This is a genomic window from Candidatus Zixiibacteriota bacterium (assembly GCA_021159005.1).
In the GTDB taxonomy this organism is placed as follows: Bacteria; Zixibacteria; MSB-5A5; order UBA10806; family 4484-95; genus JAGGSN01.
The window spans coordinates 1-49,424 of record JAGGSN010000216.1 but is presented as its reverse complement, the minus strand read 5'-3'; the positions used below and the strand labels follow the sequence as shown (position 1 = coordinate 49,424).

At 38.7% G+C, this 49,424-nt stretch carries 43 protein-coding genes; 3 read left to right on the top strand and 40 right to left on the bottom strand.

The genetic code is table 11. The annotated features are described in order from the left end of the window. Nucleotides 1-633: 633 nt before the first annotated feature. The 3 genes from J7K40_14555 to J7K40_14545 all read left to right on the top strand — a co-directional run bounded on the left by J7K40_14555 (nucleotide 634) and on the right by J7K40_14545 (nucleotide 3,988). Complete coding sequence (locus J7K40_14555) at nucleotides 634-1,230, top strand: TlpA family protein disulfide reductase (protein MCD6163619.1); 597 nt, start codon at nucleotides 634-636, stop codon at nucleotides 1,228-1,230. Nucleotides 1,231-1,247: 17 nt separating this feature from the next. Next, nucleotides 1,248-2,762, top strand: a complete 1,515-nt coding sequence (locus J7K40_14550) for a hypothetical protein (GenBank protein ID MCD6163618.1) — start codon at nucleotides 1,248-1,250, stop codon at nucleotides 2,760-2,762. Nucleotides 2,763-3,220: 458 nt separating this feature from the next. After that, nucleotides 3,221-3,988: a response regulator gene (locus J7K40_14545; GenBank protein MCD6163617.1), complete on the top strand. Its 768-nt coding sequence runs from the start codon at nucleotides 3,221-3,223 to the stop codon at nucleotides 3,986-3,988. A 45-nt stretch (nucleotides 3,989-4,033) separates the two neighbouring features. Here J7K40_14545 and J7K40_14540 read toward each other — a convergent pair whose 3' ends face one another. The 40 genes from J7K40_14540 to J7K40_14345 form a co-directional block, all read right to left on the bottom strand. Then, the gene (locus J7K40_14540; GenBank protein ID MCD6163616.1) at nucleotides 4,034-4,480 is read right to left on the bottom strand and encodes a DUF3795 domain-containing protein; all 447 of its coding nucleotides are present in this window, start codon (nucleotides 4,478-4,480) and stop codon (nucleotides 4,034-4,036) included. A gap of 136 nt (nucleotides 4,481-4,616) precedes the next feature. After that, the gene (locus tag J7K40_14535) at nucleotides 4,617-5,069 is read right to left on the bottom strand and encodes a hypothetical protein (GenBank protein ID MCD6163615.1); all 453 of its coding nucleotides are present in this window, start codon (nucleotides 5,067-5,069) and stop codon (nucleotides 4,617-4,619) included. Continuing rightward, the gene (locus J7K40_14530; GenBank protein MCD6163614.1) at nucleotides 5,066-5,650 is read right to left on the bottom strand and encodes a hypothetical protein; all 585 of its coding nucleotides are present in this window, start codon (nucleotides 5,648-5,650) and stop codon (nucleotides 5,066-5,068) included. Before J7K40_14530 ends, J7K40_14535 begins: the two co-directional genes overlap by 4 nt. Further along, the gene (locus J7K40_14525; protein ID MCD6163613.1) at nucleotides 5,647-6,378 is read right to left on the bottom strand and encodes a TIGR04255 family protein; all 732 of its coding nucleotides are present in this window, start codon (nucleotides 6,376-6,378) and stop codon (nucleotides 5,647-5,649) included. The genes J7K40_14530 and J7K40_14525 overlap by 4 nt, the downstream gene beginning before the upstream one ends. 62 nt (nucleotides 6,379-6,440) lie before the next feature. Continuing rightward, complete coding sequence (locus J7K40_14520; GenBank protein ID MCD6163612.1) at nucleotides 6,441-7,439, bottom strand: MoxR family ATPase; 999 nt, start codon at nucleotides 7,437-7,439, stop codon at nucleotides 6,441-6,443. Nucleotides 7,440-7,952: 513 nt separating this feature from the next. After that, nucleotides 7,953-9,089, bottom strand: coding sequence for a hypothetical protein (locus tag J7K40_14515; protein MCD6163611.1), 1,137 nt, complete (start codon nucleotides 9,087-9,089; stop codon nucleotides 7,953-7,955). 73 nt (nucleotides 9,090-9,162) lie between these two features. Next, nucleotides 9,163-10,374 carry an oligosaccharide flippase family protein gene (locus tag J7K40_14510; protein MCD6163610.1) on the bottom strand — a complete coding sequence of 404 codons (1,212 nt, stop codon included), beginning with the start codon at nucleotides 10,372-10,374 and terminating at the stop codon, nucleotides 9,163-9,165. 62 nt (nucleotides 10,375-10,436) lie between these two features. Beyond that, the gene (locus J7K40_14505; GenBank protein MCD6163609.1) at nucleotides 10,437-12,041 is read right to left on the bottom strand and encodes a hypothetical protein; all 1,605 of its coding nucleotides are present in this window, start codon (nucleotides 12,039-12,041) and stop codon (nucleotides 10,437-10,439) included. Nucleotides 12,042-12,140: 99 nt separating this feature from the next. Beyond that, on the bottom strand, nucleotides 12,141-12,962 hold the full coding sequence (locus tag J7K40_14500; protein ID MCD6163608.1) for a class I SAM-dependent methyltransferase: 822 nt from the start codon (nucleotides 12,960-12,962) through the stop codon (nucleotides 12,141-12,143). Beyond that, complete coding sequence (locus tag J7K40_14495; GenBank protein ID MCD6163607.1) at nucleotides 12,959-14,161, bottom strand: glycosyltransferase; 1,203 nt, start codon at nucleotides 14,159-14,161, stop codon at nucleotides 12,959-12,961. The genes J7K40_14500 and J7K40_14495 overlap by 4 nt, the downstream gene beginning before the upstream one ends. Beyond that, entirely contained in the window at nucleotides 14,158-15,222 is a 1,065-nt protein-coding gene (locus J7K40_14490) for a glycosyltransferase family 4 protein (GenBank protein ID MCD6163606.1), read from the bottom strand. Before J7K40_14490 ends, J7K40_14495 begins: the two co-directional genes overlap by 4 nt. 20 nt (nucleotides 15,223-15,242) lie before the next feature. Continuing rightward, nucleotides 15,243-16,247, bottom strand: a complete 1,005-nt coding sequence (locus J7K40_14485; GenBank protein ID MCD6163605.1) for a hypothetical protein — start codon at nucleotides 16,245-16,247, stop codon at nucleotides 15,243-15,245. Between the two features lie 10 nt (nucleotides 16,248-16,257). After that, a complete protein-coding gene (locus J7K40_14480) occupies nucleotides 16,258-17,694 on the bottom strand; it encodes an MBOAT family protein (protein ID MCD6163604.1) in 1,437 nt (478 codons plus the stop codon). Between the two features lie 96 nt (nucleotides 17,695-17,790). Then, the gene (locus tag J7K40_14475; GenBank protein MCD6163603.1) at nucleotides 17,791-18,498 is read right to left on the bottom strand and encodes a pseudaminic acid biosynthesis-associated methylase; all 708 of its coding nucleotides are present in this window, start codon (nucleotides 18,496-18,498) and stop codon (nucleotides 17,791-17,793) included. Nucleotides 18,499-18,603: 105 nt separating this feature from the next. Then, the gene (locus J7K40_14470; protein ID MCD6163602.1) at nucleotides 18,604-19,896 is read right to left on the bottom strand and encodes a hypothetical protein; all 1,293 of its coding nucleotides are present in this window, start codon (nucleotides 19,894-19,896) and stop codon (nucleotides 18,604-18,606) included. Beyond that, on the bottom strand, nucleotides 19,890-21,398 hold the full coding sequence (locus J7K40_14465; protein MCD6163601.1) for a hypothetical protein: 1,509 nt from the start codon (nucleotides 21,396-21,398) through the stop codon (nucleotides 19,890-19,892). Before J7K40_14465 ends, J7K40_14470 begins: the two co-directional genes overlap by 7 nt. A gap of 78 nt (nucleotides 21,399-21,476) precedes the next feature. Next, entirely contained in the window at nucleotides 21,477-22,082 is a 606-nt protein-coding gene (locus tag J7K40_14460; GenBank protein MCD6163600.1) for a GNAT family N-acetyltransferase, read from the bottom strand. Between the two features lie 27 nt (nucleotides 22,083-22,109). After that, the gene (locus tag J7K40_14455) at nucleotides 22,110-23,462 is read right to left on the bottom strand and encodes a DegT/DnrJ/EryC1/StrS family aminotransferase (protein ID MCD6163599.1); all 1,353 of its coding nucleotides are present in this window, start codon (nucleotides 23,460-23,462) and stop codon (nucleotides 22,110-22,112) included. Then, entirely contained in the window at nucleotides 23,401-24,477 is a 1,077-nt protein-coding gene (locus J7K40_14450; protein ID MCD6163598.1) for a Gfo/Idh/MocA family oxidoreductase, read from the bottom strand. Before J7K40_14450 ends, J7K40_14455 begins: the two co-directional genes overlap by 62 nt. Next, nucleotides 24,477-25,220 (bottom strand): glycosyltransferase family protein, encoded by a 744-nt coding sequence (locus tag J7K40_14445; GenBank protein MCD6163597.1) that lies wholly within the window; start codon nucleotides 25,218-25,220, stop codon nucleotides 24,477-24,479. Before J7K40_14445 ends, J7K40_14450 begins: the two co-directional genes overlap by 1 nt. After that, on the bottom strand, nucleotides 25,198-26,265 hold the full coding sequence (locus J7K40_14440) for a hypothetical protein (protein ID MCD6163596.1): 1,068 nt from the start codon (nucleotides 26,263-26,265) through the stop codon (nucleotides 25,198-25,200). Before J7K40_14440 ends, J7K40_14445 begins: the two co-directional genes overlap by 23 nt. Nucleotides 26,266-26,342: 77 nt before the next feature. Next, complete coding sequence (pseI, locus tag J7K40_14435) at nucleotides 26,343-27,395, bottom strand: pseudaminic acid synthase (protein MCD6163595.1); 1,053 nt, start codon at nucleotides 27,393-27,395, stop codon at nucleotides 26,343-26,345. Nucleotides 27,396-27,411: 16 nt separating this feature from the next. Next, entirely contained in the window at nucleotides 27,412-28,107 is a 696-nt protein-coding gene (locus J7K40_14430; GenBank protein ID MCD6163594.1) for a PIG-L family deacetylase, read from the bottom strand. Further along, complete coding sequence (locus tag J7K40_14425; GenBank protein MCD6163593.1) at nucleotides 28,100-28,780, bottom strand: methionyl-tRNA formyltransferase; 681 nt, start codon at nucleotides 28,778-28,780, stop codon at nucleotides 28,100-28,102. The genes J7K40_14430 and J7K40_14425 overlap by 8 nt, the downstream gene beginning before the upstream one ends. 3 nt (nucleotides 28,781-28,783) lie before the next feature. Beyond that, complete coding sequence (gene pseH / locus J7K40_14420; GenBank protein MCD6163592.1) at nucleotides 28,784-29,347, bottom strand: UDP-4-amino-4,6-dideoxy-N-acetyl-beta-L-altrosamine N-acetyltransferase; 564 nt, start codon at nucleotides 29,345-29,347, stop codon at nucleotides 28,784-28,786. Continuing rightward, on the bottom strand, nucleotides 29,334-30,446 hold the full coding sequence (pseG, locus tag J7K40_14415) for a UDP-2,4-diacetamido-2,4,6-trideoxy-beta-L-altropyranose hydrolase (GenBank protein MCD6163591.1): 1,113 nt from the start codon (nucleotides 30,444-30,446) through the stop codon (nucleotides 29,334-29,336). Before pseG ends, pseH begins: the two co-directional genes overlap by 14 nt. Beyond that, complete coding sequence (locus tag J7K40_14410; protein MCD6163590.1) at nucleotides 30,443-31,180, bottom strand: glycosyltransferase family protein; 738 nt, start codon at nucleotides 31,178-31,180, stop codon at nucleotides 30,443-30,445. The genes pseG and J7K40_14410 overlap by 4 nt, the downstream gene beginning before the upstream one ends. Continuing rightward, entirely contained in the window at nucleotides 31,177-32,412 is a 1,236-nt protein-coding gene (pseC, locus tag J7K40_14405; GenBank protein ID MCD6163589.1) for a UDP-4-amino-4,6-dideoxy-N-acetyl-beta-L-altrosamine transaminase, read from the bottom strand. The genes J7K40_14410 and pseC overlap by 4 nt, the downstream gene beginning before the upstream one ends. A gap of 62 nt (nucleotides 32,413-32,474) precedes the next feature. After that, nucleotides 32,475-33,572 (bottom strand): UDP-N-acetylglucosamine 4,6-dehydratase (inverting), encoded by a 1,098-nt coding sequence (gene pseB / locus J7K40_14400; GenBank protein MCD6163588.1) that lies wholly within the window; start codon nucleotides 33,570-33,572, stop codon nucleotides 32,475-32,477. A gap of 1,060 nt (nucleotides 33,573-34,632) precedes the next feature. Further along, the gene (locus J7K40_14395; protein MCD6163587.1) at nucleotides 34,633-35,526 is read right to left on the bottom strand and encodes a sugar transferase; all 894 of its coding nucleotides are present in this window, start codon (nucleotides 35,524-35,526) and stop codon (nucleotides 34,633-34,635) included. A gap of 275 nt (nucleotides 35,527-35,801) precedes the next feature. Further along, nucleotides 35,802-36,509 (bottom strand): CpsD/CapB family tyrosine-protein kinase, encoded by a 708-nt coding sequence (locus tag J7K40_14390; protein ID MCD6163586.1) that lies wholly within the window; start codon nucleotides 36,507-36,509, stop codon nucleotides 35,802-35,804. Next, a complete protein-coding gene (locus J7K40_14385) occupies nucleotides 36,506-37,606 on the bottom strand; it encodes a tetratricopeptide repeat protein (protein MCD6163585.1) in 1,101 nt (366 codons plus the stop codon). The genes J7K40_14390 and J7K40_14385 overlap by 4 nt, the downstream gene beginning before the upstream one ends. 18 nt (nucleotides 37,607-37,624) lie before the next feature. Next, entirely contained in the window at nucleotides 37,625-39,208 is a 1,584-nt protein-coding gene (locus tag J7K40_14380; GenBank protein MCD6163584.1) for a hypothetical protein, read from the bottom strand. Between the two features lie 5 nt (nucleotides 39,209-39,213). After that, nucleotides 39,214-40,203: a polysaccharide biosynthesis/export family protein gene (locus tag J7K40_14375; GenBank protein MCD6163583.1), complete on the bottom strand. Its 990-nt coding sequence runs from the start codon at nucleotides 40,201-40,203 to the stop codon at nucleotides 39,214-39,216. Then, on the bottom strand, nucleotides 40,190-42,007 hold the full coding sequence (locus J7K40_14370) for a GGDEF domain-containing protein (protein MCD6163582.1): 1,818 nt from the start codon (nucleotides 42,005-42,007) through the stop codon (nucleotides 40,190-40,192). The genes J7K40_14375 and J7K40_14370 overlap by 14 nt, the downstream gene beginning before the upstream one ends. Nucleotides 42,008-42,036: 29 nt before the next feature. After that, a complete protein-coding gene (locus J7K40_14365) occupies nucleotides 42,037-42,858 on the bottom strand; it encodes an STAS domain-containing protein (GenBank protein ID MCD6163581.1) in 822 nt (273 codons plus the stop codon). Next, on the bottom strand, nucleotides 42,851-43,609 hold the full coding sequence (locus tag J7K40_14360) for a ParA family protein (protein MCD6163580.1): 759 nt from the start codon (nucleotides 43,607-43,609) through the stop codon (nucleotides 42,851-42,853). The genes J7K40_14365 and J7K40_14360 overlap by 8 nt, the downstream gene beginning before the upstream one ends. Continuing rightward, complete coding sequence (locus J7K40_14355; GenBank protein MCD6163579.1) at nucleotides 43,609-46,587, bottom strand: SpoIIE family protein phosphatase; 2,979 nt, start codon at nucleotides 46,585-46,587, stop codon at nucleotides 43,609-43,611. The genes J7K40_14360 and J7K40_14355 overlap by 1 nt, the downstream gene beginning before the upstream one ends. A 128-nt stretch (nucleotides 46,588-46,715) precedes the next feature. Continuing rightward, nucleotides 46,716-48,383, bottom strand: a complete 1,668-nt coding sequence (locus J7K40_14350) for an AarF/ABC1/UbiB kinase family protein (protein MCD6163578.1) — start codon at nucleotides 48,381-48,383, stop codon at nucleotides 46,716-46,718. A 74-nt stretch (nucleotides 48,384-48,457) separates the two neighbouring features. Next, on the bottom strand, nucleotides 48,458-49,018 hold the full coding sequence (locus J7K40_14345) for a hypothetical protein (GenBank protein ID MCD6163577.1): 561 nt from the start codon (nucleotides 49,016-49,018) through the stop codon (nucleotides 48,458-48,460). Nucleotides 49,019-49,424: the final 406 nt, after the last annotated feature.

Sequence of the window (49,424 nt, the reverse complement as noted above, 5' to 3'; positions counted from 1 at the left end):
TTCCCAATCAAGTTGGGAATGACGCGGACGGTGTTGGGAATGACGCGGGCAGTGCTGGGAACGAAGCGGGCAGTGTTGGGAACGAAGCGGGCAGTGTGGGAATGACGCGGGCAGTGTGGGAATGACATGACATCATTATAGCATCCGCATAAGGCGGACAAAAGACCGGACAGTAGTGATAATATTTATACGTATAGTGAAATCGATTCATAGTAATTTAGGGTGGTTGGCGTACGTCCCCGTGCACCAACATTTCAATTCTGTTATTGGCGTACGTCCCCCTTGCGCACCAACATTTTATTATTCCTCTCTTGAGAGGGGCCAGGGGTGTGTTCTTAACGCTATCGGGTTCCGACTCACCGAAGAACCCGACCTGCGATAAACTTCCGGGAACTTACCGGCAAATCTGCCAGTTAAATCTTATAATCTATATGTCTACCTATAAATAGGTTGACAATTCGCCTTAATTTTATACATTGGATTAAGGATGGAACAGGAGAATAATTATGAAGGGTATTTCAATTTATACCTGATATAATATTAACTTAACGAAGTAATTGGCATTTATTTGTACAGATTAACCATTAACAATACTTTCACAGGTAAAATGACTACCTAAAACAGGAGTAGTAAGTGAGAATAAAAACATTAGCAATCATTGCAATCATTCTGTCATTAACAACATTAGCATTCGGTCAAACAAAGAAAGGTCAGAAGGCTCCTGATTTTACTCTTACCGATATGGATGGAAATAATATCACTTTGTCGGATGTGGTTGGTAATGGGCCGGTTTATATAAATTTCTGGGCGACCTGGTGCGCTCCATGCAAGAAAGAAATACCGGAACTTATCAAGCTTTATGATGAATACAAAGACCGCGGATTCAAGATTTTAGGCATTACCGTTGATAATGCCCGTACTCTTGGCAAGGTTAAATCATTTGTTGAAAGCCATAACATGGATTTTACAATTCTATTAGACAGCGATAGCGAGGTTTTCAGAAGGAAATTTAAAGGCAGAGGCATCCCCTTCGGCTTCCTGCTTGATAACGAGGGGAGAATTATTCATATAGTCAGAGGATACATTCCCAGCCTGGTCAGTACATTGACAGCTAAAATGAAGCCGTTTTTATTATCAGATGATGAGAATCCGCCGGAGGATGATTCGATAGAAGATAATTCGCCAAAGGAAGAGCCTGCCCCTGAATCAACAACACCCTCTGAAGAATAATCCGGGAAACGCTGAGGATGAATAGATATTGGGTATTCTTTTTAGCGTCAGTCATATTAGCATTAGCATATGTTCCCGAGCTTTTAGCTCAGGGTGATGACTGGTATGTTTCCGCCTCGAATTATGGCCGTTATTATTATTATGAAGACACAAAATCGGATTCAGCCGCGGATAGATTTCAATTTGATATTTACATGGGGCAATTCTATGCCGGCGGCTGGTATGAAATGAAGCATGTATTTGTCAGGGATACTTTATCTTCACTTAAAGTAACATCAAACAAACTGACCCGCCGTTATTTTGGATGGGAAGATGATGGTTTAAATATCCAAGTTGGTAATTTCTATCAGGTTTTTGATAGAGGCTTAATTTTAAATACATATCGCGAGGATGAAACAAGCACGGATTTGGTTCTTGACGGCATTAAAATAAACTGGCGGAAAAAATATTTCGATTTGGATGTTATTTCAACTATACAAGGAATTGGCGACTCAGTATTCTATATGCTTGGCGATCCGGTAGCAGGGAATATTTTACGCGGCGCGCGGGTTAAGTTTAAGCCATTGAATCAATTTCATATAGGCGGGGCATATTTAAGCTACATTGAAAATATGCCAAACAGGATTTCTTTTATTCCTAAACAGATGCGATCCAATTTAGACCAAATAAATGCCCGGGTAAACCTGGATTACATGGACGCTTATGTAGAATATGCCAGAAGAAAAAGCAACTTGGACGACCCTACTCGAATATTAAGCAAAGGCGGCGATGGAACTTATGTTAATATCACTGCTTTCTATTCATATTTTACCGGTATGTTCGAATATAAGAATTATAAGAATCTAACATGTCCTATTCTAACGACAGCAAGCGATAATATTATATTGAATATGCCTCCGGCAGTTAACCGACAAGATAGGCTAATCCAATCAGAGGGATTACATCAACTGCCATTGAACTATATCACTGGCGAACGGGGGTATCGCGGTAATTTATCTATATCCTGGTCTGATTATTGGGGCTTCGAATTCGACTATGCAAAATCATACAGCCGTGATTCTATCAGTTATTATATTTATGAGTATTATGCCGGAGTTAGAGGAAATTATTTTGAAGACAATACATTTTCGGCAAGCCTTGATTTTTTTGAATTTACTAAAAAAGATGAGACCAAATCCGAATTTGAAATAAATTACTTTTTTAGCGATATCCATTTAATAGAACTGCATACGCACATGATAGATTACGAACCGATTGATTCATCATCGTATAGCGAGAAATTCATTGATATTACATATTCAAAGGCGCAGGATTTTCATCTTACCATTGGGGGAAGTTTATCGGATAACGAGAATTCTGATGATTCCAAAAGACTGACATATATGGAATTCACCTATACATTTGGCAATGGCAATCACGATCTGGTTCTTTTCAGGGGTGGTCAGCGCGGCGGACTGGTTTGCGCAGGCGGGGCTTGCAAGGTTGTACCGTCGTTTGAGGGTTTTCGGGTTTCTTTGCTTAGTAGATTTTAGAGCAAGGACTATTCGCAAGCTAGCTATCGGGGTTGTTTATTCATGCCCCGCTGATTATGGAATTTCTTAACCGTGTAATACGGTGATAAATATTCTCGATACATCATTTGCTTTAATTTCGATTCCCACTCTAACCAGTAAGCTTTTACTTTCCCCGAAAGTAGTGAAGGCTGCCAGAGATTACTTCAAAAAAATGAAATTGTAAACTTTACTAAATATTATTGATATACAATTCTTTATGGCAGGATTTATTTGATTTTGTAAATCAGGCCTTGATTTATTTATATAACTATAAGTTATACAGTTGATTATGCGGATTTTATAGGGTTAAGCCTGTTGCAATTTGTATAAATTATAATAAATGCAGAGATTCTATGTGTTGTCTTCTTTATTGTTAGGAAAATTTGCCGATTAATATTTTATGAGGGATATTATTACTCCTAAAAAGGATAGAAAAATTGCTCAATATATTAGTTGTTCAAAGCGATTCAGTGATTTCATCTGAAATAACCGCTTTCCTAAATAGAAATAAATTTAACTGCCAAAGCATAATATCAGTTAACAAAGCTATCATGCTGTTAAAAGACGATTCATCATTTGATCTTATTATTGTTGACGTTAATTTACCAAATATTCCCGGAACCGAACTTATAAAATATGTGAAACAAAAGAAGAATCTTAGCACAATTCCGATTATTGCAACATCCCCCTCAGGCAAAAGCGATAATGTTGTCAACTATATGAAATTGGGTGCCTGTGAAACGATCAGTATGCCATATGATGAAAAAACATTTATAGCGAAGATTGATAAAGCGCTTAAATCAGGCAGAAAATCAATCCTTATAGTTGATGATGATCAGGATATTTTAGATATACTGAAATACACCTTAGAACTGGAAGGATATAAAATCTATACAGCTGTCACCGCCGAAGACGCAATGCACTTAATTAGCGAAAATAACATTCGTGCTGTCGTATCGGATATTTTACTGCCGGGAATGTCCGGCTTTGATTTCATGGTTTTTATTAAAAAAGAATATGTGCATGTTCCGGTGATACTTATTACGGGGCATAGCGGCAAAATTACGCCTGAAAAGATACTTTCTCATGGAGCGGATGGTTATTTTCAAAAGCCCTTTAAAAATACTGAACTTCTCAGAAACTTAGAACGAGTTTTAATTCGCTATAATCACATAACAGAAGAAACTCCGCAAGCAGAAAACTAAAATATATTATATACTGACGTTTATTTTAGCTGATAATATAACTTGTTACCAGTGTTTCTTCCCTGCGAGGAACTCATTAACACCTTTTCTTTTGATTTTTCGCAGGTTTTTAATGTGGCCATCCTTATGAGCCGGCTTTAGAAAATCAAGTTTTTCACATGTCTCGAATTCATCGCATTCCCAGCAGCCATCGATGCCTTTTTTCTGACAGCATTTTCTTATCTTACAGAACGGCGGACCGCCGCCGCCTTTGCAGGCTTTCTTGCAGCGCATTTTCACCATCGCCCCCAAAACATCATAGCATTGCGGATAGTTTTCATACACCTTAAAGAAAGAAATCGAGGAAAGGAATTCGGCGGTTCTATCAAATTTCGATTGCCGCAGTTCTTTTCTAAGGTCTCTGGCTAAATCGGCCATCATGCCTTTATAGGCAAAGCAATCGCCGCAATACAGTCCGCAGTAGGCGATTAATTGTTTGTCGTCTTTGGGCATTGGATTGACTCCATTTTTTTTGAGCTGTTAATTATGATATTAGCTATTGGTATGATATCTGATTTTTATTGGTATTGCAAGCAAGGATTTGGGGAATGTATTATCTTTGCCTGCGGTCGAAACATGATTTATAATCTTATTTTAGCAATGAATTCAAATTTACTGATGCTTTGCCACTTTTAAATAGTTCTAAACTTGAGATTATTTTTTCTGAATTTTCTATTGTATCTCTTAGTTTACTTTCTATATTTTCAATTTCTTTGCTTTTGTAATCTGCGTCTACTCTTTTTGATAGTAAATTACTTAATTTCGTACCACTGGTCATAATATCTTTTACATTTGTAGTTTTCATTAAAATTGGAATAATCCCATGGTCTTGCTTCTTATATTTCTTTTTTATGGAGTATAATTTTTTTGATCCAAAATCAATAGCGCAATGTTTTTCTAGACAAAGTCTTGTAATATTATAGGTTGCATAATAAGCACGACTTATTGCTGATCTATATTTTGCAAATGTTAGATCTTTATTTATTTCTTCACCGGCTATTTCTTTTGCGTATAATAAATAATCATACCAATTAAAAGTCATCTATAACCCACTTCAAATATCAAACCTGATATCTCCGGATCTAAAAAATCAACATTTTCATAAAACCATTCTGTTTCAAATTTTTCAATCCTATCGAATGCGTCTGTTACTGAAGATTTTGTAATCACCTTGATTTGGATATACTCTGAGTCAGTTTCCTCTGGATCGTTGAAAGTTTCTAGAACCAAATCATCATCATAAAAAAAATATTTTAATAAATTTATAGGTATTTTTTCCAGCGTATCAATAAGCATAGACTTGTTTTGTAAAAACCTGACAATAGAATCACTATCAGCAAATTGATATAATGTTTTTAAATTATCTACGCGTCTATCTTGTTCATATATATATGAACAACTTGGTAGTTTTTGAGAATTTTTTTTAAGTGCATTTATTAAAGACGGGACTTCTTTATCGTATTGTTGCGCTCTAATAGTTCTTAATTTATAATTGAAAATACTTGGAGTAAGTTCAATCCAAAAATGGGCAGATGGCAACCCCTCTTCTGGAGTTATTATTGGCAAACCTTTATCTTCCCATTCATAGCTGTCTCCCCATATATTTGAAGTAATAGTACTCATTTTTTCAGTTTACCTATTAAATTATCTGTTAAACAATTGAAAAAAGCTGTTTCAATTTCAGTATGAGCATTTTTAACCCATTTAAGTGTGTTACTAATATTTATATTATCTAATTTAATTGTACTGTATTCTAAGTCAAGGAGAAATGCAACCTTAAATCCTTTGAAAGGACTAGTATTAGCTAAAGTAATTCTAAGTAGATCATTATCTTTGTTTCTCCTAAATTCCGAACCAAGAATAAATCGTCCATCAATTGTCCCTAATTTTTCATTAAATTCAGGTTTGAAAAGAAAATAATCATCAAAATCGATTTGCTCTTTTTTGAAGTTAATTTTATTAATATATTTAAGACTAATCGTTTTAATATCTTTCAATTTGGCTATTTTTATATAACTACTATATGCTTTTTTTATTACAGGTAAAAATTCTTCCCAAGTTTGATATGGCTTAAGTCTATTAATGGCCAAAATATTCGATCCAATTTGTATTAGTGTTTTTTCATCATCGCTGAAAAATTGCTGTAATCTATATTCTTTAATATTATGTTCAATTCCACTTTCTGACTTATTAATTATTACTTCTTGATATGATCTTGGCTTTTTTTTAATATACTCTTTCCCAATTTCATTATGAAAATCGCCATAGATAGTCAAATCCTCAGAAGAATCTTTAAATTTAAACTCACAAATAACTTCAACTATTGGTGAGTTCTTTAGCTTTACTCCCATAATTCGACTCCTTTTATTAAACACAATTTATATAATTTGATTCGGAAAATAAAGCTAAATCTTTACTCCCCCACATCTGCCAGCAATTTATCCACAATATCCAGCGCCGTTATGCCCTCTGCCTCGGCGGCAAATGACGCAACTATCCGGTGACGCAATACCGGCTTGGCTACTGCCTTCACATCATCAATAGAGGGTGTGGTGCGGCCATGCAAAATAGAGCGTGTCTTGGCGCCCAAAATCAGATACTGCGAGGCTCGCGGACCGGCTCCCCAGCTAACCCAGTTCTTTATATAATCAGGCGCGCCGGTATCATCGCCGGTGCGAGTGGCGCGGGCAAGCCTGACAGCATACGCGATAACATGGTCGCTGGCCGGCACCCGACGGACTAAATCCTGAAGCTGAATAATCTCATCCTTTTTCATGACAACATCAACATCCGAAATATAAGCTGAGGTTGTAGTTCGAACTATCTCGTTTTCCTCCTCCTCGTTGGGATAATCTACGAAGATATTAAACATAAAACGGTCAAGCTGCGCCTCCGGCAAGGGATATGTGCCCTCAAGCTCGATAGGATTCTGGGTTGCCAGCACAAAGAACGGCTGTTCAAGAGTAAATGTCTGACCGCCGGTAGTAACCTCGTTTTCCTGCATCGCCTGAAGGAGCGCGGCTTGAGTTTTCGGCGGGGTGCGGTTTATCTCATCAGCCAACACAATATTAGCAAATACCGGACCTTTGACAAATCGGAACTCGCGCGCGCCGGTTGTCTTGTTCTCCTCGATAATCTCGGTGCCGGTTATATCTGATGGCATCAAATCGGGAGTGAATTGAACACGTGAAAATTTCAAGTCGAGCGTTTTCGACAGCGAGGATATCATCAGTGTTTTCGCCAATCCCGGAACGCCAATTAACAAGCAATGCCCGCGAGCTAAAATTGCGATAAGAAGTTCTTCGATTACTCTATCCTGGCCAATAATAACTTTGCCAAGTTCTTTTTTAATTCGGTTAAAGCCTTCCTGTAATCTCTCAACAGCGGCAAGATCGCCTTTATCGGATACCATTCTTCCTCCAGTTATCTATCTAATCAAATTCATAACAATTACCTTATGCAAACTCTCTAATCCGGCAGAATTAAAACCGGATTTTCATCAAGTTGCGCATTCTAAATATCACTATTCTTATTATACGCAATTATAGCCGATGCAGGTAGTATTTTTATATTTTCTTCAATATTAAACCAGATTTTGCAGCCGTGTCTGCCGACAGGCAGGTTGAAATTTATTATAGCAGTAACCATTATGCAAGATATTGCGATAAATCGACTTAATGATATCGATAAATCAAAGACAATTTCACAGAAAAGTGAATAAGGGGACGTATCCGTCTGAGGAGAACGCCCCTGCACATCAGATTGTCGACAAAGTAATAACGTCATTCTTGTTGCCAAGCACGGATGTATCACTACAACAATACACCTCGTCTGAGGCTGTCTGGCTTATGATGCTGCTTGGAAAGAAGAGGGCGTATGCCAAACTCCCCTACGCGCTAATGGGCGATAATATAGCGGTTATTGATTATACGGGATTATCGATCTTTGTTTTTTCTTTTCCGATGTTTCTATCTAAAACTCGGTTAAACAGAGGAATTGTCTTTAATTCTTCACGGAAGCTTTCATAGGATTCCTTTTCAATTCCGGAGGTTCTCTTTTTAATATATTCGATAAGTATAATTGCCAGCAGTACACCCATAAGCGATACTACCAATGCCAGCGTTGTTATCAATCGCCGCTTTGGTCCTGATTTTATAAGCGGCAGAGAAGGAGAGTCGAGGATGCGCACAATAGGAATATTTTTTTGAACATCTAAGTTCGCAATCTGATACTCCTGCGAAAGGTAAATATACTTTTGTGTTTTTATCTCGATATCACGCTTCAAACGAGAAATCATCATGTCAACTTCAGGATGAGCGCTTTTATACCAATCGCGGTTTGCTTTCTGAAATTCTTCTAGTTTCGTTTCGGCTAAGGCAAGTTCATTTTTACTTTCGTCAAGCTGACTGCTTAAATATTCTGCATTTTCTTTTGCTTTTAATTTGTTGCGGTGCAGATTAAAATAGTTAAGTTCGCTTAAGTATTCACTAACGATAGCTTGCGATAATCCCGGATATTTCGTCTCAACCGAAACATAAATAATACCGGTTTTTTTATCTGTGCTTATGCATGTAATATTTGCCAGAGCCTGTTTTAACAACTCTGGGTTTGTGATGCTAAAATAGTCCGCCAAACTTATGTTCATCTTTTTAGAACCGTCATTAAATTCAAATTGCTTTTGGGAAACCTTGCCGAGAATTAATTGAGATCTCAGGATATCCGGGAACAATTCGGATGAGTTTTCATCTTTGCCGGAAATACTGCCGAATCCGGCGATGTCTTTTAGCATAGACATTTTATCTTGCGGGCCGGATGGCATAATCGAGGCTGTTGATATGTATTTGCTCGGCAATTGGAAAACTATTACAACAGTAAAAACCATTATGAGCCCGACAACTGAAGCTATCCACTTTTTCCTATTCAAAAAGAGGCTGGCAAGATCGAATATATTTATCTCCATCTCGCTAATATTGCTGTCTTCAATCGAGCGACTATCATAATAGCCTGCTTCGCTATTATACTTATTCTTATAAATAAGTTTCCCTTTACTCTTTTTCTCCATAATATTTTTCTAATTCAACTCCAATCATATCTTTAATCGGCAGCTTAGGGAGTATTGTAAAGTAAATACTTGCCTAATTAGTATGATGCACCTGCAATGATTTTTCTGATTTTGATTGCTGAGATATCTTTAACTCTGACTGCTGAGATTTTTCTAATTTAAAAACTGCGGTAATGACCAGTATTAACCCTATCGTGAAAGATATTATAAGAGAATATCCTATTCCCATAAGTCCGAACCTGGGAACTAATATCTGATTTATAAATATATAGAATATAAGAACACTTACCCATATCATACCGATAATCTTTGTGCGATTATACACTGCAAAAACCATCGCAAAAATTGCCGTTAGGCTGATTAGTATGTTAACGATTACCAGCAGCAGCATCAATTCATAAGAAGCGATATATTTCTCGGTGCTGACAAAAGCGATAAAGTATTTTCCAAACAAACAGAGAATAATAAAAATCGGAACAGCCATAGCCAAATAGATAGAAATAAACATCCATAATGTTTTCTTTACGCCGGCAAACTGCGCCTTTAGTTTGCTGCGCTTAATATACTGCCCGTATATATTTTCCAAAATTACAATGGGGATAGTAGAGACTATCGCGATTTTTTGAGCAACGCTGTAGTAGGCAACCGCCTCAAAACCATTATACAGTTTAATCATAAACGGAACAAGCGACCTTACTATCATATCAGAAAAGGCAAAAGGTATTAGAGGTAGTCCAATTAGTAAATATTTTTTCACTATTTTAAAATTGTACTTCGATAGCTTTATATAATCTCTCATTAAAAAAATGCCGAACGACGCCGCCAGGCTTTCCGCTATTAAAAAAGCATACATTACGCTGTAAATATTGCCCGACAACACATAACAGCTAATAGATATGGAAGCTATAATTAATATGCTCTCAACAAGTAAAAACAAAACCTGCTTTTTTAAAAACAACAATGCCTTGGAAAATCCGAAAACCATATTATTTAGTGTTTGAAATAATAAAACGGCGCCTAATAGACCTATAACCGGCAAGCTGAATATTTGCTTTAGATACATATATACGGCAAATCCTGTATACACTGTTATAGTGAACGCAATTTTAGTAATTCCAACTGAGAATATGTCTTTCTTCTGTTCGCCAGGTTCTTTACCGGTAAGGACAACCAAAGATGCATACATTAGATTAAATGATGAAAACATCAAAATTAACACCGACATGCTTAAAAATAATGACCAGACGCCGTAGGTTTCTACAGGCAGGTATTTTGATAATATCATAACCTGTGTAAAGCTTAGCACAAACCTAATTGCCGGAATCAAGGCTGATAATGATAAATGGCTTATAAGAGTTTTGCTGAAATTTTGTCCCATTGCTTGTATATTTTTTTTGTTAATGATTCAAATTCAAATTCGGTATTCGAATTGACTTTTTGTTTGCTTAATTTTGTAATAATGGCAGCATCAAATTTAAAACGTTCCCTTAATAGCTCTTCTAATACATATCTAGGTTGGAATAGATTTTTTAATTCTTTCTGGTATCTCATCTTCAAGTATACAATTCTGGCATCCACAAAAGGATGAACCGGATTATGGCTGTATGCCCGGCACGATTCTACAAAGGAGATATTATCAGGTCCTTGAAGATATGTCATTAATTTAAAGTACATTCGCGCCGTTTCAGATTCACGATTAAGGCAATTTAAAGTATCTTCAGCGATTTGGGAAAGATAGTTTTGGTATTCCAAATATCTCTTATCGGTATGAATAAACGGCAGATAGCCTTGAGGGTCAAGCATACCCACCCAGTAATCTGAATTCGTTGTCGGAATCTTGAAGCCAATGTTTGTATTCCATTTAATGTGATAAAGCTGTTTTGCCGCCGCAGACATTAATGACTTAATAACCATCGAGCGTTTGAAGTATATTTCTGAGGTGAAAATTCTCTGAATAAAATTACCGACAGTTTTACTTGAGGGACCCCAGCAATAAATATTATCCGATGATTGTCCATTGATAATATTGCATGAGCCATATTTTTCATATAATTTACTAACGGCATATTCTATATTTATGGAGAAAGCTCTGTCGAAAGGATGCCGTCTTACCGGTTTATCTAAAAGGTTCAGATTGTCGGTTAGAGGCGTTTCTATTATTTCAAGCTTCATGTTAAGTATTTTCGCAATCGCCGCAGCTTTTAATTTATCGATGATATTACTCTTAGTGCAGGGAATATATTTGATAAATACCGGAGTAAACAGGATGTTCTTATTTTGCATAGAGACAGCTAAGTAAGTGGAATCAATTCCTCCTGAAAAGAATAGGATATTTTTGTATTCAGCCTGAATAGTTCTACGAATGTTTTCAGATATTAACTCGAAATTTTTATCTCTATAATAGCTGTCATTATAAGATTTTGTAATGCCTTTCTTAAAGTATATTTCTTTGTTTAATCCCTTAGCGCTTATTGTATAGATTGAAGCAGGCGGCATTTTATCAACATGCTTTATAAAAGTGCGGCCTCCGGTTGTATAATGATGCCTTGAAAAGTAGTACTTTTCATTTTTATCAATAACCAGCTTGCCATGCTCATCTTTGACTTTATTAACGATCATCTGCCAGTTATCAGAAATAAATAAGCTGGTTTTGTTCTCATAATAGTATATTCTGAAATTGCCAAAAATATCATTGGCAAGATACTTAATACCGGCAGCTTTATCTTCGACAACAGCTATGAAAAAGCCGCTAATGTTGTTTAGAAGCTCAATGAATTTCTGCTTATCAAATCGCGAAAATTCAAACGCCTTTACAGTATCAAGATTATAGATATTGCCGTAGAATTGAACATCGCAAGCATCATCAGAATAACCGAATATCGGCATCTGCGATAGGTGAATTTCAAGCGCAATTTTCAAATCTATACTTTTTACTTCTGTTATAATCGGCATTTTATTTTGCTCACTACTTTCGCCAACAATATCACGAACTCAGATTTCATTTTAAACCTTTCTTTGACTCATCAAAAGCAATTAAATTGGCTAAACTATTTATTCCTGAACAGCTTCTTGCTTTGTATTGATACTATCGAGATTGACAGGATCAGATACATGACTATTTTTAAACACTATTATCTGCTGATTTTTCCATGACGGTACAAACGCTGTTGCAGCTGAAAATAGTTTTTGCGTTAACTTCGTATAAAAATCTGATGGGTCATGAGTAAAGAAATTTTCATACCGGTGAAAGATACAATTCAAGCCGCATTTATTGCCCATCTCGTAAAGCTCTTGGCGCGTATATTCTCTGAAATGCCCGGGGTTATTATTAAAGAACCTTATTTTTTCGTAGGGATTAAATCCCAAACCCATTTTTAGTCTCTTGTGGATGGCGGCTGCATTTGGCGTTGAACAGATTAATATGCCATCCGGCTTAAGCAGGTACTTTAAAAATAATAATGAGTACTCAGGCGCTTCATTCAAATGTTCGATTACCTCGGAATAGATAATAATATCATAATTTTTGCCGTTCGGCCAGAGGGTTGTATCGCTGGCTTTTTTAAGGTCAAACACAATATGTTCAAGATTGCATTCGTCAAGCTCCCGGTGTCCGCCGTCATCCGCCAAGTCGAAACCAAGTGTGGTTGTATTATTATAATATTCCGCCAGCATTTGCGAGAAATGACTTCTTCCCACATCAAGCACATCAATGGATTTGTCGGGTTTAAGGAAAGTGCAAAGGTCATATAAGTACTGCCAGCGCTTCATCATTACTTTTTTATACCGCTTAGACATCTCGTCGCCGCAAGTAATAATTTTTTCACTGTCAACCCATTCGTTAATTAACTTTTTGTATATTTTTATTTTATTCATAAAGCAGATATATCCTTCAACTTTTCAGATGCTGTTTCAGTGTTATTCATTCTTTTTAAGGCAAGACTCCGAATTTCGGGTTTCGTTTGTTTATAAAAGTGCGATTCGATTTTCTCATCAACAAATTGTTTAAAATTAGTTCGAAATTTATCAACCGAAAATTGCTGAGCGTTAAGTGAACAGTTGTGTGGATCGATTGAATGTTCCATCTTCTCAAATTCTTTAACGGCTTTGATTATGCAATTAGGGTTATTCTCATCAAAGAATAAGCCGGTTTTGCCCTTTTTAACAATTTCTAATGAGCCGCCTTTGCCATAAGCTATAACCGGCGTACCGCAAGCCTGAGCCTCAACTGTCGATATGCCGAACGGCTCGATTGAAGCGGTAATTAATGCTTTGGCTTTAGCCATATATTCAGCAACAACCCGGCTATTCTGATTGCCTAAAAGCTCAATATTTTTCCCGGCAAACACCTTCAACTTAGCCATTTCCGACCCTTCACCTAAGATAATAAGCCTTCTTTTCGGCATCATTGTGAAAGCGCGAACGATTAAGTCCATATTTTTTATAGGAACAAGGCGGCCTACTGCAAGGTAGTAATCATCCTTTACAGTTTCAAGCTTGAATTCATTAGTAGCAACCGGCGGATAAATAACGGTCGATTCACGGCCATAAATTTTCTTTATTGATTTAGCCATATATTCCGAATTGGCGATATAATAATCAACCCGATTGGTAGTTGAAATATCCCATTGCCGGATATAATGAAGAATAATTTTTGCCAACCATCCTTTAGTTCCCTTATCCAGTTTTGCATCCTTTAAATAGTAGTGATACAAATCCCAGGCGTAATTCATTAATCCGTTAAAATAGCTTATATGAAGTTGATTAGTTCCGGTCAGTACGCCTTTAGCCACTGCATGCGATGATGAAATAACAACATCGTATTCGGATAGGTCAAATTTTTCGATAGCCATAGGGAAAAACAGCAGGTAGTTCGGATATTTCTTTTCGATAAATGGAAATCGCTGAAGAAATGATGTAGTTATATCGATGTATTCAAATACCGAACCCCGCAAGTTTTGCCTGTTTACCGCAAGAGAATGAATCGGCGACGGAAACAGCTTATAGATTTCGGCAAACACTTTCTCCGCTCCGCCAAGAGTCATCATCCAATCATGCACAAGCGCTGTTTTCATACGTTTGCTGCCTCATCTATCATATCGGCAAATATACTGGCTGTTTTCTGCCAACCGAATTTTTTAATATGTTCAAGACCGGAACTGACCAGCCGGTTTCTCAAGATATCATCATTTAACAATCTATTAATATTATCGGCAATATCCTCAATCTTATAAGGGTCGCAAAACAAAGCTGCATCACCACAAATCTCAGGCAGGGAACTAGTATTCGAAACAAGACAGGGACACCCGCAAGCCATCGCCTCAAGGGGAGGTATGCCGAAACCCTCATACAAGGAGGGAAATACGAACAAACAGGCGTTTTTATATAAACCGATTAATTCATCATCCGACACATTACCAGCAAATATTATCTGATTGTTCGATTGAATCATGGTTTTTAATTTGGGATTATTAACATGTTTGCTTTCGCAGCCGACCATTACCAGCTTAGTATTCATTAAATTCAACTTATTAAATGCGGATACAATTCCTTCAAAATTTTTACGCGGACTAAATGAAGATATAGCCAGAATATACTTGCCGTATTTATTTGGAATAGAGTTATTGATTGATTTTAAGAATTTATCGGAAACGGCGCATTTAATCACTTCAATTTTGACGCCAGGCACATTCAGACGCTTAATAATATCATTTTTTGAATATTCACTGACGGTTATTACTTTCACTGAATTTTTCGCGATTCTCGGAATAAGAAATTTGTAGAAATAATAAAACCTCTTTGAATACCACTGCGGGTGCTTTAGAAAAGCCACATCATGAATAGTAACAATTTTATTTTTATAGAATAAAGGGGCGGTATTCGCTAAGTTTAAAAGCAGACAGTTATTTTTACTTTTTAAATATCTTGGCAGTTCAAACTGTTCCCATAGGTGTCCGGAAAACATCCCGTACTTTTCAGCATCAAGTTTATCAGCAATTTCTTTATGGATTACATTTCCGGGAGTAACGAATTTAATATCTTCATACATCTTTTTCAGATATAAAGAAATCTCTATGGCGGCTCTTTGCACTCCAGTTATATTATTTGTTAAGAAACGGGCATTAACAACCAGCACAGTACAATTACCTCATTAGTTTATTTTAATTGAGGGTCGTTTAACACAATAGGATAATCAAAAACATTCGCTTTTAGATATTTCATGTAATCGTCAAGGTTCTCTTTAGTAACCCGATAACGTTTTCTGAGTTTTGGCGATTGGAGAATATTAATCTCTATTTCAGCGGCTTTATTAATATGATGTGTCGGGTTGCGAAAGTTATTCAGGTTTTCGGAAACACCCTCAACATACATCAGACAATACACCTCATCAATTATATTTAACACGCTCGACAATTGCGACCTTACTGATTCATAATCTACGTTTTGTAAAAAATATCTGCTAAAAATAGATTTGAAATATATGATTTCAACATTTTGCTCTTTACAGAAGCTATCGATTTTTGCTAAAAATTCAAAAGCCTTATCCGATACGGTAAACCTTATTTTTTCATCATATACAATATTATTATAAGCTACCGGCCTTACATAAACAAATTCTCCATTGTCGGTAATCTCAGTAGTATTATTGCCGAGAATGTTTTTCAGTATGTTATCAACAGACCTTAGTAATTTTTTCTTATTCAAATTGTTTGCGGTCTGATAGATAAAATCAATTTTAGAGTTAAAATTAATATCCGCATAATCGCTTATTTTATCTTCAAATATATGGTAGTCTATCAGGTAATAAATTTTATCGATATTCAATATTTGCCGTTTATCGAGATTAGCTAAAAAATAATATACATCCGCAGGGTTGCCATAAACCGAGGTTGACATATTCAAAGTCGGATGATTTAGAATCTCGCTTGAGATTGTAGATGAGTGCGATGTGCCAAACACCAAAATGTAGTTTTCATGGCTAAGTTTCTGATACATCTTAAAAGGAACCGTATAATAGGATTGAAAATATATTTTCGTGTTTGTTAGTCCATACTCGCGATACGGATCGACTGCTATATTCACTATTATGAATATAAAAACGTACATTACAATCGATACTATCGGGATTAATATAAGGAAACGTTTATATGTTTTAAGCAATTGCTTACTCCTAAAAATTAAAGTATAGAAATTCCGATATATTGCTGTTTAAAAAAATGAATCCGCTGACGATGAGAAAAGCCACACACATCAGATAGCGGAAATTCAAGTTTAACCTTAGTTCATTGCTGTTTTTGAAGCGGATTGAAACAATAAGCGCAATGATCAAAACAGTAATACTGAATACTGTTTCTATTGTCTTTTCAAAATTCAGCGCTTTCAACTCATAAAGAATAGAGGCAGAATTTATTGTGTTGAATGCAAACATACCCTTAAAAACTTTGACGGCATCCTTAAAAGAAGTTGCTCGGAAAAATACCCAGGCAAAGTGAACAAACATAAATGTTATGAACCACGCCACAGATTTAGGCAGGCGTATTCCATAGCTTTGCCAGAACTTGTGAATAGTGGTTCCGAAACCGTGCATAGCACCCCAGACTACAAAAGTCCAGCCGGCTCCATGCCATAGCCCGCCAAGCAGGAAAGTTGTGAATAGATTTATATACGTTCTTATATTGCCTTTTCTATTGCCGCCAAGGGAGATATACAAATAATCGCGCAGCCATCGGCTTAAGGTCATATGCCATCTACGCCAAAAATCCTGGATGTTTAAAGCCTTGTATGGCGAGTTGAAATTTAAAGGCAGGACTATGTTAAACATAAAAGCTGTGCCAATAGCCATATCGGTATAGCCGGAAAAGTCGAAATACAGCTGGCAGGTATAGCTCAATGATGATACCCAGGCTTGGGCAAATGTTAGTACGGCAGCATTGTCAAAACCATTTGAAGCCGCAACAGCTAAGGTATCAGCTATTACAACTTTTTTAAACAGGCCTAAAAAGAATATAAATATTCCTGTTGACATGTTTTTATAGTTAATGGATTTATTCTCTGTCGTCCCAAACTGGGGCATCATTTCCTTATGATGAACAATTGGGCCTGAAATTAATTGAGGGAAAAACGATACGAATAATGCAAAATTAATGAAATCATACTTACTGGATCTATCCTTATAGTTATCAACCAAATATGCGATTTGCTGAAAGGTAAAGAAGCTGATTGCCAGCGGCAGCACTAGTCTTAACAGATGTATATCGGCGCCGAAAATAAAATTGGCGTTTGTTATAAAAAAGTCGGCATACTTGTAGTAGCCCAGCAAACTTAGATTAAATACTATTCCGCTAACTAAAATACTCTTCCTTGATACCAGCCAATGACGAGCCTGATAATCATCTTTTGACAGCGCCCCGCCTATGAAATAATTTACAAGCATCGAGGCGAGTATAAGCGGCAGATATATGGGATTCCAATAGGAATAAAAAAACAGGGAGGCAAGAACAAGCCAAACTTTTCCGGTAAAGATTAGATTCCTATTGTTTAAAAGGAAATATACTGCCAGAACAACCGGTAAAAACAAAAATATGTAAACGTACGAATTAAAAAGCATCCACACTCCATAAATACTAATTATATCTTTTTATGAATCGACAACTCGATTATATTTCTTTATAGCTATCAAATATAATTCGGTTAATGTTTCTTTTTATTTGAAACACTTACAAAACACTGTTTTAATGCTGTCTTTACCGCTCCCTGAATTTATTTTTTTTTGCTGTTTTTCTAATAGAAACCAGTTCTCATCCCCGCAGCTAAAGTTGTTGTCGCGGCGGTAGTTAAATCCGTAATCTATCAACCTGAGATCGCCATATTTATCCATCATCTCGCCGGCAAAATCGCGTTTGAACAGTCTATCGGGATGACCGCAATAATTGATTTCAACAGGAGTGGGGTTATAGTATTCAACCATACAGATGCAGCGGCTTGACGTTCTGTACATTAAATCATAAACTACCGGAAGCATCCTTGGATTTATATGAATTAACACTCCTTTTGTAAAAACAAAACTACGCTGAAAATCAACATCGTATTCCAGTATGGATTGGGCATAAGTTTTTACGCCCTCAATTATTTTAAGCTGGTCAACCGCTTTTGGATTTATCTCGATTGCGGAAAGGTCCATATTCGGGAAAAGTCTTTTAATAGCGATAAGATTTAATCCGATATTAGCGCCAAATTCAATAATCGATTTTACAGAATTAGTGCTGGATAGTATTCTGGAAAATGTAGCAGTATTGGCTGCAATGATTGATTCATCGCAGTTTCGGTCAATATAATTATTGCCAAATTCTCCCGACCAGAAATTTTCCTGTTCAGTTTTAAATTCAGTAGCCGCCTGTTTCCTCCCTGAAATATTTTTAATGATCTATTGAGTGTTAATATTAAAAAACCGATTTTTTATCCTCCTAAGAAATTATTTTTATCTTATCCCGGTTAGGAATAAATTTTCAGGTTTAAATTACGCCCATTGCATTTGCTTGCACGTACCGATTTGCGCATGGCTTCGCTCTTTAAGAAACTCATACCATGTCAAAGCCGCTAAAAACCAGATATGAAAACAATAAAATTCCGTTACACTGATATAGGTCATCATCATTAATACAATATTTGAAACCAACAGACCTTTTTTATAATCAGAATCGTATTTCAATTTGGTCAACGGATATGTAAAAAAGGCGGTATATGCCAAAAACCCAACCAAGCCTATATTTACCAGCAAAGTACTGAAACCATCTACTGATCTAATATATCCAAATCCATAGCCAAATAGAAAATGGGATACATCAGAATTAAAAAAGAAAGCTAGCGAATTGTATAGGTTTTCAAATCTATTAATACCCGACACATGCTGTAAACTCAGCTTGAGATAAGTGAACCTGTAAAAATCATATATTATCGAAATGTCAACTATTGATATAAAAGCGATGACCGCCGTCAGAATAATGCCAAGTTTAATAATTTTTCTGAATAGTACAGCTTCAATTATCGCAAATATTAGAATTCCGATTACAACCCCTGTGGATGTCGAAAGAAGCGCCGCAATTAATAGAAGGATATATATCTTATCTTTCATATAGTAAAACAATATTGCAAAAGGCAGAACCGAAAAGCCAAATACCGATGGTTCACTCGTTAGTGATTTTATTCTCGGAATAATAATTCCGCCAAGCGTTATTAGCTGAGTTTTACTGTATTCATAATCAACGCCGGTAATCCGATTTGAAATGACATCGATACTGTGTCCGGTTATAAAATACCCGATGTATTCAACAAATCCATAAATGACGAATATAATTATACCCAGCCTGGCGATTTTTATTATCATTTCAGCGCTGTTGGCGGTCTGCATATGCTTCAATAGATAAAGGAAAAATATTACGCATGTTAATAAATACATGCTTTGAGTGAGCATGCTGTTTCGGAAAATACTTACCGATGGATTTTCAGGAGATAGCAATATTGCAGTTGGGAATTTGTAAAAGACCGGCTGGTAAATGGCGTTGAAAAGCTGTGCCAGCAGCTGCCATAAAATAAAACTGAACAAAAACACGATTATATATGAAAATATATTTAGAGTTTTTCTATTAAGCATTTTTCTTACCAAGTCTAATGAGAATTGCGCAAGAATAAATACATACGGCAGAAGCAGACCTTTGATTGCAGTTGATATCACAAATGACTGAATCAGCATAGTAATAATCGCCACGTAAAGAAAGAAATATCTTCGATAGTTAAATATATGCTTCAACATTTAGAGACCGCCGCGCTGTGATATTTGCTGTTATCTAATTGTATATCTACCTTAGCAGTACTGCGCACCTTAAGGCGTTGCATATCAGTTGACTGCTTTTCCAATACAACATTCATAGCTTGCGCCACACGTTTGATATTTTCAGGATATATGCATTCCGGATTGCTTATAGAATCGCTGACTATTCCCTCAAATGACTGGGCAATAAGCCAGGCTAAAAATTTTATATTATTCTGCCGCCTGCTTTCGGCATCGCATTTTCTTTTATCGCTAAGACAATTAAATATATCGCCGAATGATTCCCGATACGGATTTATGCCATTGACTGTCAGTATCGGTCCGAAATACATATTGGCAACAGACATTGCCGGTCTGCCAAAAAGAGCGGCTTCATAAGCAATGGTACCCGAAACTGAAATCACTAAGTCGGCATGCTTGATAAGTCGATGGCTGTCGACAAAGGGATCAATCAATCGAACGCCGGGAATACTTTTGATTGTCTTATAGAACCGGAGCGGTCGTTCTCCTATACAACTGCGATGATCCTTAACATAGAAATCATGCGTAGATGGAACCGAACGCGCTATGGACTTGATTAATTCAACCTGATTGGAAAAGAAAGCGCCCTGAACATCAATCGATGATTCCGGCTGCTGATGAAGCGCATATAATACATACGGCCGAGCAGGGGGAAGCGATATATCCTCGAAAGGTTTTGTATACTTAAACCATCGATATTTAATCACATTCGATAAACGGATTACTGCGAGAGGAAAAGATGGTATTCGCATCTGTTCATATTTATCTTCATTGTTCCGTTGAAGGTTTTTAAAATATTTTTTAAGCCAGTTTAAATAAGGTCGGGGCGGCTTGTTTCCTTTATACCAGTAGTAAGGTTTGACATTATTATTCAAGTAATAATCTAAGAACTCTTCAGCTTTTTTCATATCTTTTTCATCCGATTTGCGAATAAATGCTACCGAAGACTGCCTGTAGCTCTCAAAGAAACAAAATCGATTGCTGGGAATCCTGGTCGTTGAGGGACAATAACATTTACCCCCGATGCTCCTACAGATTAAAATTGCTAATAGTTCCAAAGCCCAGGTTGCCTCTGAAAATAAAGTCTTGATTTTATTCTCTATCATAAAGCGCCGAAATTCTCGCGCGGCAACATACAAGCAGACGCGCATTTGGGGATACAGTTTGGATATTGAATAACGGTCCATTAATAGCAAGTTGTTTATAGTTTCCTCGCTTTGCATTTCCAGCCTATTCAATTCGAGCTCTTCTTCGGGACTCAGTGATTTTTTACCTGTCCACTCAGGGCCATATTCCGACAGGTTAAGAATTTTTGATTTTGAAACTCCATGTTTTCTAAGCCACTTTGACCAGGTGTTGCTGCTAGAAATCCAGAATATATCATGACCCATTTTATTCAGCTGTATAGATGCCGCATGAAAAAACTCAGTCTTAAGATCATTTATGAAAAAAGCAGCATTCACCTGTTGTTCCCCTTTGATTGTTGGTATAATTGATTTGATACTATGCAAGCATTCAATCTACCAACATCTATATAAACATCAATCATTCCCATATCGCTTAAGAGCGTTTATAAAATCCTTTTTAAGCAAGCCGATACGATAACAATCAATGTATTTGCCATTCTTATAAACATGCTCAATCCATCTGCCCTCATCGACAAAGCCAAATATCTCTATCAACATATTCACCCACGACCTAAGCATTTCCAGCGAGCCGCCGTAAATTTTATGAAGATTCAGCGCAAAAAATCCATGTTCAAAAAGCAGTTTTAGCGCTTCGGTTGAATATTTCCGGCGCCGATAGTTGCTATCGCCGATTACAATCGAAAACTCCGCATTGCGATTTATAACATTTATGCTGCTCAAACTTACTACGCCAATTAGCTTATTCTCATCCTTATCCACAATACCAAGCTGAAGTTTATTTGTATCGGAAATCATCTGCTTGTAAAATGCCATCTGCTGCTGACGGGTGTTAGGGAAATAGTGTTTCTGAAGAGTCTGGCAGGTAAGCTCATCATTAAACCAATCATACCAGCTTGAGTCTAAAACATCATCCTCTGTAAGCGAGCGAAGGTTGACATGTTTGCCTGATAAGAATACATCTGATTTTCTGTTGTTATAATATTTCATGTCAAGCGACATTTAATCATCCTTTTTAAATTCGGACTGTTAATTCAAAACCAGCTTTTGATAATTCTTTTTACCTAATACCGGTTCTGATGCCAGTTTTTTACGATTCTCCCATACTTTCATAAATGCCGCTATTACATCATCAAGGTCAGCCCGTGAAAATGAGGCATGCATAAGATCATGATAAAACAATTCCTTTTCGTGCATTCTTTCAGCTGTCGGACATATCCCTTTGGAATAATCTATTTTTCCTTTGTAATGCGGCCCTTTAAATGGAAAACCGCTGCTGCCATAAGCAATCTTATTCTGAAAAATTGGCTGTAGATACAAAGGCTTAACATAACCACAGGAAATCAAAACGCCTTCTTTTTCTCTGAGTTCGCTTGTCGGCAGTTCAGCTTTTACGGCATCGATAAATACATTTCGAGAAACGCCAGCGGTTTCCTCTTTGAACTTCAGGGGCTGAACATAATAGGCATGCTCGCAATGCTCTCTAATCCGAGTGTGTTCTATAGCTTCTATCTCAGCGAATCTTTCATTCAAATAGCGGCAATTATCCTGTCGTCTTTTCATTAAGCTATTCAATTTTTTCAACTGACAGCGAGCAACCGCGGCTTCCATTTCGGTCATCCTGTAATTAAAGCCGACCATGTTTGTCAAATCGGCAGTTCCTTTGGCTTCAACCACTGCTTCGGCATGATTGCGAATCAAGCGCACTTTATCAGCTAAGTCGTCATTATCAGTAACTATCATACCGCCTTCACCGCAATGAATATGTTTATGATAATTCAGCGAATGGACTCCTATGTCCCCCAGCGTTCCGGCAAATTTATTGTTATATCGCGCATTAGGCGCCTGCGCACAATCCTCAATCACAATAAGACCATGCTTTTCAGCTATCGAATTAATTCTACCGGCATCGTATGGCTGACCAAAAATATCTACAACTAAGATTGCCTTTGTTCGCTCGGTGATTTTAGACTCAACCGAATCAGGATCGAGACAATAATAATCTTCCTCTATATCGGCAAACACCGGTACAGCGCCATAGATAAGCGGAGCTGTTGCCGAACAGCTCATCGAGTAAGGCGATACGATTATTTCATCGCCCGGCGCAACTCCGGCGGCGCCAACTGCGCAATAAAGCCCGGAGGTGCAGGAATTAACAGCTATGGCATGCTTAACACTGAAATGTTGTGCCCATTCTTTCTCAAGGCTCTGAACTTGCGGCCCTCCATAGAAATCGGCATGCCAACAACCGAGGTAGCGGGATAAAATTCCCGAATTTAAAACCTCCATCACCGCCTGTTTTTCTTCCTCGCCTATTACTTTATAAGCTGGAAATGGTTTCTTGCGGACTTTCTGTCCGCCATGAATCGCCAACATACTCATTATCCTTAGCCTTTCCAATTTGCTCAAATGATGTTGTAACCGCACCTGACATTAAATTGTTTTTCAAAATTAATAGTTTCTCGCTTAATGCCAGATGGCTTTCAAATATTTCATTATTTTTCAGATGTTTATCTTCAAGCAGTTGCCTGCCTATTTCGATTGTATGCAGCATGCTTGTATTCAGGCTGTCTTCAATTTTAAAAGCCGGATAAAGAAAACTATAGCCTTTATAAAACGCCGCTTCTTTTGGCTTATGTATTTCAAGCCGATGGCCTGAGTTGCCAATTCTTATTCGTCCATTCTCAAAGAGAATATCCATCTCAAACAAACTATATCCGTATGTAACCAAATTGGTAATATGTCCGACGCATTGTTGTGTCTCAATAAAATAGCAGCCGTATAGGTCATCATCGATTACAGCACTATCATTTGCGGTTACTTTTTTTATACTGCCAAACAGTCTTTCAATCAATTCCAGCATATGACATCCATTATGGTAAAGCCCTTTGGTGAATGCCGCATTGAAAGCTATCGTCTTGCCCAATTCATTTCCGATTATCATATCAGCCAATTTCTGAAATCCCGGATCGTATCTTCTTGAATAATTTATTAACAATATTTTCTCCGGATGCATTTTGATGATATTTTTTATTGTATCTAATTCATCCAGTGTCGATACGAATGGTTTTTCACAGATTACCAAACGAACCGATTCTTTCGTTAAAACCTTGTACAGTATTTCGGCATGCGTTTCCGTTGAGGATGCTATAGAGACCACATCAATATTCTCGTTTCTTAAAAGCTCTTCAACATCAGAATATGCTCTAATATGCTTGCCCCATTTCATTTTGAAATTAACGATAGATTGACTGTTTATATCGCAGCAGCAGGAAATATCAAAATGTTTATGGGCATGATATGCATGGGCATGACTGATAATGTTTTCGTCCTCGGGGGAATCACACATGCTGCCAATCATGCCGCAGCCGATTATTGCCGCTTTATAATGCGTCATTATCCTTCCTCTGCCGTTTTTTGTCTTACATGCCGGTTTATAGTCATTAATTCGGGGTTATCCTTTATGAATTTAACAATATCCTTTGCATAAAATATCGAACTTTCATTATAAAGAAATGTATATATCTTTTGAATAAGTTTATAATCCTCTTTAGTATCAAGCGTAATTCGGATATCCGGTCCGAAAACTTCAGGGTTTGCAGTGATGCCGTTAAGCCTGAACAACTTTGGATTGCAGTAAATAAAATAGGATACATGCACATGATCGATAGGGTCATCGGTTAGCCTCGAAACCTCTTCTAACACTTTAGTTGGAAATACCTGCACATCCAGACCTACAGGAAATGTTCGCTGATTTAGAAAATTGGATGTGTGATCATAGCTCCCCGAACAATGAGCTGTGACTACCTGGTCTATAATCAGCGGGTCTATTAAAGGACAATCGCCGGTGAGTTCGCATATCAAGTCCGCTTTTGCATTCCGGGCGGTATTAAGCACACGATTTAAAACATCCTCCTCGCTGCCGCGGTAATAACCAACACCAAGCCGGCCGCATAGCTCGACTATTGGATCGTCAGTTTTATTCACTGTAGTCGCAACAACGATTTCATCAATATAACGCGCATACTTTACTCGCTCGATCATGCGTTCCAAAGCCGGTTTCTTCAGCAAAGGCATCAATACTTTGCCTGGCAGCCTCGAGGAAGTCATTCTGGCTTCAATTGTGGCTACAACTCTCATTGTTTATCTCCTTTAAACCGTTAAGCATCTTTGATAAATTATATTCCTCATAGAAAGACAGCCTGCTGTGATGATTCCAGCATGGTATGGATTTAATTCCTTTCATATCTTTTAAGCTATGCACACAGCATTCTGGCGGAAGAGGCAATACGCATTTCTGGTCTGCGGGTATATATGAGACTACGCGTTTCCCCAGTAAATGCGCTATCATTAATGCCATACTGTTTATACCGATAACACAGCGCGCGTTTCTGATGCTTTCATTTAGTGGCCGTTTTTTCGGATGTTCAACAACGCTGATTATTTCAGGATATCGTTGCTGCAGATAATCGTATTTCCCTAATGCCTCAGCCGGGTGAAGCCTTATTACAACCCGCTCAACATCAAGCTTGCCTGATATGAGTTTGAAATTGTTCAACACATCCTCAATCACATCAGTTTGAGTATACCCAAGCTGTAGGGGGTCATCTTGTTTCAGGTCGGCTCTGTGTTCTTCAATTGCTTCGGAAATAAACAATAGAATTTTACTGTCGGTTGACACTGCAGTAATGTCATCATGTTGGGTCAGTATTTTTTCTATGTAATAGTTTTTTATTTTCAGAAGATTAAATACTTTCAAGCTGTCAGCTATTTGGAAAGCATAACTGTCGGAGACCGCTGTAAAATCCGGCAAATATTCCTTCCAGCCGGTATTAGGAAAATCAAACCGTTCCTGATAATTAACCCAGTGATCGAGAAACGAAATCGAGCATACATCCCGCTTTTTAGCTTCTTTGATATATGGAAGTTCATATTTATTCAAACTCGTGCCGCAAAATAGAATATCCGGTTCAAACGATTCAAATGCGGAAGCTGCGCTCTTTTCGGGTTGAGCAATCAAGCGCAACATACCCTTTTTAATAAATATGGAATTAGCAGGGGAATCATCACGGGCGACCACCTGCCATTTATAGTTGCCTAACTCGGCTGCTGTCATTGATGACAACAATTCCGCTCCGCCTGCATCATGAGCGGCAATTAATATTTTTACATTCTTTTGCTTCATTCGCTTTCTTTTAGTTAACAATCATTATTCTTCATCAGCTCTAACAGATTGCCATTTTACTGCCGAATAAATTATACCTATTCGACAAGCTCCCATTGAATAGGAGAGCCTTTCTTAATATTACAATTGACTTTCTTGCCAGCGATAATATCATAATACTTAGGCGGCAATCCGTAACCCGGCCTGACCAACCTCATGTTTTTCTCTGTAAATATATCTCCGGCTTTCATATCCTCAGCCACATACAGTGACCGCTTAAACTGAAGCGATCTTTTCTCTTTTTCAGTCAGGCTATAGCTTATCTTGCCCAATGCCTGCCAGCCATGCATTGTTTCCTCTACAAGCGATTTCATCTCATCCGGTTCAAGTGAAAAAGCAGAATCAACACCTCCATCCGACCGATTAAGAGTGAAATGCTTTTCAATCGCTGTCGCCCCCAATGCTACCGACGCTACCGACACGCCTATTCCCAGCGTATGGTCAGATAAACCTACTTGAGTATCGAACAAGCTTTTCATATGCGGGATAGTTCTGATATTTGTCGACTCGGGCGATGCCGGATAACTGCTGGTACATTTAAGCAGGATGATGTCATTATTGCCTGCTTTGCGTACAGTTCTTACCGTTTCATCAAGCTCAGCGACATTGGCCAGGCCGGTTGAGATAATAACCGGTTTGCCAGTCTCTGCGATTCGCTTTAAAAGAGGGATGTCCTGATTTTCAAACGAGGCTACCTTGTATGCCGGAACATTCAATTTCTCAAGATAATCAACCGCCGTTAAATCAAACGGCGTGCTGATTCCTATAATACCCAATTCCTCACAGCGCTTGAAAATCGGCTTGTGCCACTCCCAGGGCATGTATGCTTTCTCATATAGTTTATACAGCGAATAACCATTCCACAAGCTCTTGGGGTCGTCAATTTTGAATTCCTTTTCATTAATATCAAGAGTCATAGTATCCGCCGTGTACGTTTGAAGCTTAAGGGCATGAGCGCCAGCCCGCGCGGCCGCCTCGACAATCTCCAGCGCGCGCTCAAGTGACTGGTTATGATTGGCAGACATCTCGGCAATTATAAAGGGCGGATAGCCGCTGCCGATTATTTTGTTGGCAATGACAATATCATGCATAACAAATCTCCATAATTTACAGTATTAACCTTCGGCCAAGCATAAATGCCTCGGCGGCAGTTGTTCCAATACTTGCTCCGCGCCATCCGGCAAGATGCTCTACAGCTTTTATTGACCGGGCATGAGGCCACGGACGCATTTCCGACTCGTAGGCCAAAAGAGCCTTCGATTTCAGTTCCAGCGTCGCCGATATGTCGACAAACCAATCGGGAGCAAACGGAACTGCCGATACGGGAAATTGCCACTCGGTATTTGATGCAACTTCAAAAAACAAGATGGTATTCACACCCTGATTGCCAGGCATCGGACGGCAGGCGGTAACTACTGCCTCATGAGTTCGGCGATGGTCAATATTTAGATCGCCGCAATGATGTGTGTATATTATATCAGGCTCGTAACGCTCGCTAAATCCCTCAACAGCTTTTATCACATCAAGTCGGTCGAGTGAATCCAGGCGGTTGTCGGGAAAATCATGCAGAACAAGCGACTTCACTCCCAGAATATCATTTGCCTGATGTGCCGCTTTGCTTAGTTTGGCTAAGCTGTCCTTGTTTGACTCGCGGCTGCGTTTACCATCACGGCTTGTTATGCCCTCGCCAAGTATGACAACATGCACCGCATCGCCTGCTTTTGCATGACGGGCTATTGTTCCGCCACAGCCTAATACTTCATCATCCGGATGGGCGGCTATCACTAATATTGTGCTACTCATTATCAACCTCGGTAATCTCAACATCAGCAACAATTCTGCCTTTTCTTAGAGATGCCCTCCTAAATTCAAACCTGAATTTACCTGCCTTCAAAAACGAATGAGGATAACCATCCGCATCAAGCATGCGAATATGATCATACAATTTTTCCATCCCGCTAATACTATCAATATTGCTTTGCTTGGGTTTGCGTCGAGTAAAAACAACCTCTTCGCCTGATTGTTCAACCGGTTCGGGTTGACTGTCTATTATATCTATTATCATTTCCTCTATTATTTTCCCCGCCCTGAGAAATATCTCCTCAGCTGTTCCATATAGCGATAAGGGGCGTTTTAGGTATACAGGTCCTGCATCGAGTTTTCTAACGCATCGAAGCGCCGAAATCTTAGTGTCATAAATCCCTCTGACAATCAGGTTCTGAAGCGGACTTCCACCGCGGCCAAATGGAACATCTGTCATGTGAAAAATTACGCATTCAAAATTTGCATATACTTCAGCGGGAATGATATATGACCAGTGCGGCAGAAAAATATAACGCGGGTTCAGTTTATTAAGCGTTTGAATATTCAAATCTTCTTTTCTGCTGATTAAATCAAATCTGCTGTCTGATTGTTCCTGCAAATCTTTCGCCATCTTTTCATGCCAGACACGGCTTGTTGCCAGCACATAGTTCATTACTTACCTTCTAACAGTATCCCGAAACAAATTTTCCACTGACGTTCTGCCAATTCTGCGCCATTCATCGGCGGTAATAGAAAATTGCACAACATCCGTTAACTTATCGTTTTTCATTGCATGATTTTTCAATCTACCAACTTCAGAAAATCCCAATCGCTGAAAAAATTTTTGACTTGGTTTATTGAAAGCAAGAACTTCGCCATTTACTCTTTGAAGTTTGTTTACATCAAAAATATGATTCAATGACATATAGCCCATAATCGTGCCGCTTTTGTTCGGTACGTTTCGTTCGCCAAGATAGAAACCCCACATGCAGTTACTTATTGTAATATCTATCTGAGTAAAATAGACAAACCCTATTGGATGCTCCAGATGTTCAAAAATAAGATACAATGCAGTCGACTCATCCTTGATTCGATTAAACCAGGCTCTATGTTCTTTCATAGAGATAATATGGTCGGTGTACATGTTTGTTCGCACACGGTCGGAGTTACGCCAACGCAATAAAGTTTCCAAGTCCTGCTCATTTATTTTTCGCAGGTTAAAATCATTAATATCGAGCATGGCATTCCTCCAGCATTGCAGATACTACATTATTTTCTAAGGAATGATCATGTTGGGGCATTAACCGTAAAGCATTCTCGCTAACAGTCAAAACATCATCCGGATGCCCAAGAACCCATTTTATCTTTTCCGCAAGCATCTCGACTGTAACTTCCGAATGCCAATCCATATTCCATAATGACCCTTGTCTGCCAGCCGCTCTTATCATCGCTTTCTGGTTTTCAGCAATCAAAATCGTAATCGTCGGCAAACCGAGATAACATCGCTCCCAAGTGGTGGTACCGCCGCCGCCGATTGCCAGATCCGCCTTTGCCATCAACTGAGCCATATTCTTCACCTGGCAGTGAACTCCTGTATTAGCCATATCCTTGATTATCGATTCAATATTATTTCTATGCGGGTTTGAATTTCCAATTACCACATCGACAGCGGTCTGAGATAGGCCTAACGATTTAATTGCCTTGAGAGCCTTGGCAGTTTCGTTGGTTATATCAGAACCTCCGAAAAATATCAGAATGCGATTAATATTTCCATTGCGTCTCTGCACATTATTTCTTGCCTTAATAAATTCGGGACGCAATAAAGCATACTTCAGTCCCAAAAGTTTATTGCAATAACTTGATACCAAATTGTTATAACGCGACTCAAGATTCTCATACAGGTTTTGGTCTAATAGCAAATCGCAATCATGCTTTCTGTTTGCCAGATCATCGATTACCATGATACGGCTGACATAAGCTCTTAGCTGTCTTTCCCAGCGATAGTCAAGACCGTAATGATCAACGATTAGCCAATCGATTGCGCCAATATTTTCAAGTAGAATCGACAGGACTTGATCAGCATCGGTGTCCTGACCAACCATTAGCCAACGAGCGTATTCATCCATATATTCATTCTGAAGCAGTTCCTTATCAAACGGCAGACGATGCAAGCGATATTTTTGCTCTTCGATGTAGCTGCACATATTTCCCGGCAGTTCGCGAGATATAAAGTCAACATCCGCTCCTTTATCGCGAAGGTAATCAGCTAATGTCAAACACCTCATCAGATGTCCCGTACCAATAGTTGTCGATGAATCTACTCGAATTGCTATTCTCATACTCCACACTTCCTTTGTTCGATATGCGCGTTTATCTTTGCCCATTCCGGATGCTCTCCAATCAACAGCAAACAATCCTCAAATGTAAATGCTGGTTTTTTGGGATAAATGTTCTCAAGTATGTTTTTAATTAGAATAAAATCCTCTTGTGTATCTACTGTCCAGCGGTGATGGCTCTGGTCTTCAGAGTACGCTACAGAACCCATCCTAAAATGCTCAGGATGATTGTATATATAGGGGGTTACATGTTCGCGTTCTGAATGTTTAGATGCTTTATGAAATATTTCATTTAGTATAGACGATGAAAATACCTCGCAGTCCATGCCGCGCGGATAAGTTCTTGCCTGCACATTGGAAACATAATCATAAATGTTATAATTATCTTTAAAGAAACCAATTACCTTATCGATAACAATTGGGTCAATAAGGGGGCAATCTGAAGTTACGCGCGCTATTATATCCGCGTTATATCTAAGCGCCGCATTATAATATCTTGCCAGCACATCATTCTCCGAACCGCGGAAAAATGGTATCGTCAATTGTTGACACAGTTCCACTATCGGGATATCGGCGTCATTTATTGTTGTTGCAATAACTGTTTCATCGGCAAGCGACACTCTCCGAAGACGTTCTATCTGATACTCCAGCAAACATTTGCCCATTATACGCTTGAGCACTTTGCCGGGCAGACGGGATGAGGTCATCCTTGCCTGCACTATAATAACGGTTTTCATAAAGCTGTTCCCATGATAGTTTTCAGCGAACCAATCACCCATTCGCAATCAGCTCCTGTTAAATCAGGATACATAGGCAAACTAAGCGCCCGGGCATAGTATTTTTCCGCTCCCGGAAAATCGCCCGGTTTGATTCCATAGCGTTTTCGATAATATGGCTGAAGCGGAACCGGAATATAATGCACCTGCGTTCCGATGCCTGCTTTACGCAGACGATTCATAACATCCGCGCGCGATACCCCGAACCTGTTAAAGTCTATAAGCACTGTAAACAAATGATATGCATGAAAGACAGAATCGCGCACATCAAGCGGACGGATACCGCCATCCGGGAAAGTTCCGTCAATCACTTCTCGATAGCAATCGGCCAGTTTATTCCGCCGTTCTAACGACCAGCTAAGCCGCGCCAACTGGCTTAATCCCAGCGCCGCCTGAATGTCTGTAAGACGGTAGTTATAGCCCAGCTCATGCATTTCATAATACCAGGGATTGACTTTGCCATCCGGCGACCGCGCCATATCATTGTTAGTGAAATCCTCTTTCTGCAGACCATGATTGCGAAACAATTGAAGTCTTTTTATCAACTCGGGCTGGTTTGTAGTAACGGCACCGCCCTCGCCCATAGCCACATGCTTAACCGGATGGAACGAGAATACCGTCATATCGCTATGAGAACATCCGCCTATATTATGCCTATGACCATCGTGTTCATACCAAGCTCCGACAGCATGGCAGGCATCCTCGACAACTTTGGCGCTATGCTCTACAGCAAGAGAATGTATAGCTGTAAGTTCTACTGGCTGACCGGCAAAATGAACAGGTATGATGGCTTTTATTTTATGCTTATCATCGGCTTGCAGAACCTTGCTAAGCGACTTAAGGTCAATCAAGCCGTTATAGGGATTAATATCAATAAAACGTACTTCCGCTCCAACAAATCTCGCGCAGTTTGCCGAGGCAAGAAATGTATTTGAGGAAACCGCTATCTCATCACCGGGACCTATCCCTAAGGCAAGCATCGTTAGATGCAGGGCAGCTGTGCCGCTGGAACAAACCGCAGTATGCGATGCCCCTACTTTTTCAGTCAGCATTTTCTCAAATGCCGGAACTCCGGGTCCCTGGGTCAGCCAGTCGGATTTTAAAACCTTTATAACGGCTTCAATATCAGCCTCAGAAACATGCTGTTTCCCATACGGCAAAAACCCTGTATGACTTTGGGTTGATGTTGACATAAATTAAAATACTGCCATAATAATTTGATTCATAAAAACGATAATGATACTTCCAACTATAATTAACTGCCGGCTAAAATATCCTTTAGCTCATGGCGGACAATCTTCATCTTTGATTTTCGACGCTTTTCTAAAACTGTTGGCATATCTTCAACCGAAAACTGCGAATCAACTTGCTCGCGAATCAAGCTGCGCAATTCATCAACTGTCAGCCATTCGGTATTCGTTCCGCTGCCATAGGAATAACCATTAGCGCAGCGGCTTCCCTCGAATGTTTCCATGTATTTGCCAACATCCCAGAGATTCATTGACGGCTGTATAACGAAATAATTCTTAAATTCGATAGAGTTAATAGCATCGGTTTCGGTAATCATCTGTTCATGAAGCTTTTCGCCGGGACGAATACCGATGATTTTGTACTCACAACCCGGAGCAATTGCTTCGAGAAGATCGAGAATGCGATAGCTGGGAATCTTTGGCACAAATATTTCGCCGCCCCACATGTTAGCCATAGCAAACAAAACTAATTCCACGCTTTGTTTCAATGTTATATTAAAACGGGTCATCCTGGTGTCGGTTATCGGCAAAACTTTTTCTTTGCGTTTTTTCAGGAAAAATGGAATCACACTTCCCCGGCTTCCCATAACATTGCCATAGCGAACCACCGAAAATCTGATGTCTCTGTTGCCTCTGTAATTATTGGCTGAAACAAACAGCTTATCCGAACAAAGCTTGGTAGCACCATAAAGATTAATTGGCGCCGCCGCTTTATCAGTGCTTAAAGCTACTACTCTTTTTACGTTTCTATCTATGCAGGCTTCTATGATGTTTTGAGCACCCAACACATTTGTTTTAATTGCCTCAAAGGGATTATATTCGCAGGCCGGCACCTGTTTCAAAGCGGCCGCATGCACAACATAGTCAATTCCCTCCAAGGCTCTGTTGATGCGGTTTTTATCGCGCACATCACCGATAAAAAACCTCATCTGCGGATACTTCGATTCGGGGTATTGATCACGCATTTCAAACTGTTTCAATTCGTCTCGTGAAAAAACAACTACCTTTTTAACCTTTGGGTATTTTTCAAAAATCGTTTTAATAAAATTCTTGCCAAATGTTCCCGTACCGCCGGTTACTAATATTGTTTTGCCTGCAAGCATTAACCAATCTCCTGATTATGAGCTATGTCAAGTTCTTTTTATTATCGTAATAATTTTAACACATCTATATCCAATCTTTAAATATTATCGGAAGCAACTGCTTAAAGATTAGATTATTGGTAAAGCTATAGATATTTAAGTTGTCACGCGAGGATGTACACTAGCCGCGAGATTCCTTCGGACTGTTGATAAAAGCTTGTATCGATAAATAATCAATAAAATGGAAATATTTTAGTAATTCTCATTATATATATGTCATTGGTAGGATAGACAGAAATGTTTGACCTTTTACCAATAATCTTGAGCTAAAATATATTTGAAGGCGTGAGAACAAGCCGATTGCTGATATCAACATCTCTATGCTTCAGGATATTGTCCGCCGCGGTGTTTGTCTGGATGGATATCCTAAGGTATAAAAATGCTCTGCATTCTCAATTGGTTCCTGATATTGTTTCTATCATATTATTGTCCATGAGATTAAATGCTTATTCCTGATAACAAAATTGATTTTATCAATAATAATGGTTAGCCAACAGTAGGGCAGGTCTCTCCGAGACCTGCCTATTCGGTGCGTATATCTAAACTACTGCGGTGATATATTATCTCATCTATCACCTAAAATAGGCAGGCCGCCTCAGACGGCTAATAATTGTTTTATTAGTTAATCATACCTATTTGATATTATCGTAAATCAATAAATATTCTCCGGGTGTCCCAATTCGGAAAACAGGACGATTTTGCTTGAGGATATTTGTTTTCAAAGTCCCCCGCCAGTGGCGGGGGATTTAGGGGTGTGTTGACGTTTGTAAAATAACAAAATAGTTATCTGATACTTCACTTTTCTGTGAGTTTTTACACCAAATGTGTAATAGTATCGATTCATAGCAATGCCTTATATGATAATCACCACCATAATAAAATTCCAACCTGCCGGCCGGCGGGCATGGCTGCAAGATCCGGGTTCAAAGAAAACAACGTTTTTAACGCCAAAATAAAAAGGGAAAGGCCAAAACCTTTCCCTTAGACAAACGCTTTAATTGCTATGCGTAAAGTATTCCTATTACATCCCCTTAGCCGCCAAAACAACATAAATTGTCTTGAACATAATTTTAATATCCCGAATGATATTCAAATTCTGGATGTAATCGATATCGTATTTAACCTTAACCTTGGTGTCATCAACAGATTCATCATATTTATGCTCAACCTGAGCCAAACCGGTTAAACCAGGTTTCACCAGCAGCCTATGCTCATAATTGTTTATGATATTTCTGAGCTTACTAATAAAGAATTCCCTTTCCGGACGAGGACCAACTAAGCTCATATCGCCTTTTAAAATATTGAAAAACTGGGGCAATTCATCGATACGCGTGGCTCTTAAAAATCTTCCCAGCCGAGTGATTCTGGGATCATTCTGAGTGGCTAAAACCGGTCCGGTATGTTTTTCAGCATCCTGACGCATAGTGCGGAATTTGATTACCTTGAAAACCTTGCCATATCCCGGTGCCTTTCGGCGGTCATCAGCGCGATTTTCAGGGCAGCCATCAACACTCATCAGGCGACGATTATTGCGGCGGCGGTTTTTGCCAATCCTTGGCTGACAAAAGAACACGGGGCCAGGAGAATCTATTTTTATCAATATCGACACCACAATATAAAACGGTAGCGATATAATAATGCCAAATAAGGCGCCAGTAATATCAATCAATCGCTTTAATCCCCATTTAATACCATAAATACTATATACTCTCGACACGACGCTCAGTATAGGCCTTATCGCCAAAACATTGCTTATGGCATTAACCAATAAAACCAAATTTGCGAAAAAATATTCACCGCTGAAAAACTTTATCCTTATGGCAACATCATTCCAGAGCTTGCTCTGGCTGCCGATAACAGTTCCTTCTTCCCAGTATTGAGAAAGCGGATTTGCTATTGGACTTTGATATCTCATGAATTCTCCTGATTATTTTGAGTCGTACTACCCTTTTTTGATTATGGGAATTGCAAATACTCTGCCATTCACTGAATTAAAATCATTCAACTATTGCTAACCCAAAAAACAAACGAGGGCTAATGGCGTAAGTCGCAAAACGGCAATAGAATACGAAATATAGAAAGATTATTTTACGGGTATAATCACAAACAATAAGACATTAATTGAGTTGTTATGACAAAATTAGTATAGCAATCAATTTCGCTTATGCACAGAAATGCATAATAGCTGCATTAATTTTTAATTTTAGGGCGGGTTTTATTATAGTATTTATTCGAGTAATACCTTGATCTATAATAATATGGCAAGACTTCTTCAAAATTATTAAGGATAACTCCAGCTATATTTATTTTGGAATTTTTAAGAAAATTAGCGGCTCTTTTCACTACTTCCTTGGGTGTCATGCCAACACGAATAACCAATAATACGCTATCGACTTCGCTGGCTATTATTATCGGATCTGAAACAGGGATTATCGGAGGTACATCTACAATTATTAAATCAAAATAAAATTTCAATTCCTCAAAAACTTCTCTGAGTCTGTTTTGATTCAATAAAAGCGTCGGATCTCTATCAACTTTGCCTGCGGTAATTATGCTTAAATCTGGAATCGAGGTTTGTTTTATCGCTTGTTTGATAGAGCATTTTTTATCAAGGATATCTGCTAAGCCATTTTCTTTTGGCAGCTTAAAAAAGTTGTGCACCATAGGGCGGCGCAGATCAGTATCTAAAAGCAGGATTTTTTCGCCCGATGTCTCGGCAATCGATATGGAAAGAAAAGACGCTATTGTAGATTTGCCTTCCTCCACTGTCGATGATGTAATCATTACCGATTTTAAATCGCCCTCATAAGAGCTTTTTATATTCGAATACAGTCTCCTGAACTCTGTTCCTTCTATTGTTTCTCTATCATAATAATTAATGATTGATTCTTTTTTCATTTTAATATTGCCTTTAATAGCGTTTTCAATCCCTTAAGTTCGTTTTGAATCAGCTTCAGGTTTTTCAAAGCTATTCTATAGTCGGGGTTAAGCTTTAAAGCTCTCTCGAAAGCTTCAATAGCGCGATCGCTATGGAATTGAGTTAGTACCGTATAACTCATCCCCAACTCATTATACAGGTCGGGATAATTGGGATGTATTTCAAGAAGTTTCTTTATGCTTTTTATATGTTTTACAACAATATCCTCGCGTAAAAGTTCATTTCTGAAAAGATATTCAAGTTGAAAATCGTATGTTCTCTTGGGAAATTTCCCAATAGTAACTATATCGAAACCCCTGCTAAGTTCGATAAATGCATTTTCAAGGTCTTTGTTATTAAGAGCCTCTAAACCTTTTTGATAATGTTCGTTTTTAAACATCGGATCAAACCCTACTGCCTTAACGAGCAAGTTTAAGGCATTGTCTTCCAAATCCTGAGCCAGGTTGTAGTCTTCTCTTTTTATGCCATTAAGTATAATAGCCATAGCTAAGTTATAATAAGCTTCTGCATAATACACGTTCAGTTCAATGGCTTTTTCAAAGCTTTTGGATGCCTTAAAACATTCACCCATTTTTAGCAAGGCTTTGCCCATATTATTATAATAATCAGGGAAATCGGGATTCAGTTTGATCGCTTTGTTGAAACATTCATTGGACTTCTTGTAATTTTCAAGTTCCATATAAGTTAAGCCGAGATAATTCATCAGCCGCGAATTTTTGGGCGCATTCTTAACGCCCCGTTCGAAAACAGCAGCCGCTTCCTTATACAATTTCTGTTCAGCTAACGACAGGGCTAATTTTTCAAGTATGGATGATTCTTTTTCATCGATTAACTCAGCATAAAGTTCGCTAAGTTCGGAAAATTTTCCAAGTCTATTCCTGTGATATTCATCAACGGCGCTGGCTGCTTGATTTTTATTTTCCGGAAGCTTGAACTCAAGGCTATCGATAGGATGTCCATCCTTGAACAAAACACTGACACCCAACCCTGTTTCAGGATCACCGGAAGTTTGCAGGAAAAAATCCTTGCCCATTCCTTTCAGCTTGCTTGTTAACATCAACTTCTCCATAAATCACTAACCATTCTTAAATTTCATATATATAATAGCGGCAGCCAACAGAATACTCACGACAAAGCCTATATATATCAATGCCCTATCTTTTCGCTTGATAGTATAAGGAGTTGAAATACGGGGAATAGTTGCGATAACCGAAAGATTGAGGTATTCCTCGACATCTTCAACTTTCTTAAACGAATCATCAAGCATCATCAGAATAAGAATCGCGCCGCTGCCAATCATAATCCCCAGTATTATTCCGAAAAGTATCATCTGACTGCGATTAGGGCTTATGGGACCCAGCGGCATAACCGCCGGCTGAACAATCATAAATTTGGATTGCGCCTCAACTTTCTTAGCGCTTTGGTCAATTGCCGCATACTGTGAATGCTGCACGAATAGCTGATACAATTCCCGGTAGCGGTCAACCTCAGATTGAAGCCTATCCATAGTAACCTCAACTGCCGGGTCGCGGGATAATCGAGATTTTATTTTACCGATACTCTTCTGCATAGCAGAGATTTTCGTTCGCATAAATTCTATATTAGTTTCAAGAATTAGATAACGCGATAAATCAGCGGCCGATTCAGTCGCAATATCGACATATGCTTTATCAACATACAATTGTATTTCAGACCCGATTGAGGTAATAATATCCCTTGTTTCCTGATTCAATGCCACAACCTTGGCATCACGCCAGCTATAGCGTCCTAATAGCTCTGCCAGACGGGGGATGGTATTCATTAATTGATTTTTTTGTTTCTTGATATTTTCAGGAAGATTAATAGTATTAGGCTCAATCCCGCGAAGCCGCAAAATTAATTCAATATCGGATTTCTCGTTTTCCGCTTCAGAAATATCAATATCAATAGCCTCCACAGCCGAAAATATTGCATTAAGGTTGCGATTCAGAGTCGTAGTATCCTCATCAACTGAAACGACAATCATATTTTGTCTGAATCGTTTTAACTTGTTCTGAGCATTATACAATTTTTCGCGATAAACAGCCAACTGCTCCTCAGTAAAGGAAATACTGCCTTGGATGCCGGCTAAATCTTTGGCCAAGCTTTCCTCAAGAAATATCTCTGCTAATGTCAATGTCATTTTATGAGCCATAACCGGCAAGGCTGATTGTACCGTTATCGTAACAATATTCGAGCCAGACATCTCCACCCCGATTTGCTCTCGAATAGTCTGAACCAAAATGTTTTCAGAAAGCTCCGCAGCCGAAACTCCCGGCAAGTTTGCCGCTCTGCTGGCGGCGGATGCTCTAATCCACTCAGGAATCGGTATATCAAGTTTGGCAATAAGGCTCTTAATATATTTAGTCGATCTAATTTGATTCGACATGGCATTTTTGATGTCAGCCGTACTCAGCCTTCTGTAAACTTGCATTTCAAGCCCTCTTTGCACAGACGGAGGCAGGATATTCGATTCATCGATAAGTATTGACGTTGAGGATTCATATACCGGTTGAATAAAAAACGTAGCTAATATCGCCGCTAACGGTACAATTATAACAGGTATAATCAAATACCATTTAAATTTCACAAGAAGCTGCCAGATTTCCCGAATATCAAATGCTTTTGCAGTTTTTATCATATTTCTTACTCGGCCGCCGCAGTATTGTCATCGGCTAAAGCATTAACCAAAATCGTTGTCGCTACTGTCGTTACAATAGCCGAAACAACAGCCGGCACCACTATTTCCGGCAGTCTCGACCAGAATGTATCCTCCTGTCGGAAGGGAATGATTATAGTGTCTTCCGGGTGAAGGCGATACCGCATAGGCCGACCCGACTCGGTATATTTATGAAGATCAAAATTCAATACCGATGAATATCTGACATCTTTTAAAACAACCCGTACATTTTTTATATCTGCTTCCGGAGTTGTTCCACCGGCGGCGGCTATGGCATCAACTAATTCGATATCCTCGGAAAGTGTTTTAGCTCCGGGTTCATTGACCGCGCCATAAATAAAATAGACATTCTTTCCTTTAAAAGCCTGCCGGCCATATAATTCCTGAACACCTTCATATGGCGAAAGGGGAACGTCAATTAAATCCTTGGCCATAAGTTTTGGCAAATCAGCTAAGCTGCCGTTATGAAAATGCTTCAATAAATCAACCTTGATTAAATTGATTTTCTCATTCTCCTGACGAATGATAGTAACGGATGACAGGTCTGCCTCGGGCAAGGCTCCGCCCGCCTGCCTGATTACATCCAGCAAATTAGGTATCCGCTCAAAATGATATTCACCCGGATTATTCACGGCGCCGGTTAGTGCTATTGTCTGGCTGTTATACTCAATAACCACGACTGTTGCCTGAGAAATGCCCGGGTTATAAAATGATATTTGTTCGACTATCAGCTTTGCCAGGTTTGAGGTTGTTAGTCCCTCGACCGTTAAGTCGCCAATGACCGGAAGAGTTATTTTGCTGTCCTCGCCAACTCTAACCTCTGAGTTTAGATCGGGTTCCTGCCAAAAACCGATGCTGAGAACATCGTTTTTGCCGATTCTGTATGAATCATCCTGCCCAAAACAGGTAATCCATAATCCCATTATGATAATAACAATAAGATTACAAGTCTTCATGAATCCTCATATCTTTTAATTGCTGCTGTATACTGCTATTTAATTTTTTGTCCTCTAAAAGTGAGTTGTTAAACATCATAGACCGATTCCGTCCGTCTGCTTTTGCCTTTAATAAAGCCATATCCGAGCAATAAATCAAACGATCAGCCGTCTGGGCATCAACCGGGCAAATCGCCCCCCCAATCGAAACTGTGATATTGCACTCGTCTTTAACAAACTTGTTTTTAAATCTATGGTTTTCGATTTTCTTACGCAGCCTTTCAATAAAAATCAGGCTGTTGGCAAAACCCGTATCAGGCATAATTACACAAAATTCCTCGCCGCCATAACGGCTAACCACATCAATCGCTCTAACACTGCTGGTTACAAGTTTGGTTATATTTTTCAATATTTCATCGCCTGCCTGATGGCCATAGTTATCATTAAACGTTTTGAAATTATCAATATCAAATATTACTAATGCCAACATCCTGTTAAAACGCTTGCCTCTAAATATCTCCTCATTCAGCCTTTTATAAAAATACCGGTAATTATAAAGCTTTGTCATACTATCGGTATACGACATCTTTTCTATTAATTTATATTGATGAATATTTCCTAAAGCCAGTGATGCCATATTTGTCAGGGTCGAGAATAATTCGAGATCTGTTTCGCCATAGGGTTTTCCTTCCTTGTTGTGTCCTATCAAAACAATACCATAAATATCCTCGGTGATTGTAAGTTTTTCCATCGCCGAAAAGCCGCTTGATAGTGCTGACTCGATAAAATTATCAGGTTTTGGCAATCCGGAGCCAACTATCGGCAGCAATAAAACTTTATTATTAGTTGCCAACAATTTATATATATCTGAATTCCTTGAAAGTTCAAGGGTTAGATTTATATTCTGATTGAGGCCGTTATTCATAGCCGGTTTAAATAAATTTGTATTATCGCTATCACGCAGTAAAACCATTACCTGCTGCGGCGCCAGGTTTTCTCTTACCGAATTGACGAATATCTCTATTAAACGCTTTTTATCAAATACCGTAAACATATTGTTGGATATCTCATAAAAAGAATGCAAATCAATTATTTTATGTTTTAATTTTCGCGATAATGTAATGAGTTTGGTATTGGTTTCATCAAGTTTGACTTGCATCGCCTTGGTTTTTTCATTTTGCTTCTTGATATTGCTATTATTGCGGCAAATATTATATAGTAATGGCCAGACTGCTCTGTTAAAATCAACATCGATACAGTATTTAGCAAGATCGCTCTGTGAATCTTCTCCTACAAATAAAATTTGGCTGTAATTGAAATTATAATAAAAGATAAATAATTTTTTAGCCGTATTTGGCATATTAGCTATAGTAAAAAATTGCTTGAATTTCTCAACATCTATCGGTAAACCCCAATAACTGCCGTCTCGCAGGCTATTAGCATTATTTCCGCTAATCACCTGCCTAATTAAATCGACCTTAACAGGTTTAATTGACCTCAGTTTAAAGCCAACTCCCATCACTGGCAGAAACATATTGCGGTCTGAACAAAACACCACAAAATTGCCAAGATTGAATTTCTTTTTGAATTCCTCAGCGGCCAGCAGGACAGGGCTTTTTCTTATTGTTTTACGGTAAGACCCAAAAACAGACTGATAAAGATCACATATTCCCTGCTTGACGGAGAAATCGGAGCGTATTTTATACAAGTCAATTGTCATTTCGCGGCGGTGCTGATGGTTTTTGCGAATTTTAAAAGATAGTATTGCTATTACAGCTCCCGCAATCAACAAAATAGTAAATAGAATAAAAACTAATGCCGCCATAAACTTACTTCAAATTAATAAAATACTGTCTATTTTGCAAATCTTCGGGTTCTGGCAAAATTAAATCTTTTCTTCTTGGAACCAAGTTCCAGTTTTCTTAATGTCCACCAGGTTTGAAAAAATCCAAGTCCGGGAAAATCTATAGCAATAGTCTTCTTTATTTCGCCCACGCTAAGAAACGGGTCCTTACTCACAACATCCATAATCACCTGCTTCAGGTTTTTTGTTTTATCGTGAGATTTTTCAGTTTTTACGGGATGTGCCGCGTCGGTTGAGTTTAATTGTTCGTTTTTATTTTCCGAAACATTATTAGATTTTTTCTTGGTCCTAGCTTTAATTTTTATTTTTTCCTTAGTGGCAACTTCGCCCATCAACATTTGTGGGTCTTTGGCAGGTCTGTTTTCAGTATTGTCGTCGATTTTTTCTTCAGGCACTATGGTCATTTCGGATGATTTACTTTTATTTTTTTGTCTGCCAGTCGGTGTACCGCCTAAAAAATCGCTCTTTGCTTTGGCAATGTTATCGAAGGCTTTCAATATGCTGTCAAATTCAAGCAGTTCAAAAATTTCATACACATTGGGAATCATACGGGCAAGTTTAATATCTCCATTATTAAGTCGGATTTCCCTGATGTTTGAGATAAAGATACCCCAGCCTGCCGAGGAGATATAATCCACGCCGCCAAGGTCGATAATTATATTGTATCTTTTTTGCTCCAGCAATGAAATGGTAACCTTCTCCAGTTCGGATGCGGTCATAGTATCAATAACGCCATCCACTCGAATAACGGTAATTTCTGCCTTGATTTCGGGATACTGGGTAGTTTCTACCGAAATTTTAATATCACTCATATACTCCTACCTTGCTTAATCTTTTTAGAGCTTCTTTTACAAAGCGGTAGTAATCATAAGCTCCATGTGAATATGGCGCATATTCAAAAATGGTTTTATTGTTCATTTGCGACTCTTTAATTTGAGTATTAACGCGAATAGTCGAATCAAAGACTTTATTTTTATACCTCTCTCTCAGATTATTTAATATCGTTTTTGAGATTTTAGTCCTTACATCAAAAAAAGTCGGTAATATTCCAAGCAACTGAATCTCTTTATCTAGATTTTTACTCATTTCGCGAATCAGTTTCAATGTTAATCCGGCACCTTCCAAAGCAAAATAATCCATAGATACCGGGATTAAAACCGTATCAACATAACACAATACATTTGAATTTATTATATTTATTGACGGAGAGCAATCTAAAATTACAATATCTACTCCAGTAAATCGCTCAAGAGCCTTTGCCAGCGGGTAATCAGTCTCGAGTTGCTGCGCTAAGTAACGCTCTACCAGAAATATATCGCTTCTACCCGAACCCACAAGATAAAGATTCGGCCGAACATCATATATATCAACCTGACCGCTTAATAACAGATCGGATAACCCCTGAACGCCATTAAGGTCGAATGCCAGCGAGGCTGACCCCTGCGAATCGCTGTCAACGAGCAATACCTTTTGCCCCATCAGGGCAACAGCATGGGCAAAATTAATCGCCGTAGTCGTTTTTCCGGTTCCGCCCTTGGAGGCTATTATCGCTATTTTATGCATTATTTATTAAATTTCTTCATCAGTTTCTTTTCGTATTCAGCCATATCGCTTAGAATATCATCCTTGGTTTTTTTCTTGGTGTCTTTCTTATGCTCATCTGTTTTATCGTCATTTACCGACGATGTTTCAACGAGTTTAGATTCTGCCATCTGGGAATCTTCCGGTTCAGGTTCAATATCATCGCTGTCATCAGGCTTAATGGCTTTACTGTCGATATCGATTTTAACATCGCTTACCGGGGCAACTTCTACAAGCTTAATCGGCGTTTTATCCGAAATATCAGCGTTTTTTATTGATTCCTCAACTGCAGATTCTGCTTTCAATGACGTTAACCCATCAGCGCTTTTATCCAGACTGTGTATATCTCCATCCATTTTGGTTATCATTGAGGTAAACATCCCGGCAATTTCTTTGCCGCCATTCAATTTCTCAAGCTCTTTAGCAATTTCTTTATAGAGATTGCCGCTTTTAGCAGAGGGACCCAATTGCTTCAAATGCGAAAACACTTTGCCTGTTTCTTTAGTGATTTGTTTAACCTGCCTCTTCTCGATATTAATTTTCAAGTCGTCGGCATATTGATCTCTATCCAAATCCTTCTGTTTTTCGCGTAAAATTTCTTTTTCTAAAAGTTCTTTCTGCTCTGATTTAAGTTGACCGACTCTATCCACATAGGCAAGTCGAAGTTTCTTTGTATTCAGCCGCATATTGATTAATTCATCATAGATATTTTTAACAGTATAATTCTCCCCCAGCTCCGCCATTTTTTTCTGAATTCTGGCGGGACCCAACAAGGGAGATTCGCGAACTATATCTAGTATTATTTTCCGAGCAGTATAGGGAAGCTGTTTTATGCCGGCATCCGCTCTTAAATTTTTATTCAGCAAGCCTGCTTCGCCAAGTTCTCTATATCTTCTGCGATACTTGTAAAACGTTGATGGCGATACTCCCATTTCCTCGCAGGCATCCTCTATCGATATCCCCTCATTCTCAACCATATCAAGCAGGCGTTTTCGTTTTTCGAGCACAAGCTCATCAGCCATTATCTTTTCTTTGACTACCACTAAGGTAATATCATCATTCTGGGGTGCATTGCCGGTGAATTGGACAAGGTCTTTATCTAATTTTTGGACAAATTCCTCGGGCGAAAAGTATGAATTCTCTTTAATAAAATTAATCAGCCGGTCGTTGCCATATTGCTCCGACCTGTTGTTCATCGCTTCGGTGATGCCATCAGTGTAGATAACCAGCATGTCATCCTTTTTAAGCTTTAGCTTATCAGTTTTCAAGGCGCCGCCGAAAGAGATGTCATCAGGCAATGTCATGCCCAATGGTATCCCTTTGGGGTTAAGAAAGTAGCATTTTTCGGTGTCTTTGCGATATAGAATCATCGGATTATGACCCGCCGAGGCGAATGAAATCTGGCGTTCTTTTGAATCGAGGACTATAAAAAATATGGTGATAAACATTCCCTTTTTAACATCCTCAGCCACAAAATTATTTACTTTTGCCAATATCTCCGCAGGCGATTTATTGTCTCTGGCTTCCAGCCTGATAGCAGTTCGAATCATTGTCATAACCAAAGAGCCGGGCACGCCCTTGCCGGAAACATCCGCAACGGCTATACCGAGAGTCTCTTCATCAATCCAAACGAAATCAAAATAATCGCCGCCGACATCCTTGGCAGCGCGGTAAACCGCCGCCAGCTCATAACCCTCTATTTCAGGAAACCTGTTGGGTAACAAGGCATGCTGAATTTCCTGGGCAACCTGCATTTCTTTTTGCAAAAGTTCTTTTTCGACTACGCTGTCTTGGGCATTTTTAAACTTGGTGGTTATCTCATTAAAAGCGCGGGCAATCTCAGAAAACTCATCCGTGCCCTCAACCGGTAAAGACTCCTCAAGATTGCCCTGCCCGATTTTCAGAACGCCCTCTGTTAACTTTTGAATTGGTTTTACGAAATAATTTGAGAGAATATATACCGAAACCAAGCCGATGATTGTCCCTAACAAGACAAAGAATAGTATTATTCTTCGCGAATCTTTAAGTTGTTCAGCCAATCCGGTTTTAGAAAATCCAAGATGTATCTCACCCAACTTCTGTTCATTTAATTTTATCTCCGTAATCATATGATAAATAGAACCAAATTCATCACTGTTAATATCCTGTAATTGATCGATAATAGTTGTGTCTAATTCGGCTGGGTATATGTAGGGAGATAACAGATTTTGAGGGTTTAAAACATCCGCCCAAATCAGGTTATTATTATCTACTATAACGATATATTTAAGATTAGGGTTGCCATCAAGCCCGGACCGAGCCAGACCCGACAATTCCAACTCATTGCCGACTACTATTTTATCCGAGGCATTTAAAGCTGTAATATGAGCAAAATTTACAGCATCATAGAAAAAACTGTCTTTAATCGTATTGATGTTTCTGTGATCATAATAATAGCCTATTGCGCCGGCGAGAACTACCACCAATAACGATGCCCACATTGTGAATTTTAAACGTATAGAAGCTCCTTTGGGAGTCAATTTTCTCTGTTTTTTAGGCTTAATGTTTTTAACCATCCGCAATTCGTTTTCGCCATCACGGCTGTAATAATCGACAGAATCCATCATTTTGCGGATTAGGTATAACCCCAAGCCGCCTTTACGGCCTGTTTTCACATAACGATTAAGATCGGGGGAATCGGCGCGTCCGAAATCAAATTTTCTGCCTTTATCGAATATCGAGAATACAACTTTATTCGGGAAAATTCTTACTCTGATGCGAATCGTGCCCGGCCCGTAAAGGTAGGCGTGACGGATGACATTTGTGCACGCCTCCTCAATAGCCAGCATGATGCTGTTTTTTTCCTTAGTGGAAAAGTTTAGGTCGGCAATAGTATCTCCGATGGAACGCCGGATATCCTCCAGCAATTTCTCATCGGCGTCAAAACTCATGAATATTTCAGAAGGTTTTTTCAATGCCATTAACGAGCCTCATCTATATTATCTTAATAGTATACGTAAATATGATGTTAATGTAAAGATGAATTGCTGTTTAGCGATGTATTATTATTAAAATGGCAGAAGCCATCCATCTAAGGCGGACTATACCGCTATAATTTTCCTGCCCTTAGTATTGATATAACGAGGAAAATGCCCAGAATGCCGGCGAATAAAAATCCAATTAAACCCATAACAGGGAAATCGAATATCATGATGCCTTTATCGACAGTCATTATTAGTGATGAACCGACAATCAAAGCTGCAATCAGCATTGATACCGACAAGCGATTCGATGATTTATCTATTTCTCTTATTAAATTCTCCAGCCCCTTATGCTGCATCCGAACCTGCAATTCGCCTTCGCTAAGCTTGTTTGTAATATGGCGTATCTTTCGCGGTAATTCAATCAGCAGCCATTTTAATTCATCAGCGCTGCGAATTAAATCTTTTATGAAATTACCGGGGTTGTACTTTCGAGCGGTAAGTTTTTTAACATACGGAATCATCTCAGCGAAGAAATTGAATTCCTGATAAAGCACGCGTGCCAGTTCCTCATATATCATTAAGGCTTTTCCCAGAAGCATGAACTCTGCCTGGAATCTGATATTATATCTCTGGACAATGATGAAAAAGTCATTCATTGCCAGTTTCATATCAATACGAGCTAACGACATATGATAGTATTTTAACATCATTTCGCTTAAATCCTGCTCCATCATCCGGAAATTGACATCATCTTCGATAATCTCCGCATTCTGCATAACTCTTATTACGGTTCCGGCATCCTTAGACATAAAAGCGATAATTAAATCGGCGAGATAATTCATCTGTGAACCGGATAGGACGCCCATCATGCCGAAATCAACCGGCGCGATAATATTGTTTTCGCAAACAAATAGATTCCCCGGATGCGGGTCGGCATGGAAAAAGCCATCCTCGAAAATCATTTTCAGGACTAAGCGCGCTCCATTTTTAACTATTATTTCAGGATCATAACCGGCTTTTTTTAGTTCATCGATTTTAGATATTTTGATGCCGTCTATTTTTTCTAAAACTATTATCTTAGAAGTGGAATATTCAGAGAACACTTTCGGGATTTTTATACCGGGTTCATCTTTAAAGTTTTCCGCGAATATCTCTAAGTTTCTGCTTTCGTTAAGAAAGTTAATTTCTTTCTGAGTCGATCGCGACAATTCCCCGACAATACCTTTAGGGTCAAATTGATTGCTTTCCGGAACATTTTTTACTAATAGCTCGGCAATATCATAGAGGATTTTCATATCAGGATCGATGATACCCTTAATACCCTCTCGCTGGATTTTAACAACTACTTGAGTGCCATCTTTGAGAACAGCGTTATGAGCCTGTGCTAATGATGCGGAAGCAAAAGCATCCTCCTCAAATTCTGAAAAGTATTCAGACAACGGACACTTAAGCTCGGCAGTTAAAATTTCCTTAGCTTTCGCCGACGGCATCGGTTCCACCTGGTCTTGAAGCTTGGAAAGCTCTTCGATGTATTCAATAGGCAAAAGAAACGGACGGGTGGACATAATCTGCCCAAGCTTGACAAAGGTAGGTCCTAATTCATCAAGGGCAAGCCGTAGTCTTTCTGGAGTGCTTTTAAAACTGACTTTGGGTGATTTTTTGCCGAGCTTAAGCGGTGAAGATAGATTCATCCGGTACACAATATCGCCAAAGCCGTGTTTAACCAGTACCCTGGCAATCTGATTATATCTTCGCAGGTTTTTAAAGCTTCTATCTGGTCTGGGTAAAATCATATTTAATATTAACGTCTAAACGAAAAAATTAATATAACTATTATCGAGAATTTGCAGAATAATTGATAACATTATTAACTATTAATCTTTTTTGACATCTCCTCAAGCTTAGCCGATAACTTTTCCACTTGCTTGTTCAACTCGTCAATACGTCCGCTTACATTAATTTTATCAACCGCTGTATTGACCTTTTTCTCAACCACATCTTTGACTTTCACACTTGAGGTTTCAATCTTTTCAGCCATTTTTTTCATAGCTTCAGCCTTTTCGCTTGATGTCATTTCGCCTTTTTTAACCAGTTCATCAAACATCTCCTCCATTTTCTCTTTGGAAATATGTACTGCCCCGATAGCCGCCAGCATTAGTTTTTTCATAATATCCATAACGCCTGCTCCTTTCTTGATTATTAGCTGTTCAATAACACTTTCGTTTTTTTTCAATGAAATTATATCATCAGTTGAATTTGACAGCACCGTTACTAAGGTCTGAACAGTGATGTCCTTTCCATTTGAATGGTCGATTACCTTGATTGGTATGCCCTTATCAATATAGCGCTTTATGTCATCAAGCTTGATGCTTTTCTTAAGCTCCGTATCATAAAGGCGCCGGTTTTTGTAGCGTTTTATTATTTTCATGTTACTATCATTCTATCGTCATAATTATAGTGCACTGCACTATAAATGTTCCAGAAAAAAATATTTTTTTCATGTGGGCGGCACACGTCCTCGTGTGCCCCTTATTAATTTGCAGCAGACGAGTTCGCCTAACTCATCTTCTACAGTTCGATTTGTTAAGCAATTTACTATAAGCAGGTTACAAAGCGCAAAAAAGTGTAGTGCCTCACTTTTTCAGCTTATTACAACAAATTTAGACCGTCTGTTTAACATTTTCCTGCCTGCCGGCGCCCGCCTGTCTGCGGACATGGGGCATGGCGTAAAGTTGGAGGCATCGCCACACCGCTAACCTGGGCTACCTTGCCTATAGTACCTTTCGTTTCATTACGGATGATGTAGCCTTTGTCGTTGATGGTTACCTCAAGCT

What these genes read in the sequence shown, in the direction of transcription:
- J7K40_14550 (MCD6163618.1), top strand. Translation starts at nt 1,248, where the DNA reads ATGAATAGATATTGGGTATTCTTTTTAGCGTCAGTCATATTAGCATTA.
- J7K40_14540 (MCD6163616.1), bottom strand. Translation starts at nt 4,480, where the DNA reads ATGCCCAAAGACGACAAACAATTAATCGCCTACTGCGGACTGTATTGC.
- J7K40_14535 (MCD6163615.1), bottom strand. Translation starts at nt 5,069, where the DNA reads ATGACTTTTAATTGGTATGATTATTTATTATACGCAAAAGAAATAGCC.
- J7K40_14530 (MCD6163614.1), bottom strand. Translation starts at nt 5,650, where the DNA reads ATGAGTACTATTACTTCAAATATATGGGGAGACAGCTATGAATGGGAA.
- J7K40_14525 (MCD6163613.1), bottom strand. Translation starts at nt 6,378, where the DNA reads ATGGGAGTAAAGCTAAAGAACTCACCAATAGTTGAAGTTATTTGTGAG.
- J7K40_14520 (MCD6163612.1), bottom strand. Translation starts at nt 7,439, where the DNA reads ATGGTATCCGATAAAGGCGATCTTGCCGCTGTTGAGAGATTACAGGAA.
- J7K40_14515 (MCD6163611.1), bottom strand. Translation starts at nt 9,089, where the DNA reads ATGGAGAAAAAGAGTAAAGGGAAACTTATTTATAAGAATAAGTATAAT.
- J7K40_14510 (MCD6163610.1), bottom strand. Translation starts at nt 10,374, where the DNA reads ATGATATTATCAAAATACCTGCCTGTAGAAACCTACGGCGTCTGGTCA.
- J7K40_14505 (MCD6163609.1), bottom strand. Translation starts at nt 12,041, where the DNA reads ATGCCGATTATAACAGAAGTAAAAAGTATAGATTTGAAAATTGCGCTT.
- J7K40_14500 (MCD6163608.1), bottom strand. Translation starts at nt 12,962, where the DNA reads ATGAATAAAATAAAAATATACAAAAAGTTAATTAACGAATGGGTTGAC.
- J7K40_14495 (MCD6163607.1), bottom strand. Translation starts at nt 14,161, where the DNA reads ATGAAAACAGCGCTTGTGCATGATTGGATGATGACTCTTGGCGGAGCG.
- J7K40_14480 (MCD6163604.1), bottom strand. Translation starts at nt 17,694, where the DNA reads ATGCTTTTTAATTCGTACGTTTACATATTTTTGTTTTTACCGGTTGTT.
- J7K40_14470 (MCD6163602.1), bottom strand. Translation starts at nt 19,896, where the DNA reads ATGTTGAAGCATATATTTAACTATCGAAGATATTTCTTTCTTTACGTG.
- J7K40_14460 (MCD6163600.1), bottom strand. Translation starts at nt 22,082, where the DNA reads ATGTCGCTTGACATGAAATATTATAACAACAGAAAATCAGATGTATTC.
- J7K40_14455 (MCD6163599.1), bottom strand. Translation starts at nt 23,462, where the DNA reads ATGAGTATGTTGGCGATTCATGGCGGACAGAAAGTCCGCAAGAAACCA.
- J7K40_14450 (MCD6163598.1), bottom strand. Translation starts at nt 24,477, where the DNA reads ATGACGCATTATAAAGCGGCAATAATCGGCTGCGGCATGATTGGCAGC.
- J7K40_14445 (MCD6163597.1), bottom strand. Translation starts at nt 25,220, where the DNA reads ATGAGAGTTGTAGCCACAATTGAAGCCAGAATGACTTCCTCGAGGCTG.
- J7K40_14440 (MCD6163596.1), bottom strand. Translation starts at nt 26,265, where the DNA reads ATGAAGCAAAAGAATGTAAAAATATTAATTGCCGCTCATGATGCAGGC.
- pseI (MCD6163595.1), bottom strand. Translation starts at nt 27,395, where the DNA reads ATGCATGATATTGTCATTGCCAACAAAATAATCGGCAGCGGCTATCCG.
- J7K40_14430 (MCD6163594.1), bottom strand. Translation starts at nt 28,107, where the DNA reads ATGAGTAGCACAATATTAGTGATAGCCGCCCATCCGGATGATGAAGTA.
- J7K40_14425 (MCD6163593.1), bottom strand. Translation starts at nt 28,780, where the DNA reads ATGAACTATGTGCTGGCAACAAGCCGTGTCTGGCATGAAAAGATGGCG.
- pseH (MCD6163592.1), bottom strand. Translation starts at nt 29,347, where the DNA reads ATGCTCGATATTAATGATTTTAACCTGCGAAAAATAAATGAGCAGGAC.
- pseG (MCD6163591.1), bottom strand. Translation starts at nt 30,446, where the DNA reads ATGAGAATAGCAATTCGAGTAGATTCATCGACAACTATTGGTACGGGA.
- J7K40_14410 (MCD6163590.1), bottom strand. Translation starts at nt 31,180, where the DNA reads ATGAAAACCGTTATTATAGTGCAGGCAAGGATGACCTCATCCCGTCTG.
- pseC (MCD6163589.1), bottom strand. Translation starts at nt 32,412, where the DNA reads ATGTCAACATCAACCCAAAGTCATACAGGGTTTTTGCCGTATGGGAAA.
- pseB (MCD6163588.1), bottom strand. Translation starts at nt 33,572, where the DNA reads ATGCTTGCAGGCAAAACAATATTAGTAACCGGCGGTACGGGAACATTT.
- J7K40_14395 (MCD6163587.1), bottom strand. Translation starts at nt 35,526, where the DNA reads ATGAGATATCAAAGTCCAATAGCAAATCCGCTTTCTCAATACTGGGAA.
- J7K40_14390 (MCD6163586.1), bottom strand. Translation starts at nt 36,509, where the DNA reads ATGAAAAAAGAATCAATCATTAATTATTATGATAGAGAAACAATAGAA.
- J7K40_14385 (MCD6163585.1), bottom strand. Translation starts at nt 37,606, where the DNA reads ATGTTAACAAGCAAGCTGAAAGGAATGGGCAAGGATTTTTTCCTGCAA.
- J7K40_14380 (MCD6163584.1), bottom strand. Translation starts at nt 39,208, where the DNA reads ATGATAAAAACTGCAAAAGCATTTGATATTCGGGAAATCTGGCAGCTT.
- J7K40_14375 (MCD6163583.1), bottom strand. Translation starts at nt 40,203, where the DNA reads ATGAAGACTTGTAATCTTATTGTTATTATCATAATGGGATTATGGATT.
- J7K40_14370 (MCD6163582.1), bottom strand. Translation starts at nt 42,007, where the DNA reads ATGGCGGCATTAGTTTTTATTCTATTTACTATTTTGTTGATTGCGGGA.
- J7K40_14365 (MCD6163581.1), bottom strand. Translation starts at nt 42,858, where the DNA reads ATGAGTGATATTAAAATTTCGGTAGAAACTACCCAGTATCCCGAAATC.
- J7K40_14360 (MCD6163580.1), bottom strand. Translation starts at nt 43,609, where the DNA reads ATGCATAAAATAGCGATAATAGCCTCCAAGGGCGGAACCGGAAAAACG.
- J7K40_14355 (MCD6163579.1), bottom strand. Translation starts at nt 46,587, where the DNA reads ATGGCATTGAAAAAACCTTCTGAAATATTCATGAGTTTTGACGCCGAT.
- J7K40_14350 (MCD6163578.1), bottom strand. Translation starts at nt 48,383, where the DNA reads ATGATTTTACCCAGACCAGATAGAAGCTTTAAAAACCTGCGAAGATAT.
- J7K40_14345 (MCD6163577.1), bottom strand. Translation starts at nt 49,018, where the DNA reads ATGAAAATAATAAAACGCTACAAAAACCGGCGCCTTTATGATACGGAG.